At 57.6% G+C, this 57,671-nt stretch carries 53 protein-coding genes (1 of these 53 running past the window's edge); 26 read left to right on the top strand and 27 right to left on the bottom strand.

Annotation, left to right across the window (positions count from 1 at the left end; translation table 11 throughout):
• Positions 1-559, bottom strand: the 5' portion of a protein-coding gene (locus ACYVIT_RS20905) for a fumarylacetoacetate hydrolase family protein (RefSeq protein ID WP_415804400.1). 317 nt of this gene lie to the left of the window's left edge; the window shows 559 of its 876 coding nt (coding positions 1-559); it begins with the start codon at positions 557-559; the stop codon falls past the left edge of the window.
• 227 nt (positions 560-786) lie between these two features.
• Here ACYVIT_RS20905 and ACYVIT_RS20900 point away from each other — a divergent pair, with 227 nt between their 5' ends.
• Positions 787-1,506, top strand: coding sequence for a FadR/GntR family transcriptional regulator (locus ACYVIT_RS20900; RefSeq protein WP_415804398.1), 720 nt, complete (start codon positions 787-789; stop codon positions 1,504-1,506).
• 41 nt (positions 1,507-1,547) lie between these two features.
• Here ACYVIT_RS20900 and ACYVIT_RS20895 read toward each other — a convergent pair whose 3' ends face one another.
• The 6 genes from ACYVIT_RS20895 to ACYVIT_RS20870 form a co-directional block, all read right to left on the bottom strand.
• Positions 1,548-2,066 carry a GNAT family N-acetyltransferase gene (locus ACYVIT_RS20895; RefSeq protein WP_415804396.1) on the bottom strand — a complete coding sequence of 173 codons (519 nt, stop codon included), beginning with the start codon at positions 2,064-2,066 and terminating at the stop codon, positions 1,548-1,550.
• A 95-nt stretch (positions 2,067-2,161) separates the two neighbouring features.
• Positions 2,162-4,525 (bottom strand): TonB-dependent siderophore receptor, encoded by a 2,364-nt coding sequence (locus ACYVIT_RS20890; RefSeq protein ID WP_415804395.1) that lies wholly within the window; start codon positions 4,523-4,525, stop codon positions 2,162-2,164.
• 180 nt (positions 4,526-4,705) lie between these two features.
• A complete protein-coding gene (locus ACYVIT_RS20885) occupies positions 4,706-5,680 on the bottom strand; it encodes a FecR domain-containing protein (RefSeq protein ID WP_415804394.1) in 975 nt (324 codons plus the stop codon).
• Positions 5,681-5,687: 7 nt separating this feature from the next.
• Positions 5,688-6,236 (bottom strand): sigma-70 family RNA polymerase sigma factor, encoded by a 549-nt coding sequence (locus tag ACYVIT_RS20880; protein WP_415804393.1) that lies wholly within the window; start codon positions 6,234-6,236, stop codon positions 5,688-5,690.
• A gap of 64 nt (positions 6,237-6,300) precedes the next feature.
• Positions 6,301-8,412 carry a TonB-dependent receptor gene (locus ACYVIT_RS20875; RefSeq protein WP_415804392.1) on the bottom strand — a complete coding sequence of 704 codons (2,112 nt, stop codon included), beginning with the start codon at positions 8,410-8,412 and terminating at the stop codon, positions 6,301-6,303.
• Between the two features lie 50 nt (positions 8,413-8,462).
• Positions 8,463-9,443, bottom strand: a complete 981-nt coding sequence (locus tag ACYVIT_RS20870) for a CobW family GTP-binding protein (RefSeq protein WP_415804391.1) — start codon at positions 9,441-9,443, stop codon at positions 8,463-8,465.
• A gap of 314 nt (positions 9,444-9,757) precedes the next feature.
• Between ACYVIT_RS20870 and ACYVIT_RS20865 the strand changes: the two genes are divergently transcribed.
• Both ACYVIT_RS20865 and ACYVIT_RS20860 read left to right on the top strand, forming a co-directional pair.
• Entirely contained in the window at positions 9,758-10,885 is a 1,128-nt protein-coding gene (locus tag ACYVIT_RS20865; protein ID WP_415804390.1) for an aminotransferase class V-fold PLP-dependent enzyme, read from the top strand.
• A gap of 199 nt (positions 10,886-11,084) precedes the next feature.
• On the top strand, positions 11,085-11,726 hold the full coding sequence (locus ACYVIT_RS20860; protein WP_415804389.1) for an HD domain-containing protein: 642 nt from the start codon (positions 11,085-11,087) through the stop codon (positions 11,724-11,726).
• Between the two features lie 99 nt (positions 11,727-11,825).
• Here ACYVIT_RS20860 and ACYVIT_RS20855 read toward each other — a convergent pair whose 3' ends face one another.
• Genes ACYVIT_RS20855 through ACYVIT_RS20845 form a run of 3 tightly spaced genes read right to left on the bottom strand, consistent with a single transcriptional unit; the run spans position 11,826 to position 14,090 of the window.
• Positions 11,826-12,788: a GlxA family transcriptional regulator gene (locus tag ACYVIT_RS20855; protein WP_415804388.1), complete on the bottom strand. Its 963-nt coding sequence runs from the start codon at positions 12,786-12,788 to the stop codon at positions 11,826-11,828.
• Positions 12,789-12,846: 58 nt separating this feature from the next.
• Positions 12,847-13,470, bottom strand: a complete 624-nt coding sequence (locus ACYVIT_RS20850) for a TetR/AcrR family transcriptional regulator (protein WP_415804387.1) — start codon at positions 13,468-13,470, stop codon at positions 12,847-12,849.
• Positions 13,467-14,090: an NAD(P)H-dependent oxidoreductase gene (locus tag ACYVIT_RS20845; protein ID WP_415804386.1), complete on the bottom strand. Its 624-nt coding sequence runs from the start codon at positions 14,088-14,090 to the stop codon at positions 13,467-13,469. Before ACYVIT_RS20845 ends, ACYVIT_RS20850 begins: the two co-directional genes overlap by 4 nt.
• Before the next feature lie 303 nt (positions 14,091-14,393).
• Here ACYVIT_RS20845 and ACYVIT_RS20840 point away from each other — a divergent pair, with 303 nt between their 5' ends.
• From ACYVIT_RS20840 to ACYVIT_RS20825, 4 genes are all read left to right on the top strand, one after another.
• The gene (locus ACYVIT_RS20840; RefSeq protein ID WP_415804385.1) at positions 14,394-15,302 is read left to right on the top strand and encodes a polysaccharide deacetylase family protein; all 909 of its coding nucleotides are present in this window, start codon (positions 14,394-14,396) and stop codon (positions 15,300-15,302) included.
• Positions 15,299-16,807, top strand: coding sequence for a M81 family metallopeptidase (locus tag ACYVIT_RS20835; protein ID WP_415804384.1), 1,509 nt, complete (start codon positions 15,299-15,301; stop codon positions 16,805-16,807). Before ACYVIT_RS20840 ends, ACYVIT_RS20835 begins: the two co-directional genes overlap by 4 nt.
• A 274-nt stretch (positions 16,808-17,081) precedes the next feature.
• Positions 17,082-18,416 (top strand): MFS transporter, encoded by a 1,335-nt coding sequence (locus ACYVIT_RS20830; RefSeq protein ID WP_415804383.1) that lies wholly within the window; start codon positions 17,082-17,084, stop codon positions 18,414-18,416.
• Positions 18,417-18,514: 98 nt separating this feature from the next.
• The gene (locus tag ACYVIT_RS20825; RefSeq protein WP_415804382.1) at positions 18,515-19,546 is read left to right on the top strand and encodes an AraC family transcriptional regulator; all 1,032 of its coding nucleotides are present in this window, start codon (positions 18,515-18,517) and stop codon (positions 19,544-19,546) included.
• 37 nt (positions 19,547-19,583) lie between these two features.
• Here ACYVIT_RS20825 and ACYVIT_RS20820 read toward each other — a convergent pair whose 3' ends face one another.
• A complete protein-coding gene (locus tag ACYVIT_RS20820) occupies positions 19,584-20,513 on the bottom strand; it encodes an aromatic alcohol reductase (RefSeq protein ID WP_415804381.1) in 930 nt (309 codons plus the stop codon).
• A 285-nt stretch (positions 20,514-20,798) separates the two neighbouring features.
• Here ACYVIT_RS20820 and ACYVIT_RS20815 point away from each other — a divergent pair, with 285 nt between their 5' ends.
• Together ACYVIT_RS20815 and alaE are read left to right on the top strand one after the other, a co-directional pair.
• Positions 20,799-21,704, top strand: coding sequence for a LysR substrate-binding domain-containing protein (locus ACYVIT_RS20815; RefSeq protein ID WP_415804380.1), 906 nt, complete (start codon positions 20,799-20,801; stop codon positions 21,702-21,704).
• Positions 21,705-21,759: 55 nt separating this feature from the next.
• Positions 21,760-22,224: an L-alanine exporter AlaE gene (gene alaE / locus ACYVIT_RS20810; protein ID WP_415804379.1), complete on the top strand. Its 465-nt coding sequence runs from the start codon at positions 21,760-21,762 to the stop codon at positions 22,222-22,224.
• A 127-nt stretch (positions 22,225-22,351) separates the two neighbouring features.
• Here alaE and ACYVIT_RS20805 read toward each other — a convergent pair whose 3' ends face one another.
• The 8 genes from ACYVIT_RS20805 to ACYVIT_RS20770 all read right to left on the bottom strand — a co-directional run bounded on the left by ACYVIT_RS20805 (position 22,352) and on the right by ACYVIT_RS20770 (position 29,725).
• Positions 22,352-22,927 carry a YdeI/OmpD-associated family protein gene (locus ACYVIT_RS20805; RefSeq protein ID WP_415804378.1) on the bottom strand — a complete coding sequence of 192 codons (576 nt, stop codon included), beginning with the start codon at positions 22,925-22,927 and terminating at the stop codon, positions 22,352-22,354.
• Between the two features lie 110 nt (positions 22,928-23,037).
• The gene (locus ACYVIT_RS20800) at positions 23,038-23,928 is read right to left on the bottom strand and encodes a sugar phosphate isomerase/epimerase family protein (protein WP_415804377.1); all 891 of its coding nucleotides are present in this window, start codon (positions 23,926-23,928) and stop codon (positions 23,038-23,040) included.
• 4 nt (positions 23,929-23,932) lie between these two features.
• Positions 23,933-25,138 (bottom strand): dihydrodipicolinate synthase family protein, encoded by a 1,206-nt coding sequence (locus tag ACYVIT_RS20795; RefSeq protein ID WP_415804376.1) that lies wholly within the window; start codon positions 25,136-25,138, stop codon positions 23,933-23,935.
• Between the two features lie 30 nt (positions 25,139-25,168).
• Complete coding sequence (locus ACYVIT_RS20790) at positions 25,169-26,344, bottom strand: Gfo/Idh/MocA family protein (RefSeq protein WP_415804375.1); 1,176 nt, start codon at positions 26,342-26,344, stop codon at positions 25,169-25,171.
• 42 nt (positions 26,345-26,386) lie between these two features.
• Complete coding sequence (locus ACYVIT_RS20785; RefSeq protein ID WP_415804374.1) at positions 26,387-27,361, bottom strand: tripartite tricarboxylate transporter substrate binding protein; 975 nt, start codon at positions 27,359-27,361, stop codon at positions 26,387-26,389.
• Positions 27,362-27,488: 127 nt separating this feature from the next.
• The gene (locus ACYVIT_RS20780; RefSeq protein WP_415804373.1) at positions 27,489-28,133 is read right to left on the bottom strand and encodes a TetR family transcriptional regulator; all 645 of its coding nucleotides are present in this window, start codon (positions 28,131-28,133) and stop codon (positions 27,489-27,491) included.
• Between the two features lie 176 nt (positions 28,134-28,309).
• Positions 28,310-29,041 (bottom strand): class I SAM-dependent methyltransferase, encoded by a 732-nt coding sequence (locus ACYVIT_RS20775; protein WP_415804372.1) that lies wholly within the window; start codon positions 29,039-29,041, stop codon positions 28,310-28,312.
• Between the two features lie 93 nt (positions 29,042-29,134).
• Positions 29,135-29,725: a TetR/AcrR family transcriptional regulator gene (locus ACYVIT_RS20770; protein ID WP_415804371.1), complete on the bottom strand. Its 591-nt coding sequence runs from the start codon at positions 29,723-29,725 to the stop codon at positions 29,135-29,137.
• Positions 29,726-29,798: 73 nt separating this feature from the next.
• Between ACYVIT_RS20770 and ACYVIT_RS20765 the strand changes: the two genes are divergently transcribed.
• The 3 genes from ACYVIT_RS20765 (at position 29,799) to ACYVIT_RS20755 (ending at position 33,768) form a co-directional block, all read left to right on the top strand.
• Entirely contained in the window at positions 29,799-31,043 is a 1,245-nt protein-coding gene (locus ACYVIT_RS20765; RefSeq protein WP_415804370.1) for a glycosyltransferase, read from the top strand.
• 81 nt (positions 31,044-31,124) lie between these two features.
• On the top strand, positions 31,125-31,943 hold the full coding sequence (locus ACYVIT_RS20760; RefSeq protein ID WP_415804369.1) for a glucose 1-dehydrogenase: 819 nt from the start codon (positions 31,125-31,127) through the stop codon (positions 31,941-31,943).
• 4 nt (positions 31,944-31,947) lie between these two features.
• The gene (locus tag ACYVIT_RS20755) at positions 31,948-33,768 is read left to right on the top strand and encodes a glycoside hydrolase family 15 protein (RefSeq protein WP_415804368.1); all 1,821 of its coding nucleotides are present in this window, start codon (positions 31,948-31,950) and stop codon (positions 33,766-33,768) included.
• A 74-nt stretch (positions 33,769-33,842) separates the two neighbouring features.
• On the opposite strand, the gene ACYVIT_RS20750 is transcribed toward ACYVIT_RS20755, so the two are convergent.
• Positions 33,843-34,490 carry a class I SAM-dependent DNA methyltransferase gene (locus tag ACYVIT_RS20750; protein WP_415804367.1) on the bottom strand — a complete coding sequence of 216 codons (648 nt, stop codon included), beginning with the start codon at positions 34,488-34,490 and terminating at the stop codon, positions 33,843-33,845.
• A gap of 264 nt (positions 34,491-34,754) precedes the next feature.
• Here ACYVIT_RS20750 and ACYVIT_RS20745 point away from each other — a divergent pair, with 264 nt between their 5' ends.
• The 11 genes from ACYVIT_RS20745 (at position 34,755) to ACYVIT_RS20695 (ending at position 48,276) form a co-directional block, all read left to right on the top strand.
• Entirely contained in the window at positions 34,755-35,360 is a 606-nt protein-coding gene (locus ACYVIT_RS20745) for a cupin domain-containing protein (protein ID WP_415804366.1), read from the top strand.
• A gap of 96 nt (positions 35,361-35,456) precedes the next feature.
• On the top strand, positions 35,457-36,395 hold the full coding sequence (locus ACYVIT_RS20740; RefSeq protein ID WP_415804365.1) for an ABC transporter permease: 939 nt from the start codon (positions 35,457-35,459) through the stop codon (positions 36,393-36,395).
• Between the two features lie 9 nt (positions 36,396-36,404).
• The gene (locus ACYVIT_RS20735; protein WP_415804364.1) at positions 36,405-37,343 is read left to right on the top strand and encodes an ABC transporter permease; all 939 of its coding nucleotides are present in this window, start codon (positions 36,405-36,407) and stop codon (positions 37,341-37,343) included.
• A gap of 40 nt (positions 37,344-37,383) precedes the next feature.
• A complete protein-coding gene (locus ACYVIT_RS20730) occupies positions 37,384-38,976 on the top strand; it encodes an ABC transporter substrate-binding protein (RefSeq protein WP_415804363.1) in 1,593 nt (530 codons plus the stop codon).
• Positions 38,977-38,997: 21 nt separating this feature from the next.
• Positions 38,998-40,443 carry an amidohydrolase family protein gene (locus tag ACYVIT_RS20725; RefSeq protein ID WP_415804362.1) on the top strand — a complete coding sequence of 482 codons (1,446 nt, stop codon included), beginning with the start codon at positions 38,998-39,000 and terminating at the stop codon, positions 40,441-40,443.
• Between the two features lie 9 nt (positions 40,444-40,452).
• Entirely contained in the window at positions 40,453-41,433 is a 981-nt protein-coding gene (locus tag ACYVIT_RS20720; protein ID WP_415804361.1) for an ABC transporter ATP-binding protein, read from the top strand.
• Entirely contained in the window at positions 41,430-42,497 is a 1,068-nt protein-coding gene (locus ACYVIT_RS20715; protein ID WP_415804360.1) for an ABC transporter ATP-binding protein, read from the top strand. The genes ACYVIT_RS20720 and ACYVIT_RS20715 overlap by 4 nt, the downstream gene beginning before the upstream one ends.
• 10 nt (positions 42,498-42,507) lie before the next feature.
• A complete protein-coding gene (locus ACYVIT_RS20710) occupies positions 42,508-43,422 on the top strand; it encodes a DMT family transporter (RefSeq protein WP_415804359.1) in 915 nt (304 codons plus the stop codon).
• Between the two features lie 576 nt (positions 43,423-43,998).
• Entirely contained in the window at positions 43,999-44,964 is a 966-nt protein-coding gene (locus ACYVIT_RS20705) for an ABC transporter substrate-binding protein (RefSeq protein WP_415804358.1), read from the top strand.
• Between the two features lie 202 nt (positions 44,965-45,166).
• Complete coding sequence (locus tag ACYVIT_RS20700) at positions 45,167-46,195, top strand: quaternary amine ABC transporter ATP-binding protein (protein ID WP_415804357.1); 1,029 nt, start codon at positions 45,167-45,169, stop codon at positions 46,193-46,195.
• 11 nt (positions 46,196-46,206) lie between these two features.
• The gene (locus ACYVIT_RS20695; protein WP_415804356.1) at positions 46,207-48,276 is read left to right on the top strand and encodes an ABC transporter permease; all 2,070 of its coding nucleotides are present in this window, start codon (positions 46,207-46,209) and stop codon (positions 48,274-48,276) included.
• A gap of 115 nt (positions 48,277-48,391) precedes the next feature.
• Here ACYVIT_RS20695 and ACYVIT_RS20690 read toward each other — a convergent pair whose 3' ends face one another.
• A complete protein-coding gene (locus ACYVIT_RS20690) occupies positions 48,392-49,876 on the bottom strand; it encodes an aminotransferase-like domain-containing protein (protein WP_415804355.1) in 1,485 nt (494 codons plus the stop codon).
• 76 nt (positions 49,877-49,952) lie between these two features.
• Here ACYVIT_RS20690 and ACYVIT_RS20685 point away from each other — a divergent pair, with 76 nt between their 5' ends.
• Entirely contained in the window at positions 49,953-50,135 is a 183-nt protein-coding gene (locus tag ACYVIT_RS20685) for a hypothetical protein (RefSeq protein ID WP_415804354.1), read from the top strand.
• Between the two features lie 64 nt (positions 50,136-50,199).
• Here ACYVIT_RS20685 and ACYVIT_RS20680 read toward each other — a convergent pair whose 3' ends face one another.
• The 4 genes from ACYVIT_RS20680 to ACYVIT_RS20665 form a co-directional block, all read right to left on the bottom strand.
• Positions 50,200-50,919, bottom strand: a complete 720-nt coding sequence (locus ACYVIT_RS20680) for a FadR/GntR family transcriptional regulator (protein WP_415804353.1) — start codon at positions 50,917-50,919, stop codon at positions 50,200-50,202.
• 20 nt (positions 50,920-50,939) lie between these two features.
• Positions 50,940-52,220 (bottom strand): TRAP transporter large permease, encoded by a 1,281-nt coding sequence (locus tag ACYVIT_RS20675; protein ID WP_415804352.1) that lies wholly within the window; start codon positions 52,218-52,220, stop codon positions 50,940-50,942.
• Complete coding sequence (locus ACYVIT_RS20670; RefSeq protein ID WP_415804351.1) at positions 52,217-52,780, bottom strand: TRAP transporter small permease; 564 nt, start codon at positions 52,778-52,780, stop codon at positions 52,217-52,219. The genes ACYVIT_RS20675 and ACYVIT_RS20670 overlap by 4 nt, the downstream gene beginning before the upstream one ends.
• 186 nt (positions 52,781-52,966) lie before the next feature.
• Complete coding sequence (locus ACYVIT_RS20665) at positions 52,967-53,998, bottom strand: TRAP transporter substrate-binding protein (RefSeq protein ID WP_415804350.1); 1,032 nt, start codon at positions 53,996-53,998, stop codon at positions 52,967-52,969.
• A 357-nt stretch (positions 53,999-54,355) separates the two neighbouring features.
• Here ACYVIT_RS20665 and ACYVIT_RS20660 point away from each other — a divergent pair, with 357 nt between their 5' ends.
• Positions 54,356-54,727 carry a SecDF P1 head subdomain-containing protein gene (locus ACYVIT_RS20660; protein WP_415804349.1) on the top strand — a complete coding sequence of 124 codons (372 nt, stop codon included), beginning with the start codon at positions 54,356-54,358 and terminating at the stop codon, positions 54,725-54,727.
• A gap of 67 nt (positions 54,728-54,794) precedes the next feature.
• Here ACYVIT_RS20660 and ACYVIT_RS20655 read toward each other — a convergent pair whose 3' ends face one another.
• Entirely contained in the window at positions 54,795-55,754 is a 960-nt protein-coding gene (locus ACYVIT_RS20655) for a hypothetical protein (protein ID WP_415804348.1), read from the bottom strand.
• Between the two features lie 336 nt (positions 55,755-56,090).
• Positions 56,091-56,669: a TetR/AcrR family transcriptional regulator gene (locus ACYVIT_RS20650; protein ID WP_415804347.1), complete on the bottom strand. Its 579-nt coding sequence runs from the start codon at positions 56,667-56,669 to the stop codon at positions 56,091-56,093.
• 200 nt (positions 56,670-56,869) lie between these two features.
• On the opposite strand from ACYVIT_RS20650, the gene ACYVIT_RS20645 reads away from it, so the two are divergent.
• Positions 56,870-57,523, top strand: coding sequence for a glutathione S-transferase (locus ACYVIT_RS20645; protein WP_415804824.1), 654 nt, complete (start codon positions 56,870-56,872; stop codon positions 57,521-57,523).
• Positions 57,524-57,671 lie beyond the last annotated feature (148 nt).

Here is a 57,671-nt window from a genome sequence, read left to right as displayed (position 1 = left end):
TGCCCAGGTCCCATTGCTGATGCCGCATCTGCACATCGCGCGCTGTCACGTCGTTGACGATCGTGTATCCCCAGACATGGCTCACCGCATCGGCTTTGCTGATGTTCTTGCCGCCCTTGCCGATTACGACCGCCAGTTCGGCCTCGTAATCGATTTGCTCGGTGATGCCAACGGGCAGGATGACGTCCTCACCATGGGCGATGACCGTTTCGGGTACCTTGGTGAAAACGATGGGCCACGCTGCGGGATCCGCATTGTTGGCCTTGAATACCGAGCCGGAAAGCTCCTTGGCATGTGCATGGTAGTTGCGGCCGACGCAGAAAATATTGCGCCGGGGACGCGGCACAGGGGCGAGCAGCTTTACCGAATCCAGTGGCACTGCGGCAGCTCGGTTCAATGTAGCGAGCCGGGCGGGGTCTGCGAATGCCTGTATCAGGCCTAGGACACCTTGCTCGGTCGTTCCAGGAGGAATATCCAATAATGCCTGCACCGTCAGCGCATCGTCGCTGACAACGCCGACATAGCGTTGTTGATCTTTCGTGTAGGTGGCAATACGCATAGATTTCCTTCGATGGGGTGATGCCGGTGGCCTCATATAAATATGAACCATTTTTGTACCAATATCGTTTATTGGTATGGGAATTTGAGTATATGGTTCTGCAGATTACCGCGCAATCATTCTGGTTGTCGCATAAATTCCAGGAATTGGCCTTTCCCTTTGTGTGGTACCAATTGGTATAAAAATGCTATGCTGTCAGCATTGTTTCCTATGCCCATTCACTTCTCATGACATCAGACGTACTTGTATCGGGCTTGCGTAGTTCCGGAGCGCAAGCTTTGGCTGCCTATCTGCAAGCAGAGATTCGCTCGGGCAAGATTCCCGTCGGCGTGAAGCTACCTGCTGAGCGAGAGTTGAGTCAGCGCTTCAATACATCGAGAGGTTCGGTACGACGTGTATTGGCGGCGTTGAAAGATAGTGGCTGGATTACGCAAACGGTCGGCAGCGGCACATTCGCTGCGCGCCCTGCGCACGACGAATCCGTAGGTGCGGCTGGTGATGGCCTAGTATTGGATCAAACCAGTCCCGCCGAGCTCATGGAAGCCCGCCTACTGATCGAGCCGCTCATGCCGACCCTGATCGTGCGTCATGCTTCGCGCAGCGATTTTTCCCGCATGCATGAATGCCTGGTAAACGGAGAGCGCGCCCAAACGGTGGAAGAGTTCGAGCGGTGGGACGGTGAACTGCACCAGGCATTCGCACTCGCCACGCACAATCACTTCTTTCTTCAAGTGCTGGCGCTCAGTAACCGCGTCCGACAGCAGGATGATTGGGGCAGACTAAAGCGCAATTCGCTCACGCCGAAACGCCGCGCGGAGTATGAGCGTCAACATCGCGCTATCGTTGCGGCGCTGGAAGACCGCGACGCGGAAACCGCACGCGAGGCGCTGGTTGCGCATCTGGTGCAGATTCAGAAAAATCTGTTTGATCCGCCTCAAGCGGACTGAGCGCAGATTGCTACAGCATTTCCACCCTGCCTGGCGCAGTTTCAGTCTACGGCATTGAAGGCATCGCTATATTGCACGATACCTGCAGGTACTGGCCCCTGCAGGGCCAACGCCATGAAATACGCCGGGGGTACCCCCGGCAACTGCAGGTTCGAATAGCACTGAAAACCAAAGCGCGTGTAATACGCCGGCTCGCCCAGCACTACGCAGCCGGCGGCTTTGCATGTCCGGAGTTCCGTCAGCGCTTGTTTGATCAGCTGCGAGCCGAGGCCTTGTCCTTGCTTGGCCGGCAACACAGAGATCGGCCCCAGCCCGTACCAGTCGGATGTCTCATGGCCGTGATCATCGGTGATGGTGACGGGCGACAGCGCGACATGACCGACGACTTGGCCTTGTTCCTCGGCGACCAGTGAAAGCGTCAATTGGCTGTTCGCTCGCAGCGCACGCACGATAAATTGCTCGGTATGGCTCGTGTGAGCCGCATCGGCAAAGGCGGCGATGGTGACTGCGTCGATAGCGGCGATATCGTCTGGTATTTCGTGTCGGATCTGGACGGTCATGGGGTGTCGCTCTCAGCTACTGGGGCATATCGGAAATGAATCTCGCGTTCTGACCCTACTGTAGCAACATACTCGCACGGTGTATGCGCCGTGCATCAGAAATTCATTGTCGCCGAGAGCATCAGTGCGCGTCCTTCGCTCACATTCAATGTACCGGCGCCTGGGTATGTGGTCCAGAAACTCTTGTTGAACACATTGCGCAGATTCGCCCTCAGGGTGATCGGATAGCCGCCTGAATGTTCCAGCACGTAGCGCGCCCCGAGGTCCACCGTGGTCCATGGCTTGATGGACTGGGTATTGGCGGCATCAACATATTGCCGGCTGGCATGCATCACGCGCGAAGTCAGTGTCAGCCCGGTGACAAACGGTGTATCCCACTCCACACCTAGTGTGAAGTGATGGCGCGATGTGCCGGGTGCTGTTTTGCCATCATTGACACCGCCTGCGGTGTGAGTGAGTTTCGCATCCAGCAGCATGTATCCGCCCAGCACACGCAGGCCACGCCACGGCTCGCCTGCCACGTTGAGTTCTATGCCGCGATTACGTTGCTCGCCATCGCCATTCATAGTATTGGAGATGGGATCGACAATGGCTGATGCTTGTTCGATCTGGAACGCAGACAGTGTTGTGCTGAGATTTCCCCAATCGACCTTGACGCCAGCTTCGTACTGTTTTGAGAGGTACGGTTCCAGCACTTCGTTGGCATTGGCATAGCTCGCGCCAACGACGGCGCCTTGTTGCATGCCTTCGATGTAGCTCGCGTATAGCGAAACGTCGTCTGCCGGTTTGACAACCAGGCCAACCATGGGCGTGTACGCTGTCTTGTCATAGCGTGACGTGCGTTCGTTGGTCGCGATGTTGTAGTTGTCCGCCATGATTCTTTGCTTGCGCACTCCCACTGTCAATTGGGCGCGCTCATCCAGGATTGAGAGCGTGTCCGACAGCGCGTAACCTGATAGCACCGTTCTGCTGATGCGGTTGCGCGAGGGAGGATCCATGTCAGGTTTGTCCAGGAAAACAGGATCATAAATGTTGGATTTGATGGAGCCCAGCGTTATCGTTCCGGCGCTCGTGCGATCGGCTTTGTAGCCATTCACACTGAAGCTGAGGTCATGCCGCACGGGGCCGGTATCCAGCCGTGCGCGCAGTCCGGCTTCGCCGACGGTGCGTTCGATCCCGGTGAAATTCATGCGGCTGGTACTGAGGAAATCCCCGTTCTCTTGCAATTGCGTGCCGAAATCGAGGGCTTGTTTCCAATCGGTATTGCTACGGCCGACGCTGGCGTATGCGGTCAATCGTGTATTGATGTCGAACTCGCCGCGCAGCATGCCGTAGAGATCCTCGGTGTCGACGAAATTCCATGGCGACATAAAGCTCTTGTCGGCCGATGGCGGATTCGGGACGGACTGTCCGACGGCCGGCGCAATGGTGCTGTTCGCCCGGTCAGTGTGCATATTCTGGTAGCCCACATCCGCCGACAGACGGAACCGATCGCCGCGATAGTCCACACCCAGGGTAAAGGTACCGAGCCGTTGCGATTGCTGATCGACCGAGGTATCGCCGTCCCGATACATGGCGTTCAGGCGAATGCCGACACGATTTTCCGGCCCGAAACGGCGGCCAATATCTATATGGCCGCCGAACTGCGAATCGGATAAATAGCTGGCCGTGAATGACGTCAATGGGGTATCCCCGGCGCGCTTGGACACCAGGTTAATCGCCCCACCCGTACCGCTGGGCGACATGCCGTTCAGGAATGCGGTGGGACCCTTGATGACTTCTACGCGTTCGATACCTGTCAGCGTGGTCTGGTTATTCGGCGCTAAACCAAACAAACCGTTAAAGCCGACCGATCCGTTACCCAGCAAGAGTCCGCGCACCGTAAATGTATTGGCGTAACTGGCATTCGTCGGATCGACATTCAGAATGGCGGGGTCGTTGGTAACGATGTCGGCCACGCTCTGCGCTTGTTGATCCTCAATCGTTTGCAGGGTATAGCTGTTTACGGAGAACGGGATATCCATGATGTCCCGATCACCCAGCACGCCCATCCCGGCGCCGCGTGCTATCTGCCCGCCGGCATAGGGTGCGGGCAAGTCCGGACGGCCCCCGCTGGCGCCGACGACGGTGACCACCGGCAGTTCTGCAGCGCCACCCGTAGTGGGGCGCTGGCGCAATGAGTAACTGCCGTCCGGGCGCACAACCGATTCCAATTGTGTACCCGCCAATAACACCGACAAGGCTTGCGGCACGCTGTAGCGACCCTGTAACCCTGCCGTCTGTTTGCCCGCCACCAGCGCGCTATCGAACATCAGCAGGATTCCCGCCTCGTTACCGAAACGCGTTAGAGCCGGACCCAACTCACCGGGCGGCAGGTTGTAGGCAGCCTCGGCAGCTTGAGCGTACACCGGGACCACAAGCCACGTCGTCGCGAGCCCGGCAACGGTTCCGGTGAGCATCGCGCAATATGAGCGACGAACGAGGTGCCGTCCAACAAGGGCGCGCGGGGTGCGCAATAGCGATCTGTTCAGCTTGCCAGGGGTCATTCGACGTCCTTGAATCAGGTAGAAAATGAGGCTTCTATCTGTAAGGCCGAACGAAAAACGCAAACAGCTCACATAATTCAAAAAAAAACGGCGTCACGACGGACGCGCCCGCAGCGTGACCCAATAATTCGTATAGCGCCGAACGTCGACGGGCAGCTCATACTCCAGCGCGCGCAGAATCCGATCCGTATCCGCGAGCGGAAATGTTCCCGAGACCAGGAGCGAGGCGATCTCGTCTTCGCAACCCAAATGGCCGCGCCGATACCGGGATAGTTCATGCAGGAATTGGCGCAAGGGCATTTGCGTGGCCACCAGCATGCCGCGCGCCCAGGAGGCACTGGTATCCTGGGCGGGGCCGGCTGGAATGACGTGCATGCCGTCAAAGCGCGCGCGGAAACCGGCGTGTACGACTTCAGCTACAGAATCGGTACGCGTGGCACGAATCTCTACCGCGCCCTCATACACCTGCAGTTCACTATCGCCGCCATCTTGCCGTACCAAAAAACGCGTTCCCAGGGCACGTAATGTCCCATGGGCGGTTTCTACCAAAAAGGCGCGGGCGCGAGGCGCGACATCTGCGGTGGTCGTCACCAGAATTTCCCCATGCAATAGCACCAGCCTGCGCTCATTCGAGTCATAGCGCACATTGATGGCCGTGCCTGTATTCAACACGACCTTGGAGCCGTCTGGCAGCGTCAGGTGGCGAGATTCCCCGATCCGAGTGGACTCGTCGGCGCGCCAGTCGACCCAAGGCGCTAAACGCACTGTCGCTATGCCTGCGCCTGTTACGCCCGCCAGCAGCAATAGTGTCTTGATCGCTTGGCGCCGACCGGTTCCCTGGGGCGTCAATAGCGTTGCTTGCAGCAGCGGCTCAGGGACATCATGCAGTTGTCCCGTCACCGCCTGCACACGTTGCCACGCGCGCTCGTGTTCCGGATTCGCTCTGCGCCACTCCAGACATGCCTGGCGCAGCGACGCCGGAGCGCCCTCGGACTGTAGATCGACCCACCATTGGGATGCCCGGCGCACGAGGCGCGGGTCCAGGGCAGAGTGAGAGGACGAGGTCATATTGAGGTCACTGCAGCAGGCAGCACTGCGTGAGTCCGCGCACGATATGGCGTTTCACTGTCGCGATAGAGATACCTAGCTCGGTGGCGATACGTGCGTGTGTCCATCCACTGAGTTGCGACAGCAGAAACGCCCGCCGCACCGCCGACGGTAATTGCTCAAGCAATGCGTCCAGGGCGTTCAGCGCCTCTAATTGCAGCGCCCGTGTCTCCGGTGAGGGTTGCAATGGTTCCGGCAGTTGCTGCAACGCCTCCAGATAGCGTTGTTCCAGAAGCTGACGCCGGCGAAAGTCACACACCAGTCCGTTGGCGATGGTCGCGAGATAAGAACGCGGTTCGCGAATGTTGACAGGTTCGCTCTTGCTGAGGATTCGGACAAACGTGTCCTGAGCCAAATCCGCCGCATGGTGCACGCAACCTAGTTTGCTGCGTAGCCACTTTTGCAGCCAGAGGTGATTCTCGGCGTACAAATCCTCGATAGCGTGGATATCGGGTAGGGGGCCGGCAGGCATGGCAGAGGAGGGCAGGATGGAAATGGTAATAATAACCATTTTCATGAATATGGGCATCCATTTGCGCAGCAGTGAGCGCGATCTTGAACCTGGATGGAGCCCTGACTGCCTAGAATGTGGCGCGAGTCGTCAGCAAGACGGTTCGCGGCGCGCCCAGCAGCCACGTCGAGTCTGACCCGGACACGGCATAGTCGCGATCGGCCAGATTCTTGACCGTCAGCATGAAGCTCAGGTTGGACGAGTATTCGTACGTCAGCGCCGCATCCACAACGGTGTAGCTCGGCAGCCAACGGGAATTTGCTGCATTGGTTGGCCGGTCGCCGACATAGCGCACGCCCGCACCGATCTTCCACTGCGGCGCAAACTGCCATGTCGTCCAGAGATTGGCCATGCGTTCGGGGACGCCCGTGGGCACATTGCCGCTGCGCGAGACCTGTGCGTCGGAAGCCAATTCACTGAAGTCATCATAACGCGCACGGAGCAGCGCAATGTTTGCATCGATGGTCCAACCCGGGAAGGGCTCTGCCGCGAAGGCCAGCTCGATGCCGGTAGAGGACTGCCGGCCAACCTGTTGCGCGATTGTGGGATCGTCCGGATCGCGTGAAAGCAGGTCGCGCTTTTCGATACGGTAGACTGCAGCAGTCCATTGCCCCCGGATTGATGGCAATAACCCTTTGATACCGGCCTCGACCTGATGTCCGCGAGTCAGATCCAGATCCGTTGCGCCACCGGGCAACGAGAGCGCCCCGCTCAGAGGATCCGTACCCGTGGAATACTGTCCGTATAAGGACAGCGTTTCGTTTGGCGCCCACACGATACCGATCCGGCCAGTGGTGGGATCGTAGGTTTTGCCTTGATGCACGCCCGTGCGCAGGTTGTTGTCGTCGAGCCGCATATGCTCGTGGCGCAGGCCGCCCACCAGCTTCCATTCGGGCGTCAGGTCCAGTGCGTTCTCGAGAAAAAAGGCGGTAGTCTGCAGTTTGGCACGACGCCCTCGCGTGGTGGAATCAGGACTGCTAAAGTCTCCTCGCTCGAAATCATAGGGATCCACGACGCTGCTGCCGCCATATGGCGAATTGTTTGAATGCAGCAGGGTGGTGCGATACCAGTCGATACCGACGACCAGCTGATTTGGCAGTCTCCCGATATTGCCATTGAGCGTCATATCGAACCGATTACCCGTTTGTTCCTGGTTGTGCAGGATCTCTAGATAGTCTTCACGAATGATCGAAGTGCCGGCGGTGTCGAATCCATAGGACTCCGCGTTGCGCCAGTGGCGTTTGGACGTCAAGTAGTACGTCTCGTTGCGCAATTGCAGGTTGGGGCTGACGTCATATTCCACTTTGGCGCGCCAAATGCGGTCGTCGTAATGCACCACGGCGTCGGAGACGTTGTAGTTCATGCGTTTCAGGCTGTCGTCGAAGTTGCCATCGCGCAATGGTGTTCCGAAATACCGCGCATCGTCATTGACGCCGCCATCGAGGGAAAAGGTCGCCTTCAATCGGGACGTCGGTTTTACCGAAAGCGCCAATGCGTAGTTGCGTCGTTGGACGTCTTCCAGTGCGCGGTATCCGTCGCTGCGCTCGCCATCGACATAGATCGAATACGCGACCATATCGTTGACAGGTCCGCGCAGGCCGACGCCACCCTGCACTACGCCATACGAGCCTACTCCCAGAAAGGCCTCGCGCTGCGTTTCATCCCAGATCGGTTTCTTGGTGACGTAGTTCACCGCCGCGCCGATCGCTCCATCTCCGTAGAGCACCGACGCTGGTCCGCGCAGGACCTCTACGGATTCGAGCGGCCAAGTGGAAAAGGGATAGGTAACGGTTCCCGCGGCGACGACTTGGCGCGTGCCATCGACGAGTTGCGCGATCGAACTATGACCGACAAAGCCTCTGGCCACCAAGGAAGTGCCCCCATTGCCCGGCGAAGGGGCTTCCGTGATGCCCGGCATGCGTATCGCGGCATCCTGCGCGCGCGTGAGACCGCGGTCTGCCATTTCGACACTGTTCATGACACTGATGCTGGCAGGTGTTTCCAGCGGCGACAAGCCTAGCCTCGATCCGACCTGCTCTGGAATATCTAATCCCAGTGAGCTGCCCGGCGCGACGTATACGCCTTGGACTTCGACCGGCGCCAGTGTTGCCGCCGGGGTTGCGCCCTCTTGAGCCAAAGCTACGCTGCTGCCGAGCAGCGCGGCAATACCGATGATTCGCATGACTATGTATTGTTGTTGTGACGGCGCCATGGCCGCAGCTGTATCGGACCTTAGTGCGAGGACACCAGGGCCTGCGTCAGACCACGTTCGAGTACCTCGCGGGGCAGTCGGCGGCCGATGAAGACAAGTCGGCTTTCACGGGCTTCGCCTGGTTTCCATGGCGCTCCGGGTTCCGAGCCCACCATCATGTGTACGCCCTGCAATACCATGCGCCGGCTCGAGCCCTTCACCGACAGCACGCCCTTGTAGCGCAGCAGGTCATTGCCGTAGACCTGAACCAGGCCGCCAAAGAAATCTTCCAGCAATAAAGGGTCAAACGGTTTCTTGGATTCAAAGACGAAGCTGCCGACATCGTCATCGTGCTCGTGGTCCGTATCGGTCAAAAATTCCGGTTCGATTTCGAGGATGGCATTCAGGTTGAAACCACGGATGTCCAGAATCTCAGCAATCGCCGTTTCGCCAAAATGGACGCGAGAGATCGGTGCCCGTGCATTCATACGGCGCAGCCGTTGCTCCAGGCCCTCTGCGTCCTGGGAGTCAACGAGATCAGTCTTCGATAGCAGGATTCGATCAGCAAAGCCGACCTGTTCTTGCGCCTCATGATGCTCGTCCAACTGTTGGGGGGCATGCTTGGCATCGACAACCGTGACGATAGCGTCGAGTAAATAGGCCTCGGCAATCTCATCGTCGACGAAGAATGTCTGCGCCACTGGTGCGGGGTCGGCCAAGCCAGTCGTTTCGATGATGACACGTTCGAACGCTGCCTCGCCTGCTGCCTGCCGTCGCGCCAAATCCCCCAATATGCGGACCAGGTCGCCACGCACAGTGCAGCATATGCAACCATTGTTCATCTCGATAATCTGCTCGTTGGCTTCTTGGACGATCAGCTCGTTGTCGATCCCGGTTTCGCCAAATTCATTTTCGATCACCGCGATGCGGTGGCCGTGGTTCTCTTGCAGGATGCGGTTGAGCAGGGTGGTTTTGCCGCTGCCGAGAAAACCGGTAAGGATGGTGACTGGGATTTGCGCCATGGTCAGGCCTCGATAGGTCAGGAGATACAGAAACGCCGCGCCATTACGCTGCGGCCAGCAGAAAAAGCGAGCTGGCTGGCGATTGGTCGCCGCATACGTTGTCCAAATTGATATGTTATAACATAACATCATTTGGATGATCGGCTGCCTGGGTCGGAGCTCTATTGCGGATAACGCAATGAGCCGCTCTTCATTAGCGGAAGGCGCTCTTTTAAACGCGACATGTCATTTTCAGGTCGGTATAAACTGGGTCGAAAGCCAGCCGCCCTGATTGCTGTGGGGGCGGCACTCGTACCACACTTAGGAGAGAGAACATGCCCAGTCTGTTGCCCGACGTTGACCCGGACGGTTTGCTGGAATACTCGGTGGTGTACACCGATCGTGCCGTCAATCACATGTCGAACGCTTTCCAGGGCGTGATGAAAGACATTTCAAGAGTGTTGAAGCAAACCTACAACGCCTCGGCCGCCATCGTTGTGCCCGGCAGCGGCACCTTTGGCATGGAGGCTGTCGCACGTCAATTTGCCACCAACAAGCGTTGCCTGGTCATCCGTAATGGTTGGTTCAGCTATCGTTGGACGCAGATCTTCGATATGGGAAGCATTCCCTCGGAATCGGTAGTGCTCAAGGCGCGTCCCGTCAGCGCTGGCAGGCAGGCGCCTTTTGCGCCTGCGCCGGTGGACGAGGTCGTGGCGGCCATCAAACAACACAAACCCGATCTGGTATTCGCCCCGCACGTCGAGACCGCATCAGGCATCATCCTGCCCGACGATTACCTGCGCAAAGTCGCCGACGCCGTGCACGCCGAGGGCGGACTCTTTGTGCTGGACTGTATTGCGTCGGGCGCCATATGGGTCGACATGAAGGCGGCCGGCGTTGATATCCTGATCAGCGCTCCGCAGAAGGGCTGGTCGGCATCGGCATGCTGCGGCCTGGTCATGTTGGGCGAAACTGCGCGTCAGCGTATTGGCGACACTGTCAGTACCAGCTTTGCGGCTGATTTGCGTAAATGGCTGCAAATCATGGAGGCGTACGAAGGCGGCGGACATGCCTACCATGCGACCTTACCGACGGATTCATTGACGGTTTTGCGCGATGCGATGTTGGAACTCGAGGCCTATGGCGTCGATAAAGTCCGCGCGGAACAGCAGGCGCTGGGCGACGCCGTGCGTGCGTTGTTGCGGGAAAAGGGCTTTAAAAGCGTGGCGGCCGATGGTTTTGCTGCGCCCGGCGTTGTCGTGAGTTATACCGATGATGACGGCATCCATTCGACTCGCAAATTCGCTGCGGTAGGTATACAGGCGGCCGCGGGTGTGCCGTTGCAGTGCGACGAACCCAGTGACTTCAAGACGTTCCGGTTGGGGTTGTTCGGTTTGGACAAGCTGCACAATCTGGACCGTACCGTGGGGAGTTTGAAGCGGGCGTTGGATGCCATGTCGTGATGGCGCTTTAACCGTACGGTGATGAGCACGACGAGCCTGCTGGAAAACCGCTTTCCAGCAGGACGGCGCGGTCCGGCCCAGGTATAAAACGACGCAAGTTTGTCCAATTTCGCTGTAACGCGCTCGTTGTGGACCGCCAGGCCGAGTGATGAAATGAAGATCCGTTGTCAGATTGTTAACTCACTCGGAGCATTCGTTCATGACCGAAACTATCGCCGGTATCCACATCCCGGACAGTGCTATCGCACGCGCCGCCACTCAACTCGTTCGCGACACGGAGGATGATCTTCTCTATCACCACAGTCGGCGAGTGTTCTGTTGGGGGGCGTTGACTGGGGAGCGTCGTGGCCTGGATTTTGATCCGGAGCTGCTGTATCTGGGTGCCATGTTTCACGATATGGGGCTGGCAAAAACATATTCCAGTCCCGATTTGCGCTTTGAGGTTGATGGTGCGAACGCCGCGCGCGACTTCATGAAGAGCTATGGCGTTTCCGAACGCGACATCGAAGATGTCTGGACGGCGATCGCATTACATACGACACCAGGAATCCCCGAGCATATGCGACCCACCGTTGCCCTGGTAACGGCTGGGGTAGAAATGGATGTGCTCGGCATTGCTTATAACGATTTCACTCATGACCAGCGCGAGCACGTATGTAAGTGTCATCCGCGCGGGCTGAACTTTAAAGAAAATATCATTGATCATTTTGCGGACGGCATACGCCATAAGCCGCTGACGACGTTCGGCAACGTGAAAGCTGATGTGCTCGAGCTCAAGGACCAGAGCTACCAGAGAATGAATTTCTGCTCAATTATTCGAGGCTCAGCCTGGCCAAGCTGACCTAATGGGCTAGGCGCTCCTCGAACGCCGAGTGTATACCGAGAATCAGGGCGCGCGGCAGATCTGCTTTCTCCACGACGCGTTCGAGGCAGGCTTCACTCATTGTCTGAAGCTGGCGCGATACTGCGCAGGCGTCACGCCTAGCCGTTCCTTGAAAACAATGCGCATGCGATCCGCAGCGCCGAAACCGCAGGCATAGGCGACTGACTTCAGAGGGCTATCGCTTGCTTCCAGTATCGTGCGCGCAGCATCGACACGTATGCGTTGTATAAATTCGTGCGGCGTAACGCCGGTTTCCTGTATGAAATGCCGAGTGAGATTACGGGGGCTCATCGATACCTCAGCCGCCAGCGACGCAAGGGTGTGTCGTTTTTGAATGTCTGCCGTGATTAACGTCTGGATCCGCGCCACGGGCGAGTCTGGATCCTGAGTTGCAGTCAGGAAGGGACTGAATTGCGATTGGCCGCCCTGACGCTGTGCCACCACGACCAACCGCTTGGCCACTGCCAGGGCAATGTCGCGCCCATGGAATTCGCGGATGAGCGCGAGTGTCATGTCTATCCCGGCCGTGACACCGGCGGACGTGATCAGGCGGCCGTCGCGGATGTAGATGGCATCGGCTTCGACGTTTGACCCGGGAAACATGGTTGCCAATTTCCCTGCGTTCTGCCAGTGTGTCGTGACGCGATGTTGTTCGAGCAGTCCTGCGTGGCCCAAGATAAAGGCGCCGGTGCAGATAGAACCATAGAGCTCGGCATGGCTTGCCGCTCGTCGCAGCCACTCGTTGAGCTGAAGGTCCGGCGCCGCGTCTGGCAATGCAGGCCCGCCAGCGACTAGCACGATATCGAACGGCCGCGAGGCTTCGCCAAACGTCATATCTGCGATCAACCGCATTCGATTGGAAGCATGAAGGGGAGCTCGACTAGCCGCAACGAGGACTATTTCATACCGGTCCTCATCTTTCAAATGGCCATTGGCCTCATGAAATGTGTCGACCGGGCCTGCAACATCCAACGCCTGTACGCCCTCGTGAATGACGATAGCGACCGATCTGTTTTTCACCTTGCGCTCCTTGCGTTGCATATTTTTATCCGGGCGGCACTGTTGTTCCGGGATGCTCTTACTTGCTGCGCTTGACCATCGCACGGATGGTTTCCGCCAACTCGTCCTGCGCTTGTTGTTCGCTGATGTCTCCGACGACGGCCGCCTGAGAAAGCGCATCGGCGGCCCCAAGCATCGCCCATAGACTGGTCTGCGACACGCCTTGCGTACCAGAAAAAGGTGCAAGGATCTGCTTGCACTTTTCGATGAATGCCAGTTGGTACTGGCGCTTGACCACAGCGAGTTCTGCAGAGCCGCTGAGGGCTGCGAGCAGTTCTGGAATCTCGCGCCCCTGGGTCAGCACGCAATTAACGTAGCTGGCGGCGATAACGCGCGCCTTTTCGTTCAAGCTCGGTTTGCTCGCGGCAATTGCCGCATCAATCAGCGCAGTCTGGCGGATATCGTAATCCTCATAGAGCGCGGCCAACAGCCCATTGCGCGTACCGAAGTGGTCATAGGCCACGGGCTTGGTCACCCCGGCTTCCGCAGCCAGCCGTCCCAGTGTTAGCGCATCTGTGCCTTCGTCGCTGATCAGTTTCCACGACACATCCAGCAGTTGGCGCAGCCGCGCTTCCTTGGATAGGCGGCGAGGCGCAGCCGACGCGGCCCGGCGTGGTGGGGATTCCTGTGAACGATTTTTCATATCTCGATCGCCTCTGCCTCTGTAGCGGTATGGGAAGCGAAAATCCCATTACCGATTGCTCGCGCCATATCGAGGTGCGCCGCGGGGAATCCGGCATCGGACGCAAGCAGCAACTCCGACGTCGCAACACGCGCACCACAATAGCCGAAGATCCCGTGGTCGATTTGAGTCTTCATCGCATCGGAGTACCCGTGCCGGGAATATGTGCGCCGGCTGGCGCCGCCCAGTCCGATCAGATGTATTGGCAGGCGATGCAGTTTCTTGACGAGCTTGCCATCTGCGTCTTCCTCATACGCCCAGCCCTGGGTGAATACTCGGTCGATCCATCCTTTGAGCAATGCAGGGAAAGACCACCAATACACAGGATAGGCCAATACCAGAGCGTCCGCGCGGTCGATACGTGCGTGCTCTGCCGCGACATCAGGCGAGGGCGCCGCTTCCTTCAAATGCAGGGCTACGTCCGCCTCGGTAAACCGCGGGTCAAAGCCCTCTGCGGCCAGGTCGGCGATTTCGAAAGTGTTCTGAGGGTTTGACGCGGTGATGCCCTCTGCTATCCGGGCGGCGACCGCATGGGTCAGCGATGCTGGGTCGGGATGTGCGACGACGATAAGGGCATGCATGGTTGGTTACTCCATCGGAAGTTAACCTACCGATAGTAACCTACTAATAGTAGGTTTTGTTTTTTATTTGATGGAGCGTGAAATTGAGCGTTGTATTGACGGGAAAGGGGTACGGGATCGTTTGCTAGTGCATGCTTGGGAGCACGCCTAGTTTTCGAGTATTTCTTGGCGCATCGCATTTCATCCGGTTTTGGCGCGATCTGAAAAAATCTTGTCCCGTTTCGTCAATCGACTTTAATCAGGGCTCCTAAAGTGTTCGCAACTTAGCCAACACCGTGCGCTACGCGCGGATAGGAGTCCGTTATGAACGATCAAAACAAGATCCAACCCTGGCAATGGCCGGAACAGGAATGGCGGCGTTTAGTCAGCCGCGTCAGAGCAGGGCGGCGGCTACGTCCCCAGAAATGGAAAAACGGCGCACAACTAGCTATCGCGTTGGCCTTCGACTCAGATCATGAGACCAACGAACTGCGCGACGGTGGTCGCTCGATCAACCGTCTTGCGTGGGGCCAGTACGGCCACCGAGTCGGCGTCCCTCGTATCTTGGATCTGCTGGAAAAACACGCGATCCCAGCCAGTTTCTATGTCCCGGCCGTAACAGCGTTGCTATACCCCGAAGAGCAGAGAAAGGTAATCGCAGCCGGACACGAGATCGGCATCCATGGCTGGATCCACGAGTTGAACTCCAATCTCAGCATGGAGGACGAGCGGAGCCTGATGCTGCGCTCGCTTGACGCGTTGGAAAAGGTGACGGGAAAGCGCCCCACGGGCTTTCGTTCGCCCTCGGCAGATTTCTCCGAAAACACACTGCAACTGTTGCGTGAGTTAGGCATTTCGTACGATTCGTCACTGGCAGCCGATGACGATTGCTACGAGCTGGAGATGCACGGAGAGGCCACCGGCATCGTCGAGATTCCCTTCGATTGGGTGCGCGATGATGCGGTCTATTTCCTGATGCATCGGTTCCAGGGGCTGCGACCCTACACCCCGCCCGCCGATGTGTTTGACATCTTCAAGCGTGAATTGGACGCCGCCTATACAGAAGGCGGTCTGTTCGAACTCACCATGCATCCGCATGTAATTACCAACCGATCTCGGATCTGGATTCTGGACGAGTTAATCAAGTACGCCAAGACGCTGCCGGGCGGAGTGTGGTTTGCGCGGCATGACGAGATCGTTGCCTATGTATTGGCGAACGGGGAAAAACAATGACATCAGCTTTGCGAGTCTTTGTAGCGGGGTTCAAGCACGAAACCAACACCTTTGCTGCGCACTTGGCCGATTGGGCCGCATTCGAGCGTGGAGAGAGCTTTCCGCCTCCCACTCATGGCGAGCTCATGCTTGACATGGTGATGAAGGTCGAGATTTCGGCGACAGGCTTTGCACGCCAAGCGCAACAGCGCGGCTGGACCTTGGTGCCTAGCCTGTGGTGTGGGGCGGTGCCTTCTTCTTATGTTACCGATGAGGCATTTGAACGTATTTGTGAAACTATCGTGGCTGACGCGGAGCGTATGGAATACGACGCGATTTATCTCGAATTGCATGGCGCGGCAATGGCGCAATCGTTCGACGATGCGGAGGGTGAGCTACTGACACGCATTCGTCGAGTGGTAGGTCCGTCAGTTCCTATTGTGGTCAGTCTGGATCTGCATGCGAACGTCACAAAGGCCATGCTTGAACAGGCGGATGGCCTGGTTGCGTTTCGTACATACCCGCACATTGATTACGTGAAAACCGGCGAGCGTGCCGCAGAGTTGCTGGACCGGTATCTGCGCAACGGCGCGCGTGAAAAGCTCCGCGTAGAACGGTTACCCTATCTGATTCCGGTTAATTCTCAAGGCACCGCATCCGACCCGGCAAAAGGCGCCTATGAGTTGTTGAGCGACATCGACGAACGCTTAGGCACGATGACCAGTTTTTGCATGGGATTTCCGTCTTCGGATTTCGAAGAGTGCGCTCCCGTGTTGTGGTCTCATGGTGATCGTGCGGAGGAAGCCATCGCGACCTTGCTAAAGCGGATCGCGGAACCTGAGCAATGGCGCTTGAAGGCACTGAAAGCAAGGGAGGCTGTCATCTCCGGCCTGGAGCGCGCCGCGTCAGCTCGCCGCGCTATTGTGATCGCTGATACACAAGACAATCCTGGCATTGGCGGCACCAGTTCGACAACCGGAATGTTGCACGCGTTGCTGGATGCCAAGGCTGGCGAGGTGTTTCCAGGGCGCGTAACGCTAGGCGTGCTCTATGATCCTCAGGCCGCTGCTGCCGCGCACCGAGCAGGAGTCGGACAGACGCTGGAAATCCAACTCGGCGAATCTGTAGAGACGCCGACAGGGCCGAGCGAACCTCCCGTTTCCGGGACATTCCGTATCCTGGCTTTGTCAGACGGCGTGACGACGTTCAAGGGGCCCAAGATGACCGGCTTTCAAACTCGGCTCGGTCCTAGCGCCTGTTTGGAAATCGATGGCGTGTTGATTGTCGTGGCGAGCGGCCGGATCGGGGCCCAGGACCGCGAGCTTTTCCGGATGGTGGGTATCAACCCGGAGGAAATGAAGATTATCGTCGTCAAGAGCACGCAGCATTTCCGTGCCGATTTCGAAGCAGTCGTGGAAACCCCTGACACCGATATTCTGTATGCTTTGGCGCCCGGTATGCTGGCGGCCGATCCGGGTGATCTGCCATGGAAAAAGCTTTCCCATGCCACGCGGGTTCGCCCCTGAAGTCTCTGCGTAGTCTGCGCCCCTATGGACCACGGTCTTGATTCCCTGCGATACCGATATCGTGGTCGTCCGAATCAGTGATTCCCCCAATATGACTTGCCCCAATCCGACAAGTGCATGTCCCATTCTGACAAGAGTGTTTTGGCAACTGGATCACTATGGCGCCTAAGCGCAGCCAATTACTCCAGACAGGTACGAAACATAAAATCGGAAGATAGGTTGCGTCCTCACAAGAAACAAGAACGCTGGTCCTAACCAACATCTCGAGGGCGAAATGTCTACACAAACACCCGCGGTCAATGCGGCCGCTCACCAAGCGTTGTCGAATACGACGACGCGGCGCAGTATCGCGAGCGTACGCACGATTCTGGCGCCAGTGATGGGCAACGTATTGGAGTGGTACGACTTTGCCGTCTACGCATTCGTTGCGGGCCTGATCGCAAAGAACTTCTTTCCATCCAGCGATCCTGCAACGGCCTTGTTGGCGTCGTTTGCCGTATTCGGCGTTGGGTTTGTCGCCCGCCCTCTGGGCAGTATTGTCATCGGCCGCATTGGCGATACCCGCGGCCGCAAGGCTGCGCTGTTACTGACCGTCTATATGATGGCTGCGGGCACGCTGCTGTTGGCGATACTGCCTACGTACGCAAGCGCGGGCATCATCGCGCCGGCACTACTGGTGTTGGCGCGTTTGCTACAGGGGTTCTCGGCAGGTGGTGAATGGAGTGGGGCGATCAGCTTCATCGTCGAATGGGCGCCAGAACGACGTCGCGGCCTGTACGGCAGCCTGCACATGGTCGGTGTCGTTGGCGGCCTGTTGTTGGGATCCGGTGTGGCCGCTGTGCTCAATTCACTATTAACGCCTGAAGAAATGCTCGAGTGGGGATGGCGCATGCCCTTTATCATCGGCTGCGTCATCGGACCCTTTGCACTGTGGATGCGCAGATCCATCGACGAGACGCCCGCTTTCGAGCAAGCGGCGGCGTTGCAAGAGCGTCCTGTCCCCATGCTGCAGGATGGCGCGGGGTTCAAGCTGTCGGTCAGAGCATGTGGCATGTCGGTGCTGTCCAATGTCAGCTTCTACATACTGTTGTTCTACATGCCTACGTGGGTGACATCGAATCTGCAGGTGACGGCATCCGAGGCATTGTGGGCTAATACCGTGGGACTATTGCTGCTGGCGGCGCTGACGCCAGTGTTTGGCCAGATATCCGATCTGATAGGCCGCAAGACCGTCCTGATGTTTTCCTGCGTATTTGCATTGCTCGCCTCTTACCCGGCTTTTAACCATCTGGTGTCTTTGACGCCCGCAACATTAAAAGACCTGCTGATGGTGCAATGCATATTCTCGGTGATCCTCGCGGCCATCGCGGGTGGATTGCCAACGACGTTGGTCGAGATGTTCCCGACTCGCAATCGCACGACTTGGATGAGTATCGGCTACGGCGTATCGGTGACGTTATTTGGAGGCTTCGCGCCGTTCGTAGCGGTATGGTTGATCCAGAAGTTCGAGACGCCGATTGCACCCGTTTACTACCTGATGGGCGGTGCATTGTTGTCAGGCATAGTCACACTTTTCGCGCGAGAAACCGCCTTTGCCAAACTGAAGTGATCGCCGGCAAGGACATGCCTGTGCAGCGCAGGCCGATCGCAGCCGCAAATCTATTATGATTCGTACTGCCATCGGCCTCGTCGGTTGGGGAATAAGCAATGGAAGCGCGAAACAGAAGAACGATCCGCAGCGCCACGCTGGTAGGTTTTCCCGACGCAGCCCGCGCGGTGGGATTGGACCCCGCAAAGATGTTGACCAGCGTGGGCCTGGATATCGCCTGCATGGAGGATCTGGAAACCCAGATTTCCTTCGACGCATTCCTCAAACTTCTGGCCGAGTGTGCTCGAGTGTCCGGTTGTCCAGACTTCGCGACACGCGCTGCAATTCAACGCGGCATGCCCAACCTGGGCGAGGTTACGCTGTTGATGCGAGAGGCCGAGACTGTTGAGCAAGCGATCAATTTCTATACATCCCATTTGACCTTGCATGCCGATGGGACCTTTATCCAGCTGGATAAGCGGTTTCAGAATCCGCTGGTAGTGATAGAGATCTCGGCACGCACTCGAGAAGAGTCCTTTCAATGCACCCAATTCGCATTGGTGGGCGTTACGATGCTGGTGCGCTGGTTGTTGGGCACAGACTTCCAACCCGACATGATTGCTCTGGCATTCGCCAAGCCGCCAAATATGCGGGTATTTCAGCGATTCTTTAAGTGTCCGGTGCAATACAAACAGGTCTTGTCCGGGCTCGTCATTAATGAAAGCATCCTGCAGCGCACGCCGGTGACCTCATCCCCGTTTCTGAGGCGCTTGGCCATGCAACAGCTGACGCCCATCATGAAACGTTCGGTGACCAGCTTTTCGAACAAGGTGGAGCGCCAGATCAGAAAGATGTTGGACGAGGGCAGCTGTGATGCGGAATCGTTGGCCGCCCATTTCAACATGGACCGCCGGACGATGAGTCGGCATTTGTCGCATGAGAAGGCCACCTTCTCACGCATACTCCAGTGCGTGCGGGCGGATATCGCGTCTAGGGCGTTGGCGGAAACTAGCAGTTCGCTGGCTATGATTGCAGACCAGACCGGGTTTGAAAGCCTGAGTTCGTTTTCCCGGTGGTTTCAGAGTTCGTTCGGCTGCAGCGCCAGCCAATGGCGCAGTCAACAGACTGCACGAGAGTCTGAGGAGTCCTGATCACAGGATAACCAACGCTGGCCGATGTCTTCCAAGGTCACGAGCCCAGCTTCGCCCTCAAGTAGCGTTCGACGTCGATCGTCTCATAGCTGTGTCGGGCATTGAAGGTCTGGGACTTTTCCCACCACATCCCATCGCCCAAGGCGAACGCCGCCCGATAGCGTGTCATCACGTCATCAGGAGTTTGGGCCAGATCGGTTCGCAATTTTTCCAGAGTCCATACGGTCTTCTCAAAAGCTCGACCCGTGACGCGTTCAATCACTTCTGCCAACCGCCCATATGAGATCGTGTCACCAGCGACGTAGACGACTTCGTTGGTAATCCTTGGCTCGGCCAGCAGGATCTCTGTGGTGAGCAAACCGATATCCTCGGGAGTGGTCACGGTGACTTTTGTTTCCCAACTGCCCAGGCCGTGAATGGTCTTTCGTTCCAGATTCACGACATCGAACGCCGGCTCAAACAGGAAACTCGTGAACATTCCCGTCGACACGATCACCCACTCTGTGTCTTGTTGGCTGCGCAACAATTGCCGCACCGCATATTGTTCGTCGAATACGGGCTGCCCGCTTCCATTGCCAACGACGTCATAGTCGACGCCGAACTGCCACGGGAAATAGCGCCTGACCTTCGCTGTCAACACGGCTCTGCTGATCTTTAACTGCGTGCCAGGGCCAGCCACGAAACCCGAGCAATTCAAGACTGTGTCGTAGCTCTCAAAAAGCGTCGACAGCGATGCCTCGTCAGCCGCCAGGTCAAAGCCTATGACCTCGATGCCCAGACCGCGAAGCTCAGCGAGCGTTTCGGTATCTCGCGCCGATGGGTGATTGACCGTATTCGGAGATACCAGGGCAGTCACCGATATCTGCGAGCTGTGGGCACGAGGACCGAGCGCGCGCAACACCGCTATCCCGAGCTGACCAGCCCCCAGAACAAGCACGCGCTGCCGCTTGGGTTCACTACGATTCATTAGAGGATTCCTTAATAAAATCGATGTAATCGCCGTAGCCGAACATACGAATCCGAATGGAACTAAGAGGTTTCAATGATTCGGATTTTCGACAAATGCCTTTTTTTCCCGAGATTTCGGGATGCATGGACTGATGATGAGCCAAAACGAGGTGGCGATAAAGCCTGGCTAGAAAAATTAATAATTTGAATTAATGCAATAATATTCGGCCCTGTCTACGTCATTGCAACGCGCGAACGTTCTCCGGACTCGCCATGCCATGACCACATCGAGGAGCGGCATCGCATGGATCGACTACAGGCCATGGAAACCTTCGTGCGAGTGATCGAGGCTGGCAGTTTCAAGAACGCTGCCGACACAATGCAGGTGCTGCCTTCCACCGTGACGCGCACGATCAAGGAACTCGAATCGCATCTTGGCGTGCGACTGCTGAACAGAACGACGCGCGCGCTGAGCGTCACAGATGCCGGCCTGCGTTATTACGATGGCTGTAAGGCGCTCTTGCGGGATGTGCAGTTGACAGAGGAAATGGCCGCGCAGCATTCAGGCGTGCTGCGTGGATCCATCAGGATAGGCACCACCCCTACGTTAGCCAAGAATTTCATCATTCCTGTCTTGCGGGACTTTACGGATCGCTATCCCGCAATCGACGTAGATTTCCATCTGTCCGATGCCACCGTAGACATCGTCCAGCAGGGTATCGATTGCGTCATCAGGACCGGAACGCCGCAGCCATCGCGACTGGTCGCGCGGCGCATAGGACAATTTCATTGGTACCTATGCGGCTCACCGGATTACCTCAAGCGGCATGGCATGCCCACTAGGGTCGCTGCGCTGAAGAAACATACGGCCGTGGGGTACATAGGCAGCCGTTCTGGTCGTGCCACCAGTTGGACTCTCCGCGAGGGTTCGCAGATCATCACGGTTCCGATTGCGAGCCGCATCAGCGTGAACGATACTGATGCTTATGTCGCAGCCGGTGTGGCTGGCTTTGGCTTGATCCGTGTCGCGAGCTATATGGTGCGCCAGCATATCGCGGAGGGTCGGCTGATCAGGCTGCTGGAGCATGCCGAAGCGTCGACCGAGCCCATTTCCATTCTGTATCCTCAGAGCCGTCATCTTTCTCCAGCCATTCGCGCGTTCATTGACTGGTGCACCGGGATCATTGCAAAGGAAGCCGCGGACTGGTAGAGGTTGAGCTGAGGCTACTGACTTAACAACATCGATATTTCAGGATTGCACCACATTGGCGAATTTACAAGAATCCGTACCCCATACCAGGCGAGCCTATATTGCCGATACCTTGGCACTGATCCTGTTCTTTACCACGACAGGGATTATCAACGAGCGCTTCATCGCAGGAATGACATGGGAGCAAGTGCTGCATGCGCGACTGTTGGGCGGCGCGCTGATGATCCCGGTCGGCAGGCCCTACGGGATATGGCGGGATTGGATAATGCGCCATGCCAAGGAAACTCGGCTGTCCCGTCTTTTATGGGACAGCTTGGCTCTCATGAGCTTTCAGGTTCCGATTTACGCCGCGATCATTGCGTTTAGTGGGGCTTCTGGGAGCGGATTGCTGCGTGGGGTTCTGGGGGCCGCCGTCATGATGCTTTTTTTAGGGCGCCCCTATGGAGCATTCCTCAATTGGGTAAGAAGTCTTTTCGGGCTGCCTCCTGGCGGGGACAAGCCGATGTCTTTGAATGGATAAAAAAGGTATACGGCCAAGCGGCGAGTCAAAGTGTGGTGAAAAAACGGCTTCTTACCGGCCTCATTGACGGTCATTGCTGCTTGCTCCTCGCACTGGATGAGCTTTACAGTTTTTTGTGTACTTTTTCTCAATGGAAGCGCTCGCCGCGATCAAGCTGGGCAAGGATTTGCGCCAATCTTCTGGCGCGCGTCTCGGCGCGTTTGGCCGTGTGAAGCCGATAGTAGATCGAATAGAGATTCCTCCGATCTAGTGTCTGGAAAAAGGCCCTAGCCACCGGCATTGCTTCCAGAGCATCCAGGAAGTCTTGCGGGATGGTCATGGTGGCGGAGCCTTCGTAGGCGCTGTCCCATTGGCCGCCAGCCTTTGCCGCTTCGACATGGGCGAGGCCTGCGGGCGTCATTCGTCCCTCTGCGATGAGCCGAGTCGCATGTTCGCGATTTTTGGCTGACCAGTTTGACTTCTGCTTTCGAGGCGTTAGGCGTTGTAGAAACGAAGCCTCATCTAGCGGCAGCTTTTTTCCATCGATCCAGCCAAAGCGAATGGCCTCGATCACGCAATCCGCCCACGTGACTGACTGCTGGCCGGACCCTTTCTTGAAGATCCGTATCCACACCTCGCTGCAGTGCTGATGATGGCTCATCAACCACTCGCTCAATTCTGCAGCGTTGCGGAAGGCGATCGGTTCCTGTTTGCTCTGGGACATGCCGTGAGATTAACAGAACTGAGAGCACGTCGGAAACGAACTGACCGAAGCCCGCGCATTTGCAAGATGGCGAGCTGTATGTGCCTAACGTTCAACGTAAGGAGCCTCCGTTAGACCACCTCCCGATGGCGTTCGATGCACACGTCGAGCACCTGCCCACCGGGCCGTTGCCACCAGTCCATTTCGGAAAAAATTTCGACTTCGCTGTATCCCGCGTACCCCGCTGCCTCCACCCATCCACGTATCTTGCGCAGCTCGATGACGCCGTCGCCCATCATGGCGCGGTCCGACAGCAGGTGACGCGTGGGCAGTCGCCAGTCGCAGACATGGTAGGCCATGAGCCGCCGTTTGCCGGCGCGTGCGATCTGGCTTTGCAGCGCCGGATCCCACCAGACATGATAGACATCCAGGGCGACGCCCAGCATGGCGGGGGTCGTGTGATCGTCAGTCGGATCAAGCTCGTCGCACAGGTCCAGTGCATGGGCCAGCGTATTGATGCAGGCGCGGTCGGCCGCCTGCATAGGGTGCAGTGGCTCGATCGCCAGCGGCATGCCGATTTCTCGCGCATACGCGAGCGATGCGGCGATACCGTCGCGCACTTCGCCTCGTGCTCGGGCGATGTCCTTGTAATGCGGCGAGCCCTCCAAAGCGCCGGGCAGTGCACCCACCACAAGCACCAGGCAAGGTGCATCCAGCGCCTTGGCCTCGTCCATGGCATGCCGGTTGTCATCCAACGCTGCCTGTCGCGATTGAGCCGTCGAACCGGTGAAAAAACCACCCCTGCAGTAACCCGATAAGGCAATGCCGGTGTCCCGTAATTGGGCGCGGATTTGGGGTAGGCCTACTGCAGCGACTTGATCCCGCCATGGGCTGATCGCGCGTATGCCGCGTGCGGCGCATTGCTCAATGATCCGTGGCAGGGGCGTCTCTACACCCTTTTGTTTGCGGACTGTCGCCGTGTTGATGGAGAGCCATGAATGGTCGTTCGAGAAGTCGCGCATGTCGTTACTCGATGCCGTGCAGTGCAAGCAACGTGCGCATGCGGCGCACCGCCAGTTCCGGTTGTTCCAACAGCCCCGCTTGATCGGCGAGCCGGAATAGCTCGGCCAGGTGCAGTACCGATCGCGCGCCCTGTTGAGCGCCGACCATCGTGAAGTGATCCTGATACCCGTTGAGCCAGGCCATGAACACGATCCCGGTTTTGTAAAAGCGAGTGGGCGCCTGGAAGATGTGCCGCGATAGTGGGACTGTCGGCGCCATCAGTGCGTGAAAGCGTTCGGTATTGCCTTGCGCCAGCTCACCGAGCGCGGCGCTAGCCACCGGGGCGATGGCGTCGAATATGCCCAGCAGCGCGTCGCTGTGGCCGTGGCGTGGATGATCGCCATCGCCGTCGCCTGCAATGAGCTGGGCATAATTGAAGTCGTCGCCCGTGTACATACGCACGCCTTTACCGTCGTTGCCGCCGTGAGTGGGCAGTCGTCTGCGCATGGCGATCTCTCGCTGCGCGTCAAGTAGTGAAATCTTGATGCCGTCAACCTTGCTGGCATGTGCGGAGATTATCTCCAGCGCGGTCTGGGTGGCCTGATCCAGATTTTCCGTGCCCCAGTAACCTGCCAACGCGGGGTCGAACATGTCGCCCAGCCAGTGCAGGATGACCGGTTCGCGGGCTTGTTCGAGCAGGCGTCCATAAACGCGAATGTAGTCATCGGGCGAGCGGGCCACCCGGGCCAATGCACGGCTTGCCATGAGAATGATTCGGCCACCCAGTTTTTCGATCGCGGCCATCTGTTCTTCATAGGCACGAATGACGTCGTCCACACTGGTCGCGTCCTCGGGAGGCAGGTGGTCAGTGCCGCAACCGCTGGCCACCAGCGCGCCCGGCACGTCGCGCGCCGCGTCTAGCGATCGGCGAATCAGTTCCAGCGAGGTCGGCCAGTCTAACCCCATGCCGCGCTGCGCGGTGTCCATGGCTTCGGCTACACCCAATCCCAGCGACCAGAGATGCTGACGATAGGCGATGGTTGCGTCCCAGTCGACAACGGTATGCACCCAGGGATCACGTGCCGCGAGCGGGTCGGCTACGACATGGGCGGCCGAGTAGGCGATGCGGTCGAAAGAGACCTTGGACGGGCGTGCAGGCACGATTCCGCGCAAGGTATAGGGCGCAAGCGGCGCGTCCTTCGAGACGGGAAGGGATAGTGTCAATGCCATGTGAACTCCTGAAGAGGCGGCCTGTGGCGGTTAGATCGAAAGCGGTTCGAGATCGATCCAGCGCCGGTCGCGCCAGCTTTGCAATGCGGCTTCTACCAATTGCACTCCCTTGGCTCCTTCGGGCAATGTCCAGGTGTAAGGCGTGTCTTCGACGACGTGGCGGATGAAGTGTTCCCACTGAACCTTGAACCCGTTGTCGTAGACTGACGAGTCCGGAATCTCCTGCCACTGATCAAAGAAGTTCATTGTTTGTTTGACATCCGGATTCCAGACCGGGCGCGGCGTGGCGACATGCGATTGGGCGCGGCAATCAGACAGGCCCGCGACAGCGGATCCGTGTGTGCCGTCGACGTGGAAAGTCACCAGGTCATCGCGGCGCACTCGCGTAGCCCAGCTCATGTTCAACTGCGCGATTACCGGCTCGCCGCCATGGCCGCGCAATTGTGCTGTCGCATACGCGGCGTCGTCCGCTGTGCAGGCGTAGGGCTTGCCTGCCTCGTCCCAGCGTTGCGGAATATGCGTGGTGCCCAGGCATGAGATAGACTGAACTTCGCCGAACAGGTTATCCAGGACGTATCGCCAGTGGCACATCATGTCCAGGATCATGCCGCCGCCGTCTTCGGCGCGATAGTTCCAGCTCGGCCGTTGAATGGGCTGCAGGTCGCCCTCGAATACCCAGTAGCCGAACTCCAGGCGTACCGACAGCATGCGGCCGAAGAATCCGGCACGACGCAGCATATCGAGCTTGCGCAGGCCCGGCAGGAACAACTTGTCCTGCACCGCGCCGTGCTTGATGCCGTAATCCTGGCCAGCCTGCTGCGCCAGTCGCGCGATCTCTACAGCCTCGTTCAGGTTCGTGGCGATGGGCTTTTCGCAGTAGACGTGCTTGCCTGCCTGGATGGCGCGGGCGAGCAGCGCAGGACGCATCTGCGTCGTGCCCGCATCAAAGAAAACGGCGTCTTGCGAGTTGGCTAGCGCTGCATCCAGGTCGGTGCCCCATCGTTCTATGCCGTGCGCGCGAGCCAGGGCTTCGATTTTCTCGGCGTTTCGGCCGATCAGGATAGGGTCGGGCATGACCTTATCGCCATTGGATAGTGTCACGCCGCCTTGGGCGCGGATAGCGACGATGGAGCGGATCAGATGCTGGTTCATCCCCATGCGTCCGGTGACGCCGTGCATGATGATTCCAAGCCGTTGCGTGGGCATGATGGTTTTCCTTCGAGTCGTAGAGATGGGCGTGTGGCCCGTTTACTGCGCCGAGATGCCGGCCGCCTGGACGATGTCGGCGTTGGTGCCGATTTCCTTTTCGATGTACTGATCGAACTGCTCGGGCGACAGCGTCCACGCCTGGGCGCCGAGCTCCAGAAAACGAGCCTTGACGGCATCCGATTCGAGCGCCTTGGTCGCTGCGGTGTGCAATTGATTGATGATGGGACGCGGTGTTTTGGCGGGCGCCAGCATGCCGATCCAGAAATTGAATTGGGCCCCAGGTACGCCAGCCTCGACAACAGTGGGCACATCGGGCAGCACCGCTGCGCGTTCGGCGGAGCCGACAGCCAGCGGCTGCAGGCGTCCCTCCTTGATCTGGCCGATGACCGGAGCGATGGGCGAGAAGTAGTAATCGACGCGTCCAGCCAGCACTTCGCTCACAGCTTCGGATGATCCCTTGAACGGGATGTTCACGGCATCGATGTTGGCGGCGTCTTTGAATTTTTCGGCATTCAGATGCGTGGCGCTGCCTTGACCGGCGGAGGCGAAATTCAGCTTGCCGGGATTCGCGCGAGCGGCTGCTAGCAGGTTCGCTACGGTCTTGTAGCCTTTCTCAGGAGACACGACGAGCACGTTGGGTAGCGAGGCGAGCGGCGTGATGCCCGCAAAATCAGTCTTCGTATCGAAGGGCAGCTTTGCAAAGGTCGAAGGGCTGACCGTGTGCGAAGAAGAGTGAAGCAATAGTGTGTAGCCATCTGGCGCAGCGGTCGCTACGGCCTGCTGACCAATCGTCCCGCTTGCTCCGCCACGGTTCTCGATCACAAAAGGTTGGCCCAGGTTTTCACTCATTTTGTCGCTGATGACGCGGGCGATGATGTCGACGGTGCTGCCAGCGGCGAACGGCACGATGACGCGGATCGGTCGGGATGGGTAGTCGGCGGCCATGGCAGGCAGGGCCACGCAACCCAGCAGCGAAGCAAAGATGAAGCGCAGCGAATGACGGCGCAAAGGCATGACCTGTCTCCTCTTTTTCTGCTTTAGGTGTCGCAGCAGCGTCAGGTGCCGATGCAACTTAAATCACCAGTTGGTGAATTAAGAAAATAATAGAGGCCCCAGTCCGTTCTTGTCAACGGGGCGATTGCTAGTTCCTGAGTACGTAGCCGAGGACGACGTCGCAGATGTGAGAGAGCCTTTCCTGGTGCGCCTTGGGCGTCATCAGATCGCGTCCGAATACGGCTGACAGCGTGTAGTGATTCGACAAATAAAAGTAGGCCATGCCGGCGATCGAGACGTAGAGCTGCATCGCGTCGATACCGCCTCGAAATAGTTTCTCGCGCCGGCCGCGTTCCAGGATCTCCCCCAGCGTCTCTATGAGGGGGGAGTTCATCTCGCTGATTCTTGCGGAGCGTGCGAGGTGTTGGCCCTCGTGCAGGTTCTCGCTGTTGAGCAGCGTGAGAAACTCGGGATGCTCGATGTAGTAGTTCCAGGTGAATTCGGTGAGGCGCCGGATGGCCTGGGCTGGCGGCATGTCATGCAGACGCAGCGCCTGTTCCGCTTGGCGGATGCGCGCATACGTGTTTTCCAGGACCGCGAGGAACAGGGCGTCCTTGCTCTGGAAGTAATAGTAAATCAGGCGCTTGTTGACACCGGCCCGTTCCGCAATGCGATCCATGCGCGCCCCAGCCAGGCCGTAGCTGGAGAACTCGGCAACCGCAGCATCCAGAATGACCTGTTGCGAGCGGTCGGCATCGCGAGAGCGGATTTCGGCAGAGGCTGGATCTGGCATTGTTAACTAAATGGGGAATTATGGAAAATAGAAAAGGCTTTCCATAGTATCCGAGATCTAGAGATCATTCGTCGCTGGAAGGCCGATCAGGGCTTTGCGCAGGTCACGTCATATTTGCTGGTTACGCCTTCCTCGACGACGCAGGGTGGATGTCCTTACGGCAGCCCGCCAGTCGGCTAAGCTACATGCGCAGCAATCAATAGCATCATAGGACGCTCTAGTTCCTCAGCGAGCCCAGGGTTCTGCTCGATCTGATCTACAGTCGGCGCGAATTCTTCAACCTGATCGATCTGAAATCCATTCCGGATGAGCGTATTCAGCGTCGTTCCAAGTGTCCGGTGATATTTCAGGACGCCATCAGCGAACCAATTGGTGCGACGTTCTCCTTCAATCGCATAACCATTCACCGGCCATGTCTTGCGACCTTGACCATCCTCGATCCAGCCCGGCTGCGACGCAGCCATGAAGATCGGGTGTTCAATGGTGAATACCAACGCACCGCCTGGCACCAGGGCCTGATGCATTGTACCGACGAGACGATCAAAGTCCTCGACATAATGAAAGGTGAGGGCGCTGTAGATCAGGTCGAAACCGCGAGCCTGCAGTTCGAGTGTATTGAGGTCGGCAATACGATATTCGATCGCGCCATCGCGTGTATCCACGCGGGCGCGATTGATCATATTCTGCGATAGGTCGTATCCGATTACCGAAGCAGCCCCGTTCTCGCGCATCCATCGAGACGCCCATCCAAACCCGCAACCGAGATCAACGACGCGCTTGCCCTGCAACGGTGGCAGCATCGCTTTGATAGCGCTCCATTCGGGTGCACCCTCCAGCCCGTGGACCTGTCTGGGGAGCTGGCTGTATTTATCGAAGAACTGCGGGTCGTCGTATATGTTCTGTGCCATGTTTGCTTCCTTTGAAAGATTGGACGAGGCGTTAACGACACCGATCGGTGAGTAGCATGTCTCGGTCAATAGGCATTCATTTTATGGACACGCTCATCCCGCTCCATCGACAAACAGAGCAACCACCATATCGAATTCCTTTCGTAGATCAAGCCTGGGCTCTGTGAGCCAGCGCATCAGGGCGCCGAGATACAAGTAGTGGAAGTAAGTCCCTAGCTGCTCTGCCGAGCGCTCTGCACGCAGCTCTCCTCGTTCCTGCGCTGTGGCGATCAACATCTGCCAGACCGGCAATAGGCCTGTGTCTTTCTGCGCCGCCGCGCTCGGATCGAAAGTCGCGAACTTGTGCCGGATGTAGGGCAGCAAGTAATCCGTGTGCTGCTCGCACCACTGCGCAGATCCGTGCAGCAAGTCCAAGACGCTACTGCGGAAGCCGGCTTGGCCGTCAATGTGGAAGTTCTGCTGTGCCAGATCAGTTGCCAATTCATCCTCCAGCACACGTTCCAGTAGCGTCTCCTTTACAGCAAAATACTTGTACAAAGTACGTTTGGATACGGCTGCCTGGCCGGCGATCTGTTCCATGGTTACATGCGCGTAACCATGCGATCGGAACAGTCGCTCAGCAACACGCTGGATATGCGCGGGGATCTCTGCGCGGCGGTCGGGGCGTATGAGCTTGCGTGGCATGCTTGATGGTGTTGTGGCGAGTGAAAAATGATATGCTAAAAGTATACGTCGTTTACTTTAGCGTTGAAAGTCCATGAAAATAGTCGTCCTGACATATGGCACCGACGGGGATACGCGCCCATTGATTGCGTTGAGCCACGCACTGATCCAAGCCGGGCATGAGGTTTCCTTGCTGGGAGAGGCGCGATCATTGGGATTGGCGCAGCGGCTTGCAGTGCCGGCCGTGCCTCTGGCCGGGGATATTCGAACGCTGTTTACGCGGTGGAGTCAGTCGGGCGCACGAGGCACAGCCAAGGCGTTGGTAGGGCTGACGAATGCGAACGCCGCAGCGTGGATGGCACAGACGTTCGAGGCCGCGCAGGGCTGCGATGCAATCGTGGTGTCAGGACTGGCTGGCTTTGTTGGGCTCTCCGTCGCGGAACGTCTGGCAGTGCCTGCCCTTGGCGCCGGGATGATCCCGCTGACGCCGTCGAGTGAATTTCCATCCCCTTTCTTGCCGTCCGCGTGGGTTCCCAATCGATTGAACCGGGCAAGCCTCGTCCTGACCAATCAGTTGCTGTGGTTGGGCCTCAGGAAAGCACTCAACCGTGCCAGAGCCGATGTGCTTGGGTTGCCGCCCAGGGCAAAGCTTTGGACGGAACATCCGATGCTGTACGGCATTTCACCCACGCTATTGCCACAGCCTGAAGACTGGCCGGACAACGCCGCCATGTGCGGCCAATGGGTGCCGTCACTTAGCACCGACTTTGTCCCGCCGGCCGAGCTGACGCAGTTTCTCGCTGCCGGTCCCGCGCCGATCTATGTAGGCTTTGGCAGCATGACTGGCATCGACCTGCCACGCATGCTTGAAGCTGTCATCAAAGCATTGAACGGTCGCCGTGCGGTGGTTTGGCCGGGGTGGAGCGACATCGGATCGATGCCTCTTCCGAACAATGTTCTGCGCATTGATGCCATGCCGCATGACTGGCTGTTCCCCAAAATGGCAGCTGTGATTCACCATGGCGGTTCGGGGACATCGCATTCGGCTGCGAGGGCAGGAAAGCCATCCATTGTGATCCCGTTTGCGGGGGATCAGTCTTTTTGGTCGGATCGGCTGTATAGGCTGGCGGTGGCGGCGCCTGCGGTGTCTCCTGGTCGGTTGGATACTTTAGTTCTGCGCGATGCTATTTCGTTTGTAGAACAGCCTGCTGTCATCGAACGTGCGGAAGCTGTAGGGCGGGCTATGGCTGGCGAGGATGGACTGGCTGTGGGAGTGAGAATGATTGAGAGACTTCTTGTTTCCGGTGCGGGGTTGAATCCATGCCCCATCAAGGACTAAGCTGACCCTTTGCTATCGAGAGCGGCGCCCGTGGATTCCTGAGGCAGCAATACCGAAACCGCCCGCCGCAAGGAGAGCACTATGCGGCATGCGGTAGATCTGTCCGGGCGCGTGGCTATTGTCACCGGCGCCAACTCAGGGATCGGGCGTGGCATCGCCCTGGAATTGGCGGCAGCGGGAGCACGCGTAGTCGTCAACCACCGTCCCAACGAAGACTCCGAGCGACGGGGTGTCGAGGTCGTGCAGGAAATTGCCCGCGCGGGGGGCCAGGCCGTCCCCGCTGCGGCCGACATCAGCCGCGAAGAAGACGTCGAGCATCTGTTCCAGGTCGCTGTGGATCATTACCAAGGCATCGACATCCTGGTCAACAACGCCGGCATCGAACAGCCGGCAGCCATTCAGGACATGACGCTGGCGCAATGGCAGAAAGTCATCGACATCAACCTGACCGGCCAATTCTTGTGTGCCCGCGCCGCGGCCAGGGCCTTTCTGAATCGCGAATCCTCGCCGTCGAGCAACGCAGCTGTCGGCAAGATCATTTTCATCAGCTCGGTCCACGAGGTCATTCCCTGGGCATTCCAGGCCAACTATGCAGCGTCCAAAGGAGGCGTGTCACTGTTGATGCAATCGTTGGCGCAAGAGCTCGCTCCGATGAAGATTCGCGTCAATTCTGTAGCGCCCGGAGCGATACGCACGCCCATCAACGCGCCCGCCTGGAACACACCGGAAAGCCTGGCATCGCTGCTCAAACTGATTCCGTACGGGCGTATAGGCGAACCGGAGGACGTGGCGCGTGCCGTCGCCTGGTTGGCCAGCGACGATTCCGACTACGTCACCGGTTCCACGCTGTTCGTCGATGGCGGTATGACGTTGTATCCTGCGTTTCGCGGTGCGGGGTGATCCTATGTCAAAGCCCATTGAGGACTATGGCCTGATCGGCAACATGCTGTCCGCCGCGTTGGTGGCGCGCGATGGCTCCATCGATTGGCTCTGCTTGCCGCATTTCGATTCGCCGGCGTGCTTTGCCGCCTTGCTGGGTGATGAGAACCATGGCCGCTGGCTGGTGGCGCCCAGCCAATCGGGATGTACCGCCACGCGTCGCTATCTGCCTGATACCGCCGTGCTGGAAACCCGCCATGAGACGCCCTCCGGTGTCGTGCACGTGTACGACTTCATGCCGTTGAGCGATGAAGAAGAACGGGTGGATGTGGTGCGCATTGTGCAAGGCGAGTCGGGCCAGGTCGACATGAACATGGAATTGACGCTGCGCTTTAACTATGGGCAGGCGGTTCCGTGGGTGCGACGGCGCGATTACGGCTTGAGCGCCATCGCCGGGCCCGATGCTGTCGAGCTGCACACGCCCGTGCCACTGGAAGGCCGCGACATGAAAAGCGTGGCTTGCTTCACGGTTCGGGAAGGCGAGACCGTGCCTTTTACCCTGTCGTACCATCGTTCGCACAAGACCCCGCATTTTGTGCCTGATCGCATGGAAAGTATGGACCGCACCATTGCGTGGTGGCACGAATGGGCCAAGCGATGCCATTGGGACAACGGTCCAGGCGCGCGGCGTGACGCGGTGGTGCGATCGCTGATCACGCTGAAGCTGCTGACTTTTCAGCCGACCGGCGGCATCGTGGCGGCACCCACGACTTCGTTGCCCGAACAGCTGGGCGGCAGCCGCAACTGGGATTACCGACACTGCTGGCTGCGCGATTCGGCGCTGACGCTGTATGCCTTGCTGAACGCCGGTTATCGGGAGGAGGCCGAGGCCTGGCGGCAATGGTTGCTGCGTGCGGCCGCCGGCCATCCCAACCAACTGCAGATCATGTATGGCATCGCGGGAGAGCGCTGGTTGCCCGAGCACGATATCCCCTGGCTGCCGGGCTATGAGGGCAGTGCGCCCGTGCGCCTGGGCAATGGCGCGGCAGGTCAGATGCAGTTGGATGTGTATGGTGAACTGATCGAGACCCTGCATGCCGCGCGAGTGGCCGACCTGGCGCCTCTGGCCGAGGCCTGGCGTATGCAGAAGGTCTTGCTCAAGCCGCTCGAAGATCTATGGCGACAGCCGGATCATGGCATCTGGGAAGTACGCGGGCCACCGCGGGCATTCACGCATTCGCGGCTGATGTGCTGGGTGGCATTGGATCGCACCGTGAAGTCTTGTGAACGCTTCGGCCTGGAAGGCCCGGTGGACCGCTGGCGTGCATTGGCCGCAGAGATCCGCGAGGACATATGCACGCATGGCTACGACGCGGGACGCAATACCTTCGTGCAGTATTACGGCGGCACGGCGCTGGACGCCAGCTTGCTGTTGATTCCGCAGGTTGGCTTTCTACCGGCAGACGACCCACGCGTGGCGGGCACCGTGCAGGCGATCGAGCGCGAGTTGCTGCGCGACGGACTGCTGCTGCGCTATTCGACCGAGCATAGCGACGATGGCCTGCCAGGCGACGAAGGCGTGTTCCTGGTATGCAGCTTCTGGCTGGCCGACGCCTACATCATGCAGGGGCGGCTGGATGACGCGCATCGCTTGTTTGATCGTCTGTTGTCGTTGCGCAATGATCTGGGACTTTTGGCCGAAGAGTATGACGTGGTGCGCAAGCGCCTGGTTGGCAATTTCCCGCAGGGTTTTTCGCATATCGGTTTGGTCAATACAGCCTATAACCTGAGTGCTGCGGGCGGCCCGGCGCGCCAGCGTTCATCGCGCGACGCGCCGCAGGAATGAGGGTGCATACGTTTTGGTGCTGACTATCCTGTCGCTAGATTGCCGGTTGATTTGAAAACGTTGGCAGCAGATCTTTACGGCGCGTTCTCGGCCGAAAGCGTGGCGCGCCACACGCTGGCCAACCATGGTTGTTGGTCCCTGGGCAAACCGGCGGGACGGTAGTAGTGCGTGATTTCAGTGAAGCCGGCGTTTTCCATATAGCGGCGCCACCTGTCGATATCGTGATATGCGCCGTAGCGGCCGCGATTCCAGCCTTCCTCATTGGCGCCGCGGGGATTAGAAGCAAACAGGACGCCGCCCGTTTTCAGCGCGGCACGTAGATCGGCGAGCACGCGCGGTAGCTCCTGGCTGGGCACATGAAACAGCGATGCATTGGCGTAGATGCCGTCGAAGGAGGCAGTCGGCAGATTGAGCGCTAGAAAGTCTTGATGCCATACTTCGCAGCCTGAAGCCTCGCGCGCCATCTCTGCGAACCGGCTTGCGCCTTCCAGCCCGATGGCATGATGGCCGCGCGCCGCGAAGACGCGGAGGTCCCGTCCCGGGCCACAACCGAAATCCAGGATGCGATACGGTGGCGGTCCCTGGATATTGTCCAGCAGTGCGGCGATGTTTTGGCTGACGTCATGATCGAGCGTACCGGCGCGGAATTCTTCGGCGCGATCTTCGTAATGGCGCAGCGTCTGTTGTGAGATTAGGTTCAGGTCTTCGGCGCTCAGGGGCATGCGGGGGCCTCGCGGTAGAAAGGGAGCCTGAGGCAATTGTTGCACGACTGGCTAGGCGGGACCGGATGCCAAGCTGCTATACCCGCCTGATGTAACGTGAAAAAAAGCATCGTTTTCTTTACAAACACACCGATATTCACGCGGCCACAGTAGTTATTTTCCGTTTTGGGGTTAGTCCTTATATAAAAAATCCGCCAAAAATTTCAGAATTGTGAAAATCAGATCCGTTTTCCAGGTGGTGCAGGTCTCTTTACGGAGCAACCCGTGGTACCGATCGCAGCCCCGCTACAGCCAGAGCAGGACAGCCATGCTGACTCGTCAGCGTGGCTGGGCAACGAAGTCAAGAATCTGCGCAAAGCAAGAGCTTATTCGCTGCAAATGCTGGCGCAGCGGTGCGGAAAGTCGATTGGCTATCTCAGCCAACTGGAACGTGGCTTGGCAAAGCCCACCATCGGCGCAATGCAAGAAATTGCTCGGGCGCTCGGCGTACAGATCAGTTGGTTTTTCCCCGAAGGCAAGCCAGAAGACCCCTCCGATGACGGCATCGTCGTGCGAGCTGAATGCCGCAGGCGGCTGTCCTTTGCATCCGGCATAGCGGACTATCTTCTTTCTCCCAATCTTTCCGGCCAGCTCGAGTTGCTGGTTTGCGTTCTAGACCCAGGTTCGGACAGCGGTGAGGCGTACAGTCATCGCGGCGAGGAAGCCGGCGTCGTCATTCGCGGCACTCTGGAACTGTGGGTGCAAGGTAAGCATTTCGTATTGAACCCAGGCGATAGCTTTTCGTTCCTGAGTAGTGAACCGCATCGTTACTGCAACCCCGGCCTGATACCCACTGAGGTGGTCTGGGCTATTACCCCGCCAACGTATTGACCTGAGCGTCGATGCCCGTCACACGGGCATCACACATTCAGAGCAGACGTGGCGGCTAGTCGCATATTTGATCGATCACACATTCATGGGAAATCTATGCTGAGGCAAACATTGCTACGCCTTTTACTCGCCATCCCAGTGATGTTCGGTGTCTTGCTGATTGGCTTCTTGTTGATGCAGGCCGGTCCAGGAGATGCGGCGATCGTGCGCGCGGGACCTAATGCGACACAAGACGTGATCGAAGCCATTCGCATTGAAATGGGCTTGGACAAGCCGCTGTATGTGCAATTTGCGATTTATGTCTGGCAGCTCCTGCAGGGTAATTTCGGTGTATCACTCATCAATAACGTGCCTGTCATCAACGAGCTGACCAATACGATCGGGCCTACGCTGGAGCTGATGTTTGCCTCGCTGATATGGGCCATTCCCCTGGGTATTTTGCTGGGCACATTAGGCGCGCGTTATCAACGCACATTGTTCGATCGTTTCGTGATGGCATTCTCTACCGCGGGCGTATCCGTGCCGGTTTTCTTTGTCGGCCTCTTGTTGGTGTGGGGCGTGGGTTTCAAATTGCAGTGGCTGCCGTTTACCGGGCGCGCCGGGCCACTGTGGACGCTTGAGGGGGTGAGGGCAATCATTCTTCCGGCGTTGACATTGGGTGGGGTATTCGTCGGACCGGTCGCGCGCATGACGCGAACGGCGGTGATTGATGTGCTTGGCGCAGATCATGTCCGCACCGCGCGGGCCAAGGGTTTGGCAGGCCATGTCGTGATGATGCGCCACGCTCTGCGCAATGCTCTGATTCCAGTGGTGACCTTGCTTGGCTTGCAGATCGGATTTTTGCTGGGCGGAGCGGTTGTCACCGAGACAATCTTCAGTTGGCCGGGCGTGGGCAGGTTAGCCGTAGGCGCGATTCTCTCCAGCGATTTTCCAATGGCTCAGGGCACGATCATTATTCTGGCCCTAGGTTTTATTTTCATCAATCTGACGGTCGATATTTTGTACACCGCACTCGACCCGCGCCTGCGTACTTGAGGAGACGAGATGAACCCTTTCCTCAAACTCGTAAAGCGCGATGCCGTTGCGGTCAGTTCCGTCGCACCTGGTGGTAATGCACAGCCCGTCACCAATGCTGTCGATCCGGTCATTGCAGCCGCGCCCTCGACATTCAGGTTGCTGGTGCGAGATCCCGCTGGCGCGATTTCTTTAACAGTGGTTGTCTTGATTTTTGTCGTGGCCGTGTTCGCGCCCTTGATCGCGCCTCAAGGGCCATGGAGCGGTGACATGGCCAATGCGCTCAAGCCGCCTGGTGAAGTGGGTTGGCTAGGCACGGATTCGCAAGGTCGCGACATGGTTTCCCGCCTGGTCTATGGCTTGCAGACGACCATGCTCATGGCCGTGACAGCCGTGATCGTGGGCTGTACCACCGGTGCGGTGATTGGATTAACAGCGGCTTACTATCCGCCGGTCTCCGGGCTGTTGATGCGCTTGATGGATATTCTGTTGTCGTTTCCAACGATTCTGTTCGGCCTTGCAATCGCCGCGATTCTGGAGCCTGGGTTGTGGGCAGTTGTGGTGGCCTTGTCCATCTCTTCCGTGCCTTTGATGGCACGCGTTGTACGTGGCGCGGCATTGACCGTCTTGCAGCAGGAATATATAGAAAGTGCGAGAGCCCTGGGTGTGAGCGATCTCCACCTTTGGCGGCATCACCTGTTGCCCAACTGTATGTCCTCGATCATGGTGTTTGTCACGCTGCGCTTCGGCCAGGTCATTTTGCTTGGCGCTGCGCTTTCTTTTATTGGCTTAGGCGCTCAGCCGCCGAGTGCGGAGCTGGGCTCGATGGCTTCCGAAGGGCGGACTTTTTTGTTTTTTGCGCCGCATGTCTCTGTGTTGCCCAGTCTGCTCATTTTTATCGTTGTGCTCGCCTTTAACACGCTGGGTGACGCGCTGCGCGATGTACTCGATCCAAAGCTGCGCAGCTAGTTTTCTTCTATCCAGGAACTATAGACCAAGGGGTTTGGCAATGCATTGTTCGAGTCGTTTATCTATTGTATTGAGCACCATGATGGTGGCCGGCGCTGCGCTTCCCGCGATGGCGCAGCAGCCCTCGGTCTTGACTGTGTTACGGGTAGCGGACGCAGACACCTACGACCCGATTCGCACCACTTCCACCCGAATGGGCGAGGTGATGTTCATGCTGGGCGATACCTTGGTCAGTATGGATTACGACCTGAAAACCGTGAAACCCGGATTGGCCGAAAAATGGGAAATCTCCGACGACGGCTTGAGGTATCGGTTTACCTTGCGTCAGGACGTCAAATATTGCGATGGTCGGCCAATGAAGGCCGAAGACGTTGCCTACAGTTTGAAACGTCTTGCCGACCCCGCCAATAAGTCACCGATCAGAAACAAGGTCGGGCCGATCAAGGATGTCGTGGTCGTCGATGACCATACCATTGACTACATCCTGTCCGCGCCTTTCAGCGATACCTTGTATCAGCTTGCACTACCGTTCACGTCGATCGTTGACAAAAACGCGGTGGAGAAATTGGGGCCCAATTTCGGTACGCAAGGCTTTAACGGCACGGGTCCCTATTGTTGGCAGAGTTGGACACCGCGCCAGCAACTGGTGTTGACCAAGAATCCCTATTACAACTGGGGGCCTTCCATCTATAAAAACCCATCGCCTCAGGTCGACCAGATCATTTGGAAGGTGGTGCCGGAATCCAACACGCTGATGGCTGCGATTCAGTCACGCCAGGGTGACACCAGTCAGAACGTACCGACTTTCGCTTTAGAGAGTATGAAGCGCGTACCGGGGATGCAGTTGTCCCATCAGACCGCCGCCATTGATGATTATTTTCTGGGGTTTCGTGTCAACAAACCGGTGATGCAGGATCTGGCTGTTCGCCGGGCAATTAACGCCGCTATCGATCGGGACACGATTGTGAAGGCGATCTATTTCGGGTATGCCGATCCGAGGCGAACGATGGCTAATCCGAACGCCGTAGATTACGACCCCGGTTCAGAAGGCCTGTTGCCTTCCTACGATCCTGCGGCCGCCATGGCCATGCTGGACGAAGCTGGCTGGAAACCGGGTGCCGACGGTATCCGAGAAAAGAACGGCGTGCGCGCATCTTTTCTGGTATATGGAAGCCGCAATGATGTGACGTCACGTCTGGCCGAAACGATCCAGGCCAACCTGCGTAAGGTCGGAATCGATATGCGGATTCAGCTCTGGGACAACACGGCGGTATGGGGCAAGCTGGCGACGCAGGAGTTTGATGCGTTCATTATGAACCTGCCGTACATCACAGTCAGCGAGTGGGCCAATTTCTATTTCCGCAGCGCGCAGATGCCTACCCCCAACAGAATGAATTGGAACGATAAAGAGACGGACGAACTCGCGGCGCAGGCGTCAGCCGCGACCACGGACGAGTCCCGAGTGGCTGCTACGAAGGCGCTGCAAAAGCGTTTGTCGGAACAGGCGGTGTGGGCGCCATTGGTCAATGTGCAGTTGTGGAACGTATCGAATGATCGGGTAGAGGGGATCAAGCCCCACGGTCTGTACGGCGCAGCGCTCTACAAGGGTTTGGACATTCGAGTCAAAAACTGAAAAGGAAATAGGCAACCTATCATGACTATTACCGTTATAAAAAATGCAGAGTTCGTCGTCGGTTGGGATGCGGCTGCAGCTCAGCACGTCTATCTGAACGACGCTGATGTGGCGTTCGATGGCAACGTTATTGTGCATGTGGGACCGGGCTACGTTGCCAAAATCGGCGAGCAGGTGGAAGAGGTCGATGGCCGGGGAAAGATGGTGATGCCAGGGCTCATCAACATTCACTCCCATCCTGCTAGCGAGCCGCTGAACAAGGGGTACACAGACGAAGTGGGATCGCCCGGGCTATACAACTCCGGACTCTACGAAGTGATGCCGTTGATGCGCGGTGATGCAGAAGCTGCTCCGCATTGCCTGAATCAAGCGCTCGGGGAGCTATTGCTTAGCGGAGTCACCACGCTGGTCGATATGTCCGGCACGCACGAAACATGGATCGATGTCATGGCGGCCAGTGGAATTCGGGGCTGTATCGCGCCGCTGTTCAAATCGGCAAAGTGGTACACCCGAAATGGACATCTGGTGGAGTACGACTGGGACGAAAAGGCAGGGGAGCGTAGCATGGAGGCTGCCTTGCAATTGGTCGATAAAGCCTGCGCGCATTCGAGCGGACGGCTGTTCGGGATGGTCACGCCCGCACAGGTCGACACCTGCACGCCTGAGCTGATCAAGGCGAGCCGGCAGGAAGCCGAGCGCCGCAATCTATCGTGGCAAATTCATGCGGCGCAATCCGTGCCCGAATTTCATGAGATGACACGTCGGCATGGTGTTACGCCCGTGCAGTGGCTGCATTCTCTAGGGGTACTGAAGCCGCGCAGCATCGTCGGTCACGGAATTTTCCTGGACGATCATCCTCGGGCGGCCTGGCACACTAAAACGGACCTCTCTATCCTGGCCGACACCGGCTCGACCGTTGCGCATTGCCCGACCATTTTCATGCGCAGAGGCATGGCTTTACGTGACTTCGGCCGTTATCGCAGGGCCGGGGTCAATATGGGCATTGGTACCGATTCTTATCCCCACAATATGACTGACGAGATGCGCCATGTTGCGTATCTGGCGCGATTGATGGCGGATGATCCACGCACCACGACCACGACGGAAATTTTCAACGCGGCCACGACAGGCGGGGCGACGGCGTTGGGACGTGACGATATCGGGCGTCTGGCGGTGGGCGCGAAAGCGGATGTTGTGCTGGTCGACCTCAAGCATCCCATGATGAGCCCGTATCGTGATCCCGTGCGCAGTCTGATCTATGCCGCCGGAGAGCGTGCCATTGATACGGTGTACGTCGACGGCACAAAGGTGGTCGAGAAGGGAGAGGTGCTCACGATCGATCGTGCGGCAGCGGCGGCCGGGGTCCAGGAAGCACAACAGCGCGCGATCGAGAAATTCCCTGGGCTGGACTTGGTGGCCAACCGCTCTATCGCCGACGTTGCGCCGCTGACATTCCCCCTCAACTAGGAGGCCGATATGGCTACACCCGTTCTGGAATTACGGAATCTGGTTACGGCTTTCGATACCCGTTTGGGACAGGTGCGTGCGGTTGATGGGGTCAGCTTGACGCTGGAGGCAGGACGCACCTTGGGTATCGTGGGCGAAAGCGGCTCGGGTAAAAGCATGCTCTCGCTGTCCATCATGGGCTTGGTTCCGCCGCCAGGACGGGTACGCGAAGGGCAGGTGTTATTGGAAGGCGTGGATCTGCGCACACAGTCTGAACGGCAGATGCGCAGCATACGTGGCAATCGTATTGCGATGGTTTTTCAAGAGCCCATGACGAGCTTGAATCCGGTGCATACGGTGGGCTTTCAGATTATGGAAGCCGTACGGGCGCACCACCATTTGCCGGCGAGCGAGCTCAAGACGATGGCTATAGAGTCGCTTCGCAAGGTGCGCATCTCCGCACCAGAGCGACGTTTTAGCGAGTATCCGCATCAGCTGTCCGGCGGCATGCGCCAGCGCGTGATGATTGCAATGGCGCTGGCTTGCAAGCCTACTGTGCTGATTGCCGATGAGCCCACAACGGCGCTGGATGTGACCATTCAAGCGCAGATCCTTAGTCTGTTGCGCGACCTGCAGCAGGACACCGGCATGGCCATTATTCTGATCACGCATGATCTTGGGGTGGTGGCACAGTGTGCAGACGACGTGGCGGTCATGTATGCGGGCAAGGTCGTCGAGTCGGGATCTGCGGCTGCGATTTTCGAGGATTCTCAGCACCCGTATACCCTGGGGCTCATGGCGTCGCTGCCGCGGATGGATGTGGATGTGGAGAGGCTGCTGACCATCTCCGGCACGGTGCCGCCGCCGTTCAATTATCCCGCCGGGTGCCGATATAACCCGCGCTGCCTATTCGCTACCGATCAGTGTCGCCACGACCCTCCGGTGCTCGAGTCGTTGGGTGATTCGCACCGTGCATCCTGTTGGAATATGCCCTTGGAGCAACACGTATGACGACGCCTTTGCTGGAACTCAGAAGTGTGTCCAAGCGCTATCCCGTATATGACGGCATGGTGCTGCGCAGGCAGGTTGGTGCCGTTCAAGCAGTGGACAATGTCAGCATGACGTTGATGCGTGGCGAAACGCTGGCGATTGTCGGGGAAACAGGTTGCGGTAAGTCGACCACGGCGAGGCTGGCCATGCGGCTAATTGAAGCCACCGCAGGGCAGGTGTTCTTCGAGGGGCAGGACATTACCCGTTGTACACGCGCCGAGATGAATCCCTTGCGCAAAAGCATGCAGATTGTTTTTCAAGATCCCTACGCGAGTTTAAATCCCAGAATGACGGTGGGTGAGATTTTGTCTGAGCCGCTCAATGTGCACCGGGTGGGCGATGCCGTATCGCGCAAGCGTCGAGTAGAGGAATTGCTGCGTCTGGTGGACCTGGCGCCCTATCACGCAGAGCGATATCCCCACCAATTTTCCGGAGGGCAACGTCAACGTGTCGGTATTGCACGCGCCCTCGCTTTGTCGCCCAAACTGATCGTGTGTGACGAACCCGTATCCGCGTTGGACGTGTCCATTCAGGCGCAGATCGTCAATCTGCTCAAAGACCTGCAGCATCGATTCGATTTTTCCTATCTGTTTATTTCGCATGGCTTGGCCGTGGTCCGCCACATTGCAGATCGTGTCGGCGTGATGTATCTCGGACAACTGGTTGAAATAGGCAGCAAGCAGGACATTTATCGCAATCCTCGTCACCCGTATACACAGGCGTTACTGGCTGCGGCACCCGACCCGAATCCCGCCGCACGTCATAACGTTGCCCCGGTGGCTGGCGATATTCCCAGCGCGATCAACCCGCCCTCGGGCTGTCGGTTTCATACGCGTTGTCCCATGGCACAAGATCGCTGCAAGGCCGAAACGCCCACACTGCGCGAGATGTCCACGGGCCATCAAGCGGCCTGCCATTTTGCGGAAGATACGCCGGTGTACGAGGCTGCCCGGCACACGCAACACCCCACGCCGGGGTTGTTGATGCGCCAGGCGATATATGCGAGTAGGCGGGCGGCTGCCTAGTCCTTTCAACATGTCGACGCCGCGCCTTTCCGCGCCTATTGCCCAGGCCCGTCCTGTTGACGTGCAACTGAGTCGGGGCATTATCAGCATGTTGGTGGCCATGGGTGCGTTCATGCTGATGAACGCGTTCGTCAAATTGGCCATTGAAGCCTATCCGTTTGGCCAAGTGCTGTTCTTGCGCAGTGCCTTTGCGCTCATTCCTGCGTTTTGCGTGCTGCGATGGCAGGGTGGGTTATCCACGCTGCGCTGCGGCCGACCGAGCACTATGTTCTACCTGTCCGCCTTGGTGGTAGGGTCTATGGTGACCTCGTTCTGGGCTTATCATCTGCTGCCCTTTTCTGATGCGACTTTTTATTCATTTGTTGGCCCCTTGATGATCACCGCATTGTCGGCACCGATGTTGGGTGAGCGCGTGGGCATGAACCGTTGGAGCGCTGTACTGCTGGGGTTTGCCGGTATTGTCTTGATTACGCCGCCAGGCCAGGGGGCGTTGAGCCTGGGAGTCGCCATCGCACTATTGAGTGCCTTTTTATATGCAGTGGGCATGGTCATGATTCGCCGATCAAGCGGTAGCGAACATCCCTTGGCTATCGTGTTCTATTTCACATTATTGGCTACGGTCGTGGGCGCACTGTGGCTGCCGCTCGGATGGCGGCAACCCGATTGGTATGGTTGGGCATTGATGGGTGGCGCCGGTATATCCGGCGCCATTGGCCAATATCAGCAGACGCAAGCCTTTCGGATGGCGCCTCCGTCGTTATGCGGCGCCGTCAGCTATGTTCGAATCGTCATGGCCGTTGCGCTCGGCTATTTGATCTGGGGTGAAGTGCCGCTGCCCATCACCTTTCTGGGAAGCGCCATTGTGATTGGCAGCGGTCTTTATCTCACGTATTACGAATGGCGTTTGAGGCGGAGCAGCCAATAGCGTGGGCATGGGATTTTTGAATGGTGCGAGCCGTGAGGATATATCTGGATTCTCACGGCTCGCGAGGCCTCTCAATTTGCGGCGACGTTAGCCTTTATCTCCAGGCACATCGGCAAGATCGAGCAATTAAACAAGACAAGAAAGCTCGATGCGGGTATCATGCGCATGTTGTTTATCAATAAAACGGCTCAAAAAGCCGGCCAAATGCCGTGTACGCGGCGCCCTTGCTGTTCAAGATTATCTACGTGCCTGGCGCACAGTTGCGAGATCGCTTTCGTCGCGCGACTATGCCTGGGTAACGCTGGAATGCGTAATCCGACTCGATTTGTCTGAAGTACATCCGGCATTCTGAACCGTGTGGTTCTACTGTGTTGGCAACGTGTTTGCCAACGCCTCTTCTATTGGCGCGCGCCGACGAACAGCGCTTGGTTTTGCTGGCCAGAAGGTCTCGCAGCGCGATAGAGGTAGTAGTCATTCTGATGAATGCATTGGCATTGCCATGGGCATTGCCGATGCACGCATCAAAACCTCGAAAGGGTGATTCGTCGTCCTTTCACACATGGAGGAAATATCCCGTTGTCCATCACTAAAAAATTCAGCGCTGGCATGTTGGTGCTCGCCGTTGTGATCGGTGCCCCTGTACAGGCATTCACCCCGGAATCAAGCGACCCGATCAAAATCGCGGACAATAACTGGTCGAGCCAAAAAGTGCTCGCTCGTGTCGCTCAACAATTGCTTGAAAAGCTAGGCTACGAAACCAAAGTGGTGCCGGCCGATAGCCAAGGGCAATATGCGGCAATGGGCTTGGGCGATCTGGATTTGCAGATGGAGATCTGGGAAGGGACCATGCACAACAGCTTCATGAAGGAAGTCAAAGCTGGACGCATGGTCGACTTGGGCAGTCACACCGCGACAACGCGCGAGGACTGGTGGTATCCGGAATACATGGAAGAAATCTGCCCCGGTTTGCCAGACTGGAAAGCATTGAATGCATGCGCAGAGAAATTTGCCGTGCCCGAGACGGCTCCCAAGGGCCGCTATCTGGCGGGTCCGGTAGACTGGATCAAGCACGACAAAGAAAAAATCGAGGCGTTGGACTTGAACTTCACGGTGGTCAATGCCGGCTCCGCCGCAGCGTTGTTCGGCGAACTCAAGTCGGCCTATGCACGCAAAGAGCCGATCGTGTTGTTCAACTGGGCTCCGAACTGGGTGGGCGCAGAATTCGCCGGTAAATTCGTCGAGTTTCCCGAGCACGAAGCCGCTTGCGTCGAAGACCCGAAATGGGGTGTCAACCCCGATAAAACCTACGATTGCGGCTCACCCAAGGGCGGCTACCTGAAGAAAGGGGCGTGGTCCGGTTTTGAGAAAAAATGGGCCTGCGGTTATCAGTTGATCAAGAACATCGACTTTACCGGCCCGATGATTGATCAAGCAGCGGCACTCGCGGACGTCAAAGGTCTGACGCACGATGCCGCCGCCACCGCATGGATCGAGCAACACCCACAAGAGATCGCAGCCTGGATGCCGGATTGCGCTAAGTAATCCCCCGAGTGCGCGCGACACATCGACGTGGCCGCGCGCACTGTCCTATGGGTATTCGCACGATGATGTGCGTCATCTCAGATCCGTCTAGTACTTTCCGACACTATCTATTTTTGCGCTGAATCAGCCTTGATATCGCCATACCGCTGATCTTGTCGGAAAGTGACCGCGCAGTGCTGCGCGCTATTCGACAGGAATAGTTATGAGTGACTCGGTAAAAATTTCATGCCAAAACCTATGGCACTTGTTTGGCAAGCGCGCCACGGGTTTTCTGGAAAAACACCAGTATCAGCCCACCGACGAGCAGCTCGCCGCGGCAGGGTTGGTCGCCGCCGTCCGTGATGTCAGTTTTGATGTCAACAAGGGCGAGATCCTCATCATCATGGGCCTGAGCGGCTCGGGCAAATCGACGCTGATCCGCTGTTTGACGCGGCTGATAAAGCCGCATGCGGGGCGAGTACTGTTTGATGGTGTCGACCTGTTGCAAGCCTCTCGCGCCAGCTTGACAGATATCCGTCGACGCAAAATGGGTATGGTGTTTCAGAACTTCGGCTTGCTGCCGCACCGCACCGTGCTGGAGAACGTCGCATTTCCGCTGGAAATACAGAACGTTCCTGAATCGACGCGGCTGGCCAAGGCGCAGGAGTTGATTGCCACGGTTGGCCTGGAGGGGCGCGAGCACTATTTCCCCCGGCAGCTATCAGGCGGGCAGCAACAGCGTGTAGGCATCGCTCGCAGCTTGATCGGCGAGTGCGACGTGTGGTTTTTGGATGAGCCATTCTCCGCGCTGGATCCGCTGATCCGCCGCGAGATGCAGGACGAATTCATCAAGCTGCAATCCAAGCTGCATAAATCCATCGTGTTCGTGACGCATGACTTCGATGAGGCCGTGCGCTTGGGCGACCGTATTGCGATCATGAAGGACGGACGTCTGGCGCAGATCGGAACGGCCGAAGAGCTGCTGCTGACGCCGGCCAACGATTACGTCAAACAATTTGTGCAACATGCGCCGCGGGCAAAACTCATTACGACGCAGCGGATCATGACACCAACTGACCCGGCCCATATCACGGTCGCCTCGGATCAGGATGTGATTCGGACGACCGATGTATTGGAGAAAATCGCCAAGCGCGTCATCGCTTCCGAGCGGGCCTTGCCCGTCGTCGACGCGTCGGGAACGCTGGTCGGACAAGTCAGCCGCGAACAAGTGGCAGGAGCGCTGTTCCAATGAGTCAGGCTGCCATGCTTTCGAAAAACGACGTGGCGCAGGTGCTCGACTCGCCCCGATCGGGGGCACCTGCGACCACGCGCAGTGCTGCCGTCGCGCCGCCGTCAGATCGTCGGCCACAGGCATCCTGGCATCGCGGCATGTTTTTCTGGATCGCCGCTCTGGCGATCATCTTGTTGGGACAAGTGGCTGCAGGGCGGGTGAGTTGGGTCGCGAAATACCCCTCCGATTGGATGTTGCCGCTGAAAGACTGGATCGACGCGTTCTTTGAGTGGGTCGTATACGGTGCGCGTTTCTTCGAAGGAACAACGTTTGAATTCACCGCACGCAATGTGACGCGCGGGTTTGCTTCCTGGTTGTCTTATCCGTTGAGCGTCAGCGAATCGCTGTTCTTCAATGGCTTTGCCGGCAGTGTGCCTGCCTTGCCCTGGATCACGGTGACGGGTCTCGCCACGATATTGGGCCACTGGCTCGGCGGATGGCGCACGGCACTGCTGGCTGCGGCGGCGTTCACGTACCTGGCGCTGTTCGGCGTCTGGCAGCCATCCATGCAGACGTTTGCGCTCGTGATCATCACGGTGCCCATGGTGTTCCTCATCGGTCTGGTGTTGGGAATATTCATGAGCAAGAGCCCGCGCTTCCGGAGCCTGGTGACGCCTTTATTCGATATCCTGCAGAGCATGCCGCCCTTTGCGTATCTGGTGCCCATCGTGGTGCTGTATGGCGTCGGCAACGTGTCTGCCATGATTGCGACGGCGTTGTTCGCAGTGCCGCCGGTCGCGCGCTGTGTGGCGCTCGGTCTGGAAACGGTCAGTAGCGGTGTGCTCGAGGCTGGACGCATGATGGGCTGCACGCGCTGGCAGCTGTTGTGGCGAGTGCAGATACCGGCCGCGCGGTCGCTGTTGCTGACAGGCTTGAATCAAGGCGTCATGCAAACCCTCGCCATGATCGTGCTGGCGGCATTGATTGGCGCCGCGGGTCTGGGCAGCGAACTGTTGACGTCGCTGCAGTCGTTGCGTCTGGGCCAGGCCTTGGAACAAGGCCTGGCAATCGTCGTGATCGCAGTGGTCTTGGACCGTCTGAGCCGGGCCTACGCCTTGAAGGCGCCGGTCTATGTGGATCCTGGCCTCAGTTGGCGGCAGCGTCATCCCCATTTGGTGATGGGGCTGGTATTCTTGGTGGCCAGTGTCTTGCTGGCTCGCGTGGTGCCAGACCTGGCGCAGCTGCGCGCTGAGCACACGATTACGTCGGCTGCCTACTGGAATGCAGGCATCGACTGGATAAACTTGAATCTGTATGACTCGGTCCAGGCGTTTCGCAATTTCATGCTGCTCGAGGTGTTGATCCCGATTCGCACATTTTTTCAGGCGATCCCTTGGGTGACCTTTGTCGCACTCGTGGCCTTGGTCGGCTATCGCTTGGGCGGTTGGTCGGTGTCGCTTGTCGCCGGACTATTGATCTGGTTCCCTGCCGGTACGGGTCTGTGGACCGAAGCCATGACCACGCTGTATATGATCGGCACGGCTGCTGCCGTGTGCATCATTGTGGGCTTCGTGCTGGGTCTGCTGGCATCGCGTACTGCCAACTGGTCCCGCTTTGCGGCGGGCGTGTGTGATTTTTTGCAGACCTTTCCGTCGTTTATCTACCTGATCCCCGTCGTGATGCTGTTCAAGGTCAGCGATCTGTCTGCCATCATTGCCGTGTTGCTGTTTGCCGTGGTGCCGATGGTGCGTTACACCATGTTGGGTTTGCGTAGCGTACCCGCTCCCATTATGGAGGCCGCGACACAACAAGGTACGACACGGGTGCAGCGCTTTATGAAGGTGGAGTTGCCGATCGCGTTGCCTGAAATCATGCTGGGCGTAAATCAGGTGATTTTCATGGCGTTGTTCATGGTGGCGATTACCGCATTGATCGGCACTCAGGACCTGGGGGCGCAGATCAATGCCGCACGTTCCGGTAATGAAATAGGCAAGGCGCTAGTGGCGGGTCTGTGTATTGCCTTTATGGGAATAGCGGCAGACCGTTTGATCGGCGCCTGGGTCAAACGCAAGAAAGTTGAATTGGGCCTGGTCGTGGCTTGACCCGTCATCGTACGCAGTCGCCTCGGGTTCTTGAGGCGACTCGTCAGTACGGCAATGTGACGGCGGCGATGTGGTCCCTGATCACCGGCTCTCTGTGAAAGAGGGCATAGGCCAATCACACAACATTGGAAACCCGCCTGCCCATATCTCCTTGGAGTAACTCCGCCAATCGCGTCAGGCCATGTGTCAGGCGGGTTCGATCAATAGCGCCACCCAATGACACACGAAGCGCTGCCGGGCTGAAAGACCCCGTGGCAAATGCCTCCGAATCCGTGACACCCAAGCCTTGTTGTAGCGCTGTTTGTGTGAGCCGGTAGGGGTCGATATGGCGCGGCAACTGGAGCCAGAGGTGAAGACCATGCGGGTCGGCCTGAATATTCCCCGGCAGGATTGATGCTGCGATGGTTTGCCGGTGCTGCATCTCACTCTTGATCCGTGCCAGCCATTGAACGGCAACTCCCGACTCTATCCATGTCGACGCCATTTCAGCCATCCAAGGGGTCGGCATCAGAGCCAGCGAACGCAGGGCGTCAAGAATTGGACTTAACGGTTCCCCCGAAGGGACAACCAAGTAAGCGGTTCTCAGGCCCGGTGCTATGCATTTAGATAGCGTCGAGACGTAATAAACCGGGACCGAGGATGTGTTGGCGGACAATGAAAACATCGTGCTCGGCGGGCGCTCGGTCAACAACCAGTAAGGATCGTCTTCAATGACTGGCAACGCATATTTCTCGGCAACGCGTAAAAGCTCTGCTCGTCGCTCGACCGAGAGCGTCAGCGCAGTTGGATTTTGAATCGTCGGATTCAAGTACAACGCCGCGGGACGATGTTGTTCGCACACTCGCTCGAGATCGATAGGATCCATTCCGTGTTCATCGGATTTCACCCCTACGGCCGAGCGCTGGAGCAAGCGGGTAGCGGCCAGGAAGCCCGGGTAAGTCAACTCATCGCAAGCAATGGCGTCCCCAGACTGGCTCTTGGCCAGTAGCAGTGCCGCGATAGCGGTTTGGGCGCCAGAGCAAACCACGACCCGCTCGATGTCCGTGTTGCCAATCATCGGCTGCAGCCATTTTGCCCCTGCGGCACGATGCCGATTCGCGCCTGCGCCCACGTGATAGCTCATCAGATCCATCGGGCTCGCTGTTGCGGGGGTAGTGCCACTGCCTTGCGCGAGCATGTGCGCGAACTCTGCGCTGTTGAGCAAGGGAGGGATATTCATTCCCAGATCAATTGTCCCTTTTGCTCCCGAATCGGAATAGGCCACATAGGTTCCACCTGCGCCGTGAGCCTCCAAAAGTCCCTTCTGGCGAACTTCCGTGTAGGCACGGGTGACGGTCGTGAGGTCGACTCCCAATGCCTGGGCGAGTTCGCGCTGGGGGGGCAGGCGATCGCCTGGCCTGAGAACGCCGTCGTCCACCGCGGTGACGATTTGCGTGGCGATTTGCTGGTACCGAGAGCCCAAACCTGCCGTAAGCGGTCGCACCCAAGACAGGTTTACTTTCTTAAGGCGACGCGTGGAAGACAAGTCGTCCGAGGATGTATGGATTTTTGGCAATTTTGTCTGGTACGAAAAAGCCATATAATACAAAAAATCTGGCAAATTGTATGGATTTTAGGCGTTGGAGTTTGATGCTTGTATGGGTATGGTGCTCAGCGAGCTTGCCAGCAGGTAGTAAATGAAGCTGCTGAAGCAGCATTTTGAGAAAAAGATGCAGTGGGTCCCTATAGTCTTCGGTTCGTTCAAGTTGCTCGTGTTAGTCGTGGCCATGTACTTCGGCATTAAGTCGCATTACGACGGAGAGAAGATAGAGAAAGCGAAAGAGAAGGAGAGAGAGAAAGAATCTTCCAAGATTCAGTAGGCCCCATTGGGCCTTAAATTGGGAGCAACTCGGCGCAGCGGCGCCACGATCACGCCAAAATCGGTTAGTGATCTTGCTCTGCAGCCATGATCCGTTCGATCGAGGCGTGCATATGTCGCAGGGCGGCCTGCCGAGCACCTTCGACGTCGCGCCGGGCGATGGCTTGTGCGATGGCGGCGTGTTCCGACTCGACCTGGCGAAAGAAGTCCTCTCGACGGGCTTCGTTGCTGCGGGTGATCTTGATGACATCGTGCCACGCTCGACCAATGAATTCGAGAAGCGATGTCATCAGCGGGTTGCTGGCGGCTTCGGCGATGGCCCGATGAAACGCCATGTCCTCGGCTACGCCGTCCTCGCCATCGGCTACAGCATCATCGATGCGGCGCAGTGCGCGCTGGATTTTTTCGTTCTGAGCCTCGGTGCGGCGGGCAGCGGCGAGAGCAGCCATCTCGCTTTCCAGTCCGGACCGAACCTCTTGTACCGCTCTGACTTCCAACTGCCCACCTAACGCATCAATGCGAAAGGTGTTTATCTGGCGTGCCAACACTATCGTGCCGCTGCCTTGTCGCGTTTCCACGAGGCCCTCGGATTTCAGACGAGATATTGCCTCACGGATCACCGTGCGGCTGACGCCAAACTGATCGGCCAGCTGCGGCTCGGTGGGCAGCCGCGTCTGCGCTGGGTAGACGCCGCCACGCACCTGGTCCATCAGGGCCGTCGTTACGCGATCGGCAAGCGTGCCTCCGGATTGCTTGTTTGCGGATCGTGTCGTGCGCACGGCCATACCTTGTCTCCTCAGTAGTATCAACCGCTAAACCAGCGCGCCGGCCCCATGATCAGTATGGGAAATAGCACGAGCAAGACCAGCACGATCAATTCGGCGATTAAGAAGGGCCAGACGCCTCGCATTACCTGGTCAACGCGTTGTCTTGTCACGCCTGCCACGACGCTGAGTACGGTACCGACAGGCGGTGTGATTAAGCTGATGGACATGTTAATCACAAATAGCACGCCGAAGTATACGGGATCGATACCTGCCTCTCGTACGATCGGCATCAGCACCGGCGTGAGAATCAAGATGGTCGGAGTCATGTCCATGGCGGTACCGACGACAATAACCAGCAGCATGATTGCAAATAGCAGCAGCGTGGGATTGTCCATGAAAGGCTGCATCATATCGGTGATCGCGCCAGGCAGGTCGGCCACAGTCACCAGCCAACCTGCAATCGACGCCGCCGCGACGAGCAGCATGACCACTGCCGTGGTCCGCGAGGCAGTCATGAACACCGCGTACAACTGAGCAAGTTTTAATTCGCGATAGATGACCGTGGAAACGAACAGCGCATAGACGGCCGCCACCACCGCCGCCTCGGTAGGGGTGAAGACCCCGAGACGCAAGCCGACAATGATTATCACGGGCAACATCAGAGCCCAGCTTGCGTCCAACGCGGCGCGAATCAGGTCTTTGCTGCTTTTGCGTGGCGGTGTGGCGAGGTTGTCTTTGCGTACACAAATCCACCAGGTGATCCACAGCGCGGCACCTATGTAGATGCCGGGCATGATCCCTGCCAAGAATAGTTTGGTAATAGATACATTGGCCGCGACGCCAAAAATCACAAAGCCGATGCTGGGGGGAATGACGGGCCCGATGACGCTTGAGGACGCAACCAAGCCCGCCGCACGGTGCGAGGAGTGGCCTGCCTTGATCATCATGGGCACCAGCAGGGCCGACAGTGCTGCCGCATCGGCGACCGCCGAACCGGAAAGGGCCGACAAGATGCAAGCCGCGACGATCGTCACATAACCAAGTCCGCCTTTGATATGGCCTACGCCGGCCAAGGCAAAATCGACAATCCGGCGGGACAGGCCGCCCACGTTCATGATCTCGCCTGCGAGCATGAAGAATGGGATAGCGAGCAGGGGAAAGTTGTCGGCTCCAGCGATAAAGTTTTGCGCGATGATCTGCGCATCGAAGATGTCCAGATGCCACATCAAGGCGACAGAGGAAACCAGCAGCGAAAATGCAATGGGCATCCCCAGGGCCATTGCGCCCAATAGGGATCCGACAAAAACCAACACAGTCATGGTTGTTTCCCTTCAGCGGCTGCCAATTCGCGCTTGAGCGCGTCAAGCTCCGTTTTTTCTTCGGACTCGGTCACCATGATGAGCTCCTCATCTTTGATGCGCCCCGAGAGCACTCGGTACAGATCCCACAACACCATGGCGCCGGCTGACACGCTAAAGACGATGCCCACCATGTAGACGATAGACATGGACCACCCTGTGGCGGGAGCCTCGACGTTCAGATTGATGACGGTCTGCTCCCAACTGCCGGATAAGAACAACCATAGGGTTGCCAACATCAATAGTTGACTGGCGATCAGACATAGCTTCTGACCAAAAACCGGCAGGCGTCGCACGACAACCTCGACGCCCAGATGTTGACGGTGGCGCAGCGCGACAATAGAGCCGAGAAAAACCAGCCATACAAACAGCCAGCGGGAGACCTCCTCGGAGCTAGTGATGCCAGAATTAAAGCCATAACGCAGCACGACGTTGCCAAACACGAGGATCACCATGGTGACCAGGCAGAGGACCATTAGCAAACCCAATAGCCGAAAGTACCCATCTATCAACTTCTTCATGAATATTTTCCTTAGCCGTAGCTAGAGCGACGTTGCCTGATGGCGGGACAGTGGTCCCTGCCATATGGGCGTGGAAGATCGAGAGGTAGTCTTGCCAGATTCACCGTACGGTCATGGCCCAACAGATCGCCGTCTCCAGAAAGGCCCGCCATCCGTGATGGCGATCTGCATAGTCATACTCGGCAATTAATTGGACTTGCCACGTACGGCGGCAATTTCAGCGAACATTTCTGCACCGAGCTCACCGCCGAGTTCTTTCGAGAATTTGTCGATGACCGGCTTGAGCTTTTCACGCATGCGCTGGGCTTCTTCCGGTGAGAGTTCGTTGACCTCCATGCCGCGTTCTTTGAGCTCCGCCAGGAACTTGGCTTCGCTTTCGCGTGAGATCTGACGCTGGTAGGCTGATGCCTCAGCAGCGGTTTCTCGCAGCAGTGTTTGTTCATCCGGACTGAGTCGGTCCCACACTCGTTTGCTGACGACCGCCACGTAGGGGGTGTAGGTGTGTCGCGTGACACTCAGGTACTTCTGCACCTCGTTGAACTTAGACGTATTGATCGTCCCCAACGGGTTTTCCTGGCCATCTACCGCGCGCGATTCCAGGGCGGTATAGACCTCAGGGAAAGGCATGGGCACGGCGTTGGCACCCAGCGCGTTAAAGGTTTCGATGTAGACGGGGTTCTGCAGTACGCGGATCTTCAGGCCCTGCATGTCCTCGAATTTGGTGATGGGGGCACGGCTATTGGTGACACTGCGAAAACCATTTTCCATCCATCCCAGAATCACCAGGCCTTTATCGTTCATCTTGCTGGCGATGGCGTCACCGACTTTCCCAGCCAGCACGGCATCAACCTCGGCGGCAGAATTGAAGGTGAACGGCAGATCAATTAGGCCGACTTCACGCACTACGCTGGCCATGGGCGACGAGGTGATGATGCCCAGTTCCTGAACGCCGCCTTGCAGGGCGGAGGTCATTTGCGTGTCGCCGCCGATGGCGCCGTTGCCGTAGATTCGAACTTTGATTTTGCCGTCGCTTTTCTGGGTCAACAGTTCCGCCCAGCGTTTTGCACCCAATGCGGCAGGGTGGTCGTCGGCGATCACATGACCCAGCTTCAGCGTTCGTTCCTTGTATTCGGCGGCCATGGCGCCAGCAGCAAAGCAAGCTGCAATGGCAGTAAATGTCAGGCGTGCGGCCCAGCCGCTTCGGTTCAGATTCTTCATTGGTAGTCTCCTGATGGGGCTGCTTTTTTAACGAAAGTGCTGCAAGTAAGGACCGACCACCATCACCCCATCCGCGTCCAGAACTTCGTAGAGTGGAGAGGCGGTGAGGTATTGATAGGGCGATTGGGCTAGCCTGAGCGTAGACAATTCACGCTGATTGCTCTGTCTCCAGATATCGCTATTTTTTTGAGGAAGTCATAATACGTATTCGTGTGATGTTTTAAAAATTGGGGTTATCCCTGTTCAATCGACTTGAGGAGAGTGGTCAGAAACTAGGCTAATCACTGGGAATTCCCATGAGAGATGTCGTCGTTGCGAGAACGGCATCGCCACAGACTTGAAACACGGGGTGTACTTATGCGAGTGATCGGATTAATAGCGGGCTTTGCGTTGATGTGCAGTGTTGCGGCCCATGCAGAGACAGTACGGATACCCGTACAGAGCGCTGCTGTTGGACATGATGATGTGACGAATCAGGACTTCGTCGACGTGAAGCTGACGTCGGACGGCCAACGCAATCTGGCGGCGTTTACGCGTGACCGTGTCGGCAAGATGATTCATATTCGTGCCGACGATGTGATCTTGGCGTCGCCGACAGTAATGAGTCCAATCGAGGGCGGAGCGTTACGCTTGTCTCCCGGAGCGACCGGCTTTGGTGGAATGTCCGCTCAGGAGATGGTGAAACGGCTCAGCACGGGTAGCACGATCGATGTTTCCGACGGCAAGTAGACTTTGCCTCATCGCCGCAATGATGTGCTGGTGCTGGGCCGTGTGATCGGACGGCGATGTTTGCAAACTAGCTGTACCAGTTCAGCTTGAAGCCCCAATTGCCGGCGTTATAGGCGAAGGCGATGCCCCAATAGAAGACGAAGTAGGCCCCGCCGGCAACTAACATCGCCGAGCTGAATTGTTCCAATCTGCCGGGGTGCCGCGCCGACCAGTTCGTCAGGCGCTTGGAAAACGGTACGATCAGCGCCAGGAACAGCAGGACCATCACCAGAATCTGCCCGACCCCTTGCAAGGCCATCACTGCGCCTCCATACAGCGGGCTTTCTGAGGCGGCGGCATAGGCGAGAAAATGCCTGAACACCGGAAAGGGCCGTCCAATGGCGAACAGCCCGACGAGGATTCCCATGAAGCAGGCCTTGGCCAGCGGCGAGGCTGTGACGCGCAGCATTTTTGGTGGCAAGCGGCGGAGCATGCCATCGAGGAATCCAAACGAAATCGCACCCCATAGGAGCAGGATGACGCCGAGCAGTGTGAATGTCACCTGTGCCTGAAACAGGCGGGTTTCTCGAGTATTGAAGGCGTCCACGCGATCAGGTCCGAGCGAGCCGACATACATTCCGTAAATGAAGCAAACCAGCAGGACGAAAAGCGAAAAAATGCCAATTGCTTTGATGGCGAGTCGTCGAGGTGATCCGACCTTTTCCGTCGCGCAAGCGAGGCCGGGAAGCATAGCGAATACTACGCAATTGCACGCAGTGAAGGTCGCAGCCAAGCCCGCAACGATTGCAAAGACAAAACCGAAACCCGCTCCCCGTTCACTATAAGAATCGGACAGGCGTTCCGTGTCTCCGATTGTTTGGCCCGCGATGATCTCCCGGCCAAATCCGTCTACCCAATGATAATTCCAGAAACCAGCGACTAGAACGCCAACGGCGAGTGCGCAGAGCGCCAGGACCAGACGATTGCGACCTGGTGAAAGCGATGAGGTACGTCCGTCCTGTTTAACGGCTTGGTTGTATGACAACACTTTACGATCTCCTCTTCTGTCTTCGTTGAAAAGTCAGTTCAAGATATGTCGTTCTGTTTGTCACCGCTACGGACGTAATGAGCAATGCGATCGATCGATACGCAGAGCGATCCGATCGGCTGCTTCGTGACGGCATGAATGGCGCAGAGCCTAGCATGAGAGGCTGATCGCTGAGCGATTTATTCGACGAAACTGCTGATTTGATCGACGAATCGATATTTTCAATGTGGGATTGGACGCTGAGCGGATCGCCGATTTGCATCCGCGTGGGATCGTGCTTGTTCCGTCTGCTGCTTTGCCTCAGGAGCAAGGGCCCGTTGGTTGTCCAGATATTGGTTAAGCCGGCAATAGACCCGCTGCGCGATAGTTTTCGATCAATGCGTCATAAACGGAAATATCCGAACGGCTCCTAGCGATGAGTTGGGCGCCGGCGATGGCAGCAAAGATGGCACGTGCTCGTAGTTCGCTTTCTTCGGTGCTCATTGTCGCATTCGCCGCCAAAAGCACTTTGCTTAACCACATGACATTTACGTCAGTGAAGGTTCGGACTTCTTTCATCACCGCCTCGGGCAAGTCGTCACTTTCGGCTGCCATGAAGCTGCATAAGCAGATGCGATTAGCACTTTCCAGCGCTTTGCGAAACGTTTCAGGGTACCGATGCAAACTGTGCTTTGCATCCGGGGATTCGGCCAGCAATGTTTCTAGCGTGGCCGCTGAATTCTGCCAATAGCGTCGTGCAACCGCCGCGCCAAGATCAGCCTTGTTAGTGAAGTGGTGGTAGATGCTGGCGGCTTTGATGCCAACGCTTTCCGCAAGGTCTCGGAAGTTCAACCCGCTGTAGCCATGAGCCTGAGCAATCTTTGTCGCGGCTACCAGGATTCGCTCCTTAGAGCTTGAGTTCGCTTCGTTCCTCACTTTTATGGCTCCCGCACAAGAAGAATAGGTGTTGACAGGGCAAATTGTAACGCATACAGTAAAACCTAACTAACGTTAGGTAGACTAATTTGACGGCGAACATTGCCCTATTCGTCGCCGGTTGACCCTAAGCCACACGTAATGAGGAAATCTTAATGAATACTGCTGCACCAGGCCGTAATGTTGGTAAGTTCCCGACAATGACAATTTATGACTTCCCCCGAGGGCCATACCCTACGCGTGTCCGCATCGCCTTGGCTGAAAAGAACCTGCAAGCTCAAGTGCAATTCAAGATGGTCGATCTGTACAAGGGCGAGCATAAAAAGCCCGAGTTCATCGCGAACAAGAACTACTCGGGTACGTTGCCGGTGCTTGAACTTAGTGACGGAACCTGCATAGCCGAATGCACGGCTATCACGGAGTACCTTGATGGGCTTGACGGCGAGCCCAAGTTGACTGGTAGAACCCCGCGTGAGAAAGGCATCATCCACATGATGAGCAAACGCGCGGAACTGGAGTTGCTCGACGCTATTAGCGTTTTCTTTCACCACGGAACTCCAGGATTGGGGCCGCAAGTCGAGCTGTATCAAAACCCGGAATGGGGGTTTAGGCAGCGTGATAAGGCTCTTCGTGGCATGCATTACTTCGATTCGGTCTTGAGAAACCAGCCTTATATCGCTGGCGATACATTCTCGATGGCCGATATCACTGTAATTGGTGGACTGGTTTTCGCTTCTATCGTCAATCTGCAAGTGCCAGCCGAATGCACGTTACTGTTGGCTTGGTATGCACGGATGAAGGAACGCCCCAGCGTAAAGAGTCAACCCGCATTTTCTGCCTCTGCAACAGGTTGAGCCATTTCACAACGGGATAGATCAGTACGTAGCGTCGATGGCGAGCGGTAAGCCCGTTTGAGGAGATGTCTTGGACGGCGCCACCTCGGCCTGATTTTTGAAGACAGAGCGTTTCAAGAAAATTTGCGTCAGTTGTAGACGACCGGTC

It is taken from the genome of Bordetella muralis (assembly GCF_054781015.1).
This window is presented reverse-complemented; position numbering and strand designations above follow the sequence as displayed.

Coding starts and splice junctions, on each gene's coding strand:
- ACYVIT_RS20900 (WP_415804398.1), top strand. CDS start 787: ATGACATCAGACGTACTTGTATCGGGCTTGCGTAGTTCCGGAGCGCAA.
- ACYVIT_RS20895 (WP_415804396.1), bottom strand. CDS start 2,066: ATGACCGTCCAGATCCGACACGAAATACCAGACGATATCGCCGCTATC.
- ACYVIT_RS20890 (WP_415804395.1), bottom strand. CDS start 4,525: ATGCTCACCGGAACCGTTGCCGGGCTCGCGACGACGTGGCTTGTGGTC.
- ACYVIT_RS20885 (WP_415804394.1), bottom strand. CDS start 5,680: ATGACCTCGTCCTCTCACTCTGCCCTGGACCCGCGCCTCGTGCGCCGG.
- ACYVIT_RS20880 (WP_415804393.1), bottom strand. CDS start 6,236: ATGAAAATGGTTATTATTACCATTTCCATCCTGCCCTCCTCTGCCATG.
- ACYVIT_RS20875 (WP_415804392.1), bottom strand. CDS start 8,412: ATGCGAATCATCGGTATTGCCGCGCTGCTCGGCAGCAGCGTAGCTTTG.
- ACYVIT_RS20870 (WP_415804391.1), bottom strand. CDS start 9,443: ATGGCGCAAATCCCAGTCACCATCCTTACCGGTTTTCTCGGCAGCGGC.
- ACYVIT_RS20865 (WP_415804390.1), top strand. CDS start 9,758: ATGCCCAGTCTGTTGCCCGACGTTGACCCGGACGGTTTGCTGGAATAC.
- ACYVIT_RS20860 (WP_415804389.1), top strand. CDS start 11,085: ATGACCGAAACTATCGCCGGTATCCACATCCCGGACAGTGCTATCGCA.
- ACYVIT_RS20850 (WP_415804387.1), bottom strand. CDS start 13,470: ATGAAAAATCGTTCACAGGAATCCCCACCACGCCGGGCCGCGTCGGCT.
- ACYVIT_RS20845 (WP_415804386.1), bottom strand. CDS start 14,090: ATGCATGCCCTTATCGTCGTCGCACATCCCGACCCAGCATCGCTGACC.
- ACYVIT_RS20840 (WP_415804385.1), top strand. CDS start 14,394: ATGAACGATCAAAACAAGATCCAACCCTGGCAATGGCCGGAACAGGAA.
- ACYVIT_RS20835 (WP_415804384.1), top strand. CDS start 15,299: ATGACATCAGCTTTGCGAGTCTTTGTAGCGGGGTTCAAGCACGAAACC.
- ACYVIT_RS20830 (WP_415804383.1), top strand. CDS start 17,082: ATGTCTACACAAACACCCGCGGTCAATGCGGCCGCTCACCAAGCGTTG.
- ACYVIT_RS20825 (WP_415804382.1), top strand. CDS start 18,515: ATGGAAGCGCGAAACAGAAGAACGATCCGCAGCGCCACGCTGGTAGGT.
- ACYVIT_RS20820 (WP_415804381.1), bottom strand. CDS start 20,513: ATGAATCGTAGTGAACCCAAGCGGCAGCGCGTGCTTGTTCTGGGGGCT.
- ACYVIT_RS20815 (WP_415804380.1), top strand. CDS start 20,799: ATGGATCGACTACAGGCCATGGAAACCTTCGTGCGAGTGATCGAGGCT.
- ACYVIT_RS20805 (WP_415804378.1), bottom strand. CDS start 22,927: ATGTCCCAGAGCAAACAGGAACCGATCGCCTTCCGCAACGCTGCAGAA.
- ACYVIT_RS20800 (WP_415804377.1), bottom strand. CDS start 23,928: ATGCGCGACTTCTCGAACGACCATTCATGGCTCTCCATCAACACGGCG.
- ACYVIT_RS20795 (WP_415804376.1), bottom strand. CDS start 25,138: ATGGCATTGACACTATCCCTTCCCGTCTCGAAGGACGCGCCGCTTGCG.
- ACYVIT_RS20790 (WP_415804375.1), bottom strand. CDS start 26,344: ATGCCCACGCAACGGCTTGGAATCATCATGCACGGCGTCACCGGACGC.
- ACYVIT_RS20785 (WP_415804374.1), bottom strand. CDS start 27,361: ATGCCTTTGCGCCGTCATTCGCTGCGCTTCATCTTTGCTTCGCTGCTG.
- ACYVIT_RS20780 (WP_415804373.1), bottom strand. CDS start 28,133: ATGCCAGATCCAGCCTCTGCCGAAATCCGCTCTCGCGATGCCGACCGC.
- ACYVIT_RS20775 (WP_415804372.1), bottom strand. CDS start 29,041: ATGGCACAGAACATATACGACGACCCGCAGTTCTTCGATAAATACAGC.
- ACYVIT_RS20770 (WP_415804371.1), bottom strand. CDS start 29,725: ATGCCACGCAAGCTCATACGCCCCGACCGCCGCGCAGAGATCCCCGCG.
- ACYVIT_RS20765 (WP_415804370.1), top strand. CDS start 29,799: ATGAAAATAGTCGTCCTGACATATGGCACCGACGGGGATACGCGCCCA.
- ACYVIT_RS20760 (WP_415804369.1), top strand. CDS start 31,125: ATGCGGCATGCGGTAGATCTGTCCGGGCGCGTGGCTATTGTCACCGGC.
- ACYVIT_RS20755 (WP_415804368.1), top strand. CDS start 31,948: ATGTCAAAGCCCATTGAGGACTATGGCCTGATCGGCAACATGCTGTCC.
- ACYVIT_RS20750 (WP_415804367.1), bottom strand. CDS start 34,490: ATGCCCCTGAGCGCCGAAGACCTGAACCTAATCTCACAACAGACGCTG.
- ACYVIT_RS20740 (WP_415804365.1), top strand. CDS start 35,457: ATGCTGAGGCAAACATTGCTACGCCTTTTACTCGCCATCCCAGTGATG.
- ACYVIT_RS20735 (WP_415804364.1), top strand. CDS start 36,405: ATGAACCCTTTCCTCAAACTCGTAAAGCGCGATGCCGTTGCGGTCAGT.
- ACYVIT_RS20730 (WP_415804363.1), top strand. CDS start 37,384: ATGCATTGTTCGAGTCGTTTATCTATTGTATTGAGCACCATGATGGTG.
- ACYVIT_RS20725 (WP_415804362.1), top strand. CDS start 38,998: ATGACTATTACCGTTATAAAAAATGCAGAGTTCGTCGTCGGTTGGGAT.
- ACYVIT_RS20720 (WP_415804361.1), top strand. CDS start 40,453: ATGGCTACACCCGTTCTGGAATTACGGAATCTGGTTACGGCTTTCGAT.
- ACYVIT_RS20715 (WP_415804360.1), top strand. CDS start 41,430: ATGACGACGCCTTTGCTGGAACTCAGAAGTGTGTCCAAGCGCTATCCC.
- ACYVIT_RS20710 (WP_415804359.1), top strand. CDS start 42,508: ATGTCGACGCCGCGCCTTTCCGCGCCTATTGCCCAGGCCCGTCCTGTT.
- ACYVIT_RS20700 (WP_415804357.1), top strand. CDS start 45,167: ATGAGTGACTCGGTAAAAATTTCATGCCAAAACCTATGGCACTTGTTT.
- ACYVIT_RS20695 (WP_415804356.1), top strand. CDS start 46,207: ATGCTTTCGAAAAACGACGTGGCGCAGGTGCTCGACTCGCCCCGATCG.
- ACYVIT_RS20685 (WP_415804354.1), top strand. CDS start 49,953: ATGAAGCTGCTGAAGCAGCATTTTGAGAAAAAGATGCAGTGGGTCCCT.
- ACYVIT_RS20680 (WP_415804353.1), bottom strand. CDS start 50,919: ATGGCCGTGCGCACGACACGATCCGCAAACAAGCAATCCGGAGGCACG.
- ACYVIT_RS20675 (WP_415804352.1), bottom strand. CDS start 52,220: ATGACTGTGTTGGTTTTTGTCGGATCCCTATTGGGCGCAATGGCCCTG.
- ACYVIT_RS20670 (WP_415804351.1), bottom strand. CDS start 52,780: ATGAAGAAGTTGATAGATGGGTACTTTCGGCTATTGGGTTTGCTAATG.
- ACYVIT_RS20665 (WP_415804350.1), bottom strand. CDS start 53,998: ATGAAGAATCTGAACCGAAGCGGCTGGGCCGCACGCCTGACATTTACT.
- ACYVIT_RS20660 (WP_415804349.1), top strand. CDS start 54,356: ATGCGAGTGATCGGATTAATAGCGGGCTTTGCGTTGATGTGCAGTGTT.
- ACYVIT_RS20645 (WP_415804824.1), top strand. CDS start 56,870: ATGACAATTTATGACTTCCCCCGAGGGCCATACCCTACGCGTGTCCGC.